Source organism: Nonomuraea sp. NPDC049758 (assembly GCF_040674635.1).
Lineage (GTDB): Bacteria > Actinomycetota > Actinomycetes > Streptosporangiales > Streptosporangiaceae > Nonomuraea.
This window is the reverse complement of the sequence record NZ_JBFAMZ010000022.1, coordinates 114740-170801: the sequence shown is the minus strand read 5'-3', so window position 1 is coordinate 170801 and position 56062 is coordinate 114740. Positions and strand designations below refer to the sequence as shown.

Genomic DNA, 56062 nt, shown 5'->3' with positions numbered 1-56062 from the left:
TCATACAGCCATATACACACTGTCACAGATTGAACTCCTCCTCGCGGTACTCACCTCGGGGTTCGCGCACCCGCAACTCCACCCGCCGGATCTTGCCCGAGATCGTCTTGGGCAGCTCGGCGAACTCCAGCCGGCGCACCCGCTTGTACGGCGCCAGCTCCCGGCGGCAGTGCTCGAAGATCGACCGCGCGGTGTCGGCGCCGGCCTCGAACCCGGGGGCCAGCATCACGTACGCCTTCGGCACCGCCAGGCGCACCGGGTCGGGCGCGGGCACGACGGCGGCCTCGGCCACCGCGGGATGCTCCAGCAGCACGCTCTCCAGCTCGAACGGCGAGATGCGGTAGTCGGAGGCCTTGAAGACGTCGTCGGTCCGGCCGACGTAGGTGATGTAGCCGTCCTGGTCGCGGGTGGCGACGTCGCCGGTGTGGTAGAAACCGTCGCGCATGGCTTCGGCGGAGCCGCCGACGTACCCGGCCATCAGGCCCAGGGGGCGGGGGTCGAGCGGCAGGCAGATCTCGCCGTCGTCGCCGGGCTCGCCGGTGACGGGGTCGATGAGCACGATGTCGTAGCCGGGCAGCGGGCGTCCCATCGATCCGGGCTTGACCGGCTCGTCCGGCACGTTGCCGATCTGGGCGGTGGTCTCGGTCTGGCCGTAGCCGTCGCGGATGGTGATGCCCCAGGCCTTGGCGACCTGGTCGATGATCTCGGGGTTGAGTGGCTCGCCCGCGGCCACGGCCGTGCGCAACGGCAGCGTCCAGGCCGCCAGGTCCTCCTGGATGAGCATCCGCCACACGGTCGGGGGCGCGCAGAACGTGGTGACCCGCTCGTCGCGCAGCACCTCCAGCAGCGCGCGGGCGGCGAAGCGCTCGTAGTTGTGGATGAGCACGGTCGCCCCGGCGTTCCAGGGGGCGAACACGTTGCTCCAGGCGTGCTTGGCCCAGCCGGGGGAGGAGACGTTGAGGTGCACGTCGCCGGGGCGCAGGCCGATCCAGAACATCGTGGACAGGTGGCCGGCCGGGTAGGAGGCGTGGGTGTGCTCGACCAGCTTGGGGCGGGAGGTCGTGCCGGAGGTGAAGTAGAGCAGCAGGGGGTCGCCGGCCAGGGTGGGGGCGTCGGGGGTGAAACGTTCGTGGGCGTCGTACGCCTCGTGGTACGGCAGCCACCCGTACGCGTCGCCGACCGCGATCCTGGTGAACTCGCCGGCGCCGAACTTGCCCGCGTCGGCGGCGTTGGCGATCACGTGGGCGACCTGGCCGCGGTCGAGGCGTTCGCCGATGTCCTTGGCCGTCAGCAGGGTCGTGGCCGGGATGACCACCGCCCCGAGCTTCATGGCCGCCAGCAGGGACTCCCACAGCTCGGTCTGGTTGCCCAGCATGAGCAGGACGCGGTCGCCCCGGCGCACGCCCTGCTCGTGCAGCCAGTTGGCGACCTGGTTGGAGCGGGCCGACAACTCGGCGAAGGTGTGGGAGACCCGGCTGCCGGGGTTCACGATGGTCAGGGCCGCGGCCTGCGGGGTCTCGGCGGCCAGCACCCCGTCGAACCAGTCGAGCGCCCAGTTGAACCGCTCGGCCCGTGGCCAGCGGAAGTCGCGTCGGGCCGTGGGATAGTCGGCGCTCAGGAGAAGATCGCGGGCGGCGCGGAAATCGCTCATGCCCCGGATCCTGCTACGTCGCCAGCCGCCGCTCAAGGCCGTCGAGCACCGACACGAGCCCGAAGTCGAACGCCGTGGCCCGGAGCACCCGCGGATCCTGGTACGCCCCCATGGCCAGGCTCTCCAGCATGTCGGGAAAGTCGGCCGCGGCCTTGGCGACCATGCCGCGCATCTCCTCGGCGTCGTAGTCGGAGTCCTTCGCGGTGGCGTCCCAGGCGATCTCGGGCAGGGTCATGCCGTAGACGAAGGCGGTGACGGCGGCCACGGCGTAGTCGACGTCGAGGCCGTGGAAGCCGGCCGCCCTGAAGATCCTGCGCATCCGGTCGGAGGCCGACAGGGCGTGCGGGCCGAGCGCGGGCACCCGGCCGAGGAGGTCGGCCGACCACGGGTGCCGCAGCATGACCGCGCGCATGCCGTACGCCATGGCCGAGGCGGCGTCGCGCCAGCCCACCTCCTCGGCGTCGAGGACGGTCATCTCGGCCCAGACCTGGTCGTAGGCCAGTTCGAGCAGTTCGTCCTTGTTGGCGACGTACCAGTAGAGGCTGGTGGCGCCGGCGCCCAGCTTCGCGCCGAGCTTGCGCATGCTCAGCCCGGCCATCCCCTCCTGGTCGAGCAGCTCCAGCGCGGCCCGGACGATCTCCTCGCGGCTGCGGCCCGGGGCGGCGGCCTTGCGGGGCTCGCGGAACCAGACAGAGGTGAACTGCTTGCCGGTCATGCCTCAAGGATAAATGCTCTCGCACAGTGTGCGAGAGTTGTCGTACGCTGTGCGAGTGACCTCGAACGCTGTACGAGACCCCCGTCGCTGGTGGGTCCTTGTCGTGCTCTGCCTCTCGCTGCTGGTCCTCACGGTGGACGGAACCGTGCTGAACCTGGCGATCCCGTCCCTGATCGAGGAGCTGGGCGCGACGCCGTCCGACATCCAGTGGATCCTCGACGCCTACGTGCTGGTCTTCGCCGGCCTGCTGCTGACCGCGGGAAGCCTGTCCGACCGGTACGGCCGCCGCCGCTTCCTCGTCATCGGCCTGGCCTTCTTCGGCGGCGCGTCGCTGCTGGCCGTGCTGGCCGCCGAGCCCTGGCAGGTGATCGGCGCGCGGGCCCTGATGGGGGTCGGCGGCTCGATCCTGATGCCCTCGACGCTGTCCATCCTCATGACCGTCTTCGAGGAGGACGAGCGGCGCAAGGCCATGGCCATCTGGGGAAGCGTGGCGATGCTCGGTGTGATCGCCGGCCCGACGCTGGGCGGCTTCCTGCTGGAGCACTACTGGTGGGGCTCGGTCTTCCTGCTCAACATCCCGATCGCGGCGCTGGCCATCGTGGCCGCGTTCGTGCTGATGCCCGAGACCCGCAGCACCGGGCGGCGGATCGACCCGGTGGGCGTGGTTCTCTCGATCGTCGGCCTGACCTCGGCCGTCTACGTGATCATCGAACGCGAGTGGAACATCGCCCTCATCGCGGTGGCGGTGGTCGCGCTGGCCGCGTTCGTCGTCTGGGAGCGGCGGGCCGAGCACCCGATGCTGCCGTTGCAGCTGTTCCGCAACCGCAACTTCAGCGGCGCGTCCTTCTCGATCCTGCTGATGTCGTTCGGCGCGGGCGCCGTGATGCTCATGCTGACCCAGTACCTGCAGTTCGTGCTGGGCTACGGCGAGCTCCAGGCGGGCCTGGCCATGCTGCCCCAGGCGGTGGCGGCCGTCGTGTTCAACGGCATCGGCGCGGCGCTGGGCAAGAAGGTGTCCAACCGGGTGCTGATCTCGGCCGGGTTGCTGATCATGGCCGTCGGGTTCGTCGTGATGGCGCTCACCACCGGCTACCTGCCGCTGATGGGCGGGCTGGTGCTGATGGGCGCGGGAGCCGGCCTGGCCGGTCCCTCCGCCTACGCCTCGCTGATGGGGGCCATCCCGCTGGAGCACGCGGGCGTCGGCTCCGCGCTCAACGACACCGTGCAGCAGGTGGGCCTGGCCATGAGCATCGCCGTGCTCGGCAGCGTGCTGGCCGGCGTCTACACCGCGGAGATGCCGCTCGACGCGCCCGCGGCGGCCCGCGAGTCGATCGGGGTCGCCGAACAGGTCGGGCTCGGCGAGGTCGCCGACCGGGCCTTCACCGTGGCCGTGCACTTCGGCTCGTGGGTCGGGGCCGGGTTCAGCGTCGCCGCCGCGCTGCTCGCGCTGGCCGTGCTGCGCCCGGCCGCGCCCGTCGCGGCTCCCGAACCGGCCAAGGTCTAGCGGACGCGGGGCTCACGCATGCTCTCCAGGCTGTCGAGCTTGTGCGTGCGCTCGTCGTGGCCGATCTGCCGGAGCAGGTCGGCCACCGAGCGGTAGCGGCCGTACTCGTCGGCGTACGTGCCGGGGTCGGGCACGAAGTCCAGGTCGGGGTTCTCGGCCACGAACGTCATGTACTCGTGCTCGGCGTGGTCCTCGAACTCGGCGTTGAGCCGGTAGCTCCAGTCAGGACGGACCACGAACAGCACCCAGGACACGTGGTAGTAGAAGAACGCGATCAGCCACGGCGCCGCCTTGTGCAGCAGCCAGTTCTGCCGCTGCCCGGCGCGCTGCACCAGGTCCTGCATGATCAGCAGGTGCCACTGCTCGTTGTCCTGGTCGGCGCGGGCCTCGACGATGCGCTCGAACACCCTCCTGGCCAGGGCCGACCGTCCGGCGTGCCGGTGGACGGCCCAGTAGCCCATCCGCTCCCACGCCTGGTACGGCACCCGCGCGATGATCTCCAGCATGGCGAACTTCGTGTAGGAGCCCTTCCTGCCGTACATGAGGTCGACGGGCTTGAACATCATCCGGGCCAGCAGGCTGTAGTCCATCCGCGGGGTGTCCAGGGTGTCCTGCTGGGCGCGGCGGAGCTGGTCGCGGTCGAGCTTGGGCGGCCCGGCGGGCGCCTCGGGGCGCCCGGGGCGCAGGTCGATGGTGACGGTCATCTCGGTCTCCTCGGTTCGTCGATGGTCCGATGGTGGCCGAGCGGGGCCCGCCGGGTCGTCGCCCGCGAGTGGTCAATCGCGATGCCTCTGGCGGCGTACCGGGAGGCCGGCGCGTACGCCCGTAGGCGCACGGGGGATCCCCTAGGGGGAGGACTTACAGTTTGTAAGGGGATTTGACCCCCCGCCGACAGCCTGCCGCTGCCGGGAAGTCCGGGGGAACGGGATACTCGGTAGCATGTCGGAGCTTCTCGCGCGCCACCGGGCAGTGATGCCGAACTGGCTGGCCCTCAACTACAACGAGCCCATCGAGATCGTCAGCGGCAAGGGCAATCGTGTCATCGACGCCGACGGCAAGAGCTACCTGGACTTCTTCGCCGGGATCCTGACCAACATGATCGGGTACGACGTGCCCGAGGTGCGGGACGCCGTCGAGCGCCAGCTCGCCACCGGCGTGGTGCACACCAGCACCGTCTACCTGCTGCGCGGCCAGGTCGAGCTCGCCGAGAAGATCGCCCGGCTCTCCGGCATCCCCGACGCCAAGGTGTTCTTCACCAACTCCGGGACGGAGGCCAACGAGACCGCCCTCCTCCTCGCGACCTACGCCCGCAGGACCGACCAGGTGCTCGCCATGCGGCAGAGCTACCACGGGCGCAGCTTCGGCGCGGTCAGCGTCACCTCCAACCGGGCGTGGAAGAACAACTCGCTCTCCCCGCTCAACGTGCACTTCCTGCACGGCGCCGACCGGCACCTCACCCAGTTCAGGGGCCTGTCCGACGCCGACTACATCAAGGCGTGCGTGGACGACCTGCGTCACGTGCTGGCCACCTCGGTCTCCAACGACGTGGCGGCGCTGATCGCCGAGCCGATCCAGGGTGTGGGCGGCTTCACCATGGCCCCCGACGGGCTGTTCGCCGCTTACAAGGAGGTCCTGGACGAGCAGGGCATCCTGCTCATCTCCGATGAGGTGCAGACCGGCTGGGGCCGTACGGGCAGCGCGTTCTTCGGCATCCAGAACCACGGCGTGACCCCCGACATGATCACGTTCGCCAAGGGCCTGGGCAACGGGTTCGCGGTCGGCGGCATCGTCGCCCGCGGCGACCTGATGGACGCCCCGCACGCCGTGGGCCTGTCCACCTTCGGCGGCAACCCCATCTCCATGGCCGCCGCGAACGCCACCCTCGACTACGTCCTCGACCACGACCTCCAGGCCAACGCGGCGCGCACCGGCGACATCATCATCGGCGGCCTCAAGGAGGCGGCCCAGCGCCTGCCGATCGTCAAGGACGTGCGCGGCAAGGGCCTGATGTTCGCCGTCGAGCTGGAGAGCCCTGCCCAGGCCGTCCGCTTCATGGAGGAGACCAAGAAGGCGGGCCTGCTCGCCGGCAAGGGCGGCCTGTACGGCACCGCCATCCGCATGGCCCCGCCCCTCACCCTCACGGTGGAGGAGGCCGCCGAGGGCCTGGGGATCATCGTCAACGCACTCGAAGTCATCAACGCAGAGGCAGCAGCTCAGTGAAGTCGGTCAAGCACTGGATCAACGGATCTCCGGTCGACGGCGACAGCCGCACGGCGGAGATCTTCAACCCGGCGACCGGGGAGGTCAGCGGCCATGTGCGGCTGGCCTCGGCCGCCGACGTCGACGCCGCGGTCGCCGCGGCGGTCGCGGCCTTCCCCGCCTGGCGCGACGCCTCGCTCGTCAAGCGGGCGCAGGTGCTGTTCCGGTTCCGTGAGCTGATGTACGCCCATCGTGACGAGCTGGCCGGGTTGATCTCGGCCGAGCACGGCAAGGTGCATGCGGACGCGTTGGGGGAGGTGGCGCGCGGGCTGGAGGTGGTGGAGTTCGCGTGCGGGATTCCGCATCTGCTCAAGGGTGGTTTCTCCGAGGGTGTCTCGACCCGGGTGGATTCGTATTCGATGCGGCAGCCGTTGGGGGTGGTGGCGGGGATCACGCCGTTCAACTTCCCGGCGATGGTGCCGATGTGGATGTTCCCGGTGGCGATCGCGTGTGGGAACGCGTTCGTGTTGAAGCCGTCGGAGCGGGATCCGTCTGCGTCGTTGCTGATGGCGCGGTTGTGGCAGGAGGCGGGGCTGCCTGAGGGCGTGTTCTCGGTGGTGCAGGGCGACAAGGTGGCGGTGGACCGGCTGCTGGAGCATCCGGACGTGGCGGCGGTGTCGTTCGTGGGTTCGACGCCGATCGCCCGGTACGTGTACGAGAGGGGCAGTGCGCACGGCAAGCGGGTGCAGGCGCTGGGCGGGGCCAAGAACCACATGCTGGTGCTGCCGGACGCGGATCTGGATCTGGTGGCTGATGCGGCGGTGTCGGCGGGGTTCGGGTCGGCGGGTGAGCGGTGCATGGCGATCTCGGTCGTGCTGGCGGTGGATCCGGTGGGGGATGAGCTGGTCGGCAAGATCGTGGAGCGGGTGGGCCGGTTGGTGGTGGGGCCGGGTGATGATCCGCGGTCGGAGATGGGGCCGCTGGTGACGGCGGCGCATCGGGACAAGGTGGCCTCCTACCTGGATCTGGGTGTTGCCGAGGGGGCCAAGCTCGTGGTGGACGGTCGGGAGACCGAGGTGCTGGGTGGCCGGGGCGAAGGCTTTTGGCTGGGGCCGACGGTGCTGGATCAGGTGCCGGTGGGGTCGCGGACGCACACCGAGGAGATCTTCGGTCCGGTGTTGTCGGTGGTGCGGGTGTCTTCGTATGAGGAGGGCCTGCGGGTGATCAACGAGGGTGTGTACGGCAACGGTACGGCGATCTTCACCAACGACGGGGGCGCGGCGCGTCGGTTCCAGAACGAGGTCGAGGTGGGGATGGTCGGGATCAACGTGCCGATCCCGGTGCCGATGGCGTTCTACAGTTTCGGCGGGTGGAAGTCGTCGTTGTTCGGTGACACGCATGTGCACGGCGCCGAGGGGGTGCATTTCTACACGCGGGGCAAGGTGGTGACCTCGCGCTGGCTGGACCCGTCCCATGGTGGCGTGAACCTCGGCTTCCCCACGAACGGGTAACTCACGCCTCACAGCCGGGAGGGACCGGCGTCCCTCCCGGTCCCGTCCCCGGTAAGCTCCAGCGCAACGGACAAGGGGGGACATCGTGAGACGCCGTCGCATATCCGCCGTGGCGCTGGCCGCGGCGGCGCTGGTCGCCGGCACGGGAGCGGTGTCCTCGGCTGCCGGGCAGGCGGCACAGCAGGCCGCCAAGCCCAGCCCGAAGCCGACCCCGTCGGCCACGCCGTCGCCCACGGCCACCCAGAGCGACGGCACGCTGCAGATCCTCACCTACCGGGGCTACGCCGAGTACGGCGGCCTCAGCTCCAAGGCCAACTGGGTCGGCTCCTTCGAGAAGGAGACCGGCTGCCGCCTGGCCCGCGTCGACACCGTCCGCACCGCCGAGGAGATGGAGCGGGCCGTCGCGGCCGCCGAGCGTCCGTACGACCTGATCTCGGCGGGCCCGGCGCTGGCCGGCGACCTGATCACGCGCAAGCTTGTGCAGCCGATCGACCCGGCCAAGGTGAGCGGCTACGACGACCTGAACGAGCGTTTCCGCGACATGACGAAGGTGTCCGGCAAGGTCTACGGCGTGCCGTTCCTGTGGGGCTACCACGAGTTCATCTACGACTCGGCCAGGGTCAAGGACGCGAGCATGAGCCAGGTGTTCGCCTCCGACCGGGCCGCGCTCCGCGACACCCCGCTGACCATCGCCGACGCCGCGCTGACCGACGCCACCGTCAAGGACCCGTACGAGCTGAGCCAGGAGCAGCTAGACCGGGCCATGGCGCTGCTCGGGCAGCAGAAGGAGCGCGCCTACTGGCGCAAGCCGATCGACCTGATCAAGGGCTTCGCCACCGGGTCGCTGGATTACGCGCAGGCCACACCGTACTATCGCCTGCTGCTGCAGAAGGCCGGCAAGCCGGTCCGCACGGTCGGCGCCAAGACGGCCACCGGCTGGCTCGACTCCTGGATGCTCGGCGCCAACCTGCCCGACACCACCTGCGCCTACCGCTGGCTGACCTGGATGACCGCGGCCGACGCCCAGCGCGACGCGGCCGCCTGGGTGGGGCTCGCGCCGGCCAACGACAAGGCGTGCAAGGGCCGGGCCAAGTCGATCTGCGAGCTGTACGGCGCCGAGGACCCCAAGCGGCTCGACCGGATCGCCTTCGCCGTCCGGCCGCCGGGCGGTTGCCGCGGCGAGGACGGGGAATGCACTGATTACGCCGTCTGGGGGAAACGGTGGGCCGAACTCGCCGAGTAGGTGAGATCTCCGCCTCCGCTCGACCCCATCGCGGGCGCGCCTTCCCCCGGGTGCGCCTGCTGAGACGCCCCGGGCCTTCCCCCCTGTCCCGGGGCGTCTCGCCGTCTCCGGGCTGAAGAGCGTCCAGATTCCGGGACTCGTCGGTGCAAAAATTCGACTGAATGACCAGTCAGTGAGTATGTTCTCTCCATGAGAATCCTTCTCGTCGGCGCCGGAGGCGTCGGCTCCGCCGTGGTGCCCATCGCCGCCCGCCGCCATTTCTACGAACACATCGTGGTGGCCGACTCCCAACAGAGCCGGGCGGCCCGCGCCGTCGCCGCCGTGGACGACCCCCGCTTCACCGCCATCCAGCTGGACGCCTCCGACCGGGCCCAGGTCGCCGCGGCGCTCCGGGAGCACCGATGTGACGTGCTGTTCAACGCGGTCGATCCGCGCTTCACGATGCCGCTGTTCGAGGCCGCCCTGGAGGTCGGGGCCCACTACCTGGACATGGCGATGTCGTTGTCGAAGCCGCATCCGCGCGAGCCGTACCGCAAGCCCGGGGTGAAGCTGGGGGACCGGCAGTTCGAGCGCGACGGCGAGTGGCGCGGCGCGGGCCGGCTCGCGCTGGTCGGCATGGGCGTCGAGCCGGGGCTCGCGGACGTGTTCGCCCGCTACGCCGCCGACCACCTGTTCGACGAGATCGACGAGATCGGCATCAGGGACGGCGCCAACCTCGTCGTGGACGGCTACGACTTCGCGCCCACGTTCTCCATCTGGACCACGATCGAGGAGTGCCTGAACCCGCCCGTCGTCTGGGAGGACGGGCAGTGGCGCACCACCGAGCCGTTCAGCGAGCCCGAGGTGTTCGACTTCCCCGACGGCATCGGGCCCGTGGAGTGCGTGAACGTCGAGCACGAGGAGGTGCTGCTCGTCCCGAGGTGGATCCCGGCGCGGCGGGTGACGTTCAAGTACGGGCTCGGCGAGGAGTTCATCGGCGTGCTCAAGACGCTGCGCAAGCTGGGCCTGGACAGCGCCGACAAGATCAGGGTGGGCGGGGCGGAGGTGGCGCCGCGCGACATGGTCGCCGCGAGCCTGCCGGACCCCGCGACGCTGGGCGCCCGCATGCGCGGCAAGACCTGCGCGGGCACGTGGGTCAAGGGCACCGGCAAGGACGGCTCGCCGCGCGAGGTGTACCTGTACCACGTGGTGGACAACGAGTGGTCGATGCGGGAGTACGGCTCCCAGGCCGTCGTGTGGCAGACGGCGATCCATCCGGTCGTCGCGCTGGAGCTGGTGGCGACAGGGGTGTGGAAGGGCGAGGGCGTGCTCGGCCCTGAGGCGTTCGACGCGGTGCCGTTCCTCGACCTGCTGCGCGAGTACGGCTCGCCGTGGGGCCTGCGCGAGACGGCCGCCGCTTGACGGCTGCGGTGTGACGGCCGTGGCTTGACGGCCGGGGCTTCCCCGGCCGCGGCCTGCTAGCGGCCGGGGAAGGCCACCACGGTCGCCATGGGAGCGGGCAGGAGCGCCTCGGCGCATTCGGTGCAGGCGAGCACGGAGGAGTTGTCGGGCAGTTTGCCGACCCGGACCCGCGGCCGCGGCCACCTCTTGTGGCACACCACGCAGGCGTCGCCGTCGCGCTGGGCCGGCGTCAGGCCCTCAGGGTCGAACGTCAACATACTCCGTGCCGTTCTGGTGGGACCCCAGTTCATCACGCTCCCAGCTGCCATCGCCCCTCCGCATGTCCGGATCCGTTATAACCCTGACCGAGGCCGTGATCGTCTAGCTGAGCGTCAAGCCAGGGTGAATTCTCTACCCGAGTGACCTGCGTTACACACACAAAATCGGGCATCCAGCCGCAAGCTGGATGCCCGATTTTTCGGCCTTTGCTATAGAGCGGAGATGGCCTTCTCCAGGATCCCCAGGCCCTCCTCAAGCAGGTGCTCGGGCATGACCAGCGGGGGCAGGAAGCGCAGCACGTTGCCGTACGTGCCGGCGGTCAGGACCACCAGGCCCTCGGCGTGGCAGCGCTTGACGATCTCCTGGACGGCCGCCGGGTCCGGGTTCTTCGTGCCCGGCTCGACCAGCTCGATCGCGATCATCGCGCCGCGTCCGCGCACGTCGCCGATCGCCGGGAACCGCTCCTGGAGCGAGCGGAGGCGGGGGAGCATGATCTCGCCGATGCGGCGGGCCTTGGCGACCAGGTCCTCCGACTCGATGGTCTCCAGGACGCCGAGCGCGGCCTCGCAGGCCAGCGGGTTGCCGCCGTACGTGCCGCCCAGGCCGCCGACGTGCACGTGGTCCATCAGGTCGGCGCGGCCGGTCACGGCGGCCAGCGGCAGGCCGCCCGCGATGCCCTTGGCGGTGCAGATGATGTCGGGGACGACGCCCTCGTCCTCGCAGGCGAACAGGTCACCGGTACGCGCGAAGCCGGTCTGGACCTCGTCGGCCACGAACACGATGCCGTTCGCCCGGCAGAACTCGGCGATCCGCGGCAGGAAGCCCCTGGCCGGGACGATGAAACCGCCCTCGCCGGCGATCGGCTCGATCACCACGGCGGCCACGTTCTCCGCCCCGACCTGCTTGTTGATCTGGTCGATGGCCTGCGCGGCGGCCTCCTCCGCGCAGTTGTCCGCGCCCGTCGGCCAGCGGAACGGATAGGCCAGCGGCACCCGGTACACCTCGGGCGCGTACGGGCCGAAGCCCTGCTTGTACGGCATGTTCTTGGCGGTCATGGTCATCGAGAGCAGCGTGCGGCCGTGGTAGCCGTGGTCGAACACCACGACGGCCTGCCTGCCGGTGGCGTGCCGGGCCACCTTGACGGCGTTCTCGACGGCTTCGGCGCCGGAGTTCACCAGGAAGGTGCGCTTCTCGTGGTCGCCGGGGGTCAGCTCGTTGAGCTTCTCGCAGACCTGCACGTACGACTCGTACGGGGTGACCATGAAACAGGTGTGGGTGAAGTCGGCCGCCTGCTTCTGGACGCGCTCGACGACCTTCGGCGCGGAGTTGCCCACGTTCGTCACGGCGATGCCGGAGCCGAAGTCGATGAGAGAGTTCCCGTCGGCGTCCTGGAGGATGCCGCCGCCGGCGCGGGTGACGAAGACCGGCAGCGTGGTGCCGATGCCGGAGGGGACGGCGGCCTGCTTGCGGGCCAGCAGCTCCTGCGACTTGGGGCCTGGGATCGCGGTCACGACGCGCCGCTCCTGGGGAATGCTCATGGGCTCGACGCTACGTCGGGCTCCGACCTGGGCCGATACGTCGATATGGCACACTGGGGGTGCTCGCCTTTGCCGGAATGGACAAACTCGTATGGCACCTTCGCTACGCACCGTGGTGCGACGGATGAAGTTGCGTCAGCTGGCGGGCGCGGCGGCCGCCGGAGCGCTCGACGCGGAGGTGCGCTGGGTGGCGGTCAGCGAGCTGGCGGACCCGACGCCGTTCCTTGAGGGCTCGGAGCTGCTGCTGACGACCGGGATCCGCCTGGAGGGTGACTTCTCCGGATATGTCGCCCGGCTGGTGGGCCGTGAGGTGGCCGGGCTCGGCTTCGGCGTCGGGCTCTCCCACGAGCACGTCCCGGCCGCCCTGGTCGCGGCTGCTGACGAGGCGGGGCTGCCGCTGTTCGAGGTGCCGCGCGAGACGCCGTTCATCGCCATCGGCAAGGTGGTCAGCGAGCTGCTCGCGGCCGAGCAGTACGACGAGATCACCCGCGCCTTCGCCGCGCAGGGACGGCTGACCCGGGCGGCGCTGCGTCCGGAGGGCATGCACGCGGTCATCGACCGGGTGGCCAAGGAGATCGACGGGTGGGCGGTGCTGCTCGACGAGGCGGGCGAGGTCCGGCACGCCACGCCGGGGGCCGACGTGCCGGTCGTGGTGGCCGAGCTGCGCCGGCTGCGCGCCGGCGGCCCGGCAAGCCCCCGGCCCGACCAGACCACCGGGGCAGAGCGCCCGCTCACCGGCGAACCCGCCGCCACCGCAGGGCAGGGCGGTGAGCGGGTGAGCGGTGGCGTGCCGGGTGGGGAACGCGTGCGTGGCGGGGGTCCGGTTGGGCAGCGGGTGGGCGTCGGCGTGCCGGTCGGGGCGCGGGGGCGCGGTGCGGTCCAGGCCGGTGAGCGGGTGCCGGCGAGTCTTGCGTTGTCCGGGCCCGACGAGCACGTCGTGATCCAGCCGCTCGGCGGCGGTCCACGGCCGCGCGGCTTCTTCGCGGTCGGCGCCCGCAGGCCGTTCTCGCCGGTGACCCACACGGTGATCAACGCCGCCGGCTCGCTGCTCACGCTCGCCATGGAGCAGGGCAGGGCCCAGCGGGAGGCCGGCCGGCGGCTCCGCTCGGCCGTGCTGGAACTGCTGCTCGGCGGGGCGGTCGAGCAGGCGCGGGCGGTGGCCGGCACGCTCGGCGCGCGGTTGCCCGGCGAGCCGCTGCTGGTCCTGGCGGCGGGCGCGGCCGCCCTGGAGACTTTGGAACCGCACGGCTTCACAGCGCTCCTCGACGACGGCACCGGCGGTCACGGCGGTGGTCTCGGCGGCGCTCAGGGTGGCGCTGACGGCGGTGGTCTCGGCGGTGGTCAGGGTGGCGCTCACGGCGGTGGTTCCGGCGGTGGTCACGGCGGTGGTCACGGCGGTGGTCAGGGTGGTGGCGGCAGGGGGAGGGGTGGCGGGGTTCAAGGCGGGGAGCCGGTGAGTGTCTGTCTGGTGTCCGAGGGGGTTGCGGAGAAGGCGGCGCGGGAGGTGGAGGGGCCGGTCGGGCTGAGCTCGCCCTGCCGCTACGACGGCCTGCGCGACGCGCTCGACCAGGCACGCCGCGCGCTGGCCCACAGCGACGGCGGCGTGACGCGCTTCGCCGACCTGGCCGGGCAGGGCCTGCTCGCGCTGCTGGACGCCGACACTCTGCGCGCGTTCTCCGGCGCGCTGCTGGCCCCGCTCACCGCGTACGGATCCCGCGCCGACCTGGTCGAGTCGCTGCGCGCCTACCTCGACAGCAACGGCCACTGGGACGCCGCCGCCCAGCGGCTCGGCGTCCACCGGCACACCCTGCGCTACCGCATGCGCCGCGTCGCCGAACTCCTCGGCCGCGACCTCGACGACCCGGGCGTACGCGCCGAGCTGTGGCTCGCCCTGGAGGCGGCCCGCCGCTGACCCCACCGCTGGCCCGTAGCGGGCCTGCGGGTGCTTCAGCGGCCGGGGGCCGACGGCAGGCTGTCCTTGTCCACCAGGTAGCAGCAGATCGTGGCCAGGGTGACCGCCTCGTACGTGCGGTCGTCCCGCAGGTGGCCGGCCCGTTCCAGGCTGATCGCGCCCTGCGCGGCGGCCCAGAGCGCGTCGGCGATCTTGCGCGGCTGGGTCGGCGTCAGGTAGCCGGCGGAGATGCAGTCGGCGATCACCCGGTCGAGGATGTTCAGCGCCGCGCGGGCGAGGGTCCTGGCCCGCTCGCTGGGCTCGAAACCGGGGATGGCCCGTTCGAACATCAGGTTGTAGTAGCCGGGCTCGGACAGGCACGCCTGCCGGTAGGCGGGGCCGAGCGCGGTCAGGTACTCCAGCGGGTTGCGCCGCTGCGGGACCGCTTCGAGAAAGCGGCGGAAACGCTCGAAACCCTCCAGATACAGCGCCTCGGCCAGGCCCTCCCGGTTGCCGAACATCGTGTAGATGACGGTCGTCGTGCAGCCGGCCTCGGCCGCGATCCTGCGCATGGTCAGACTGTCGGGACCCTCGCTCTGAAGCAGGTTCACCGCCACGTCGAGCAGGCGGGAACGGAGTTCGTCGTGGGTGGCGCGCTCGCCCAGCAGGTAGGCGCCCTGCAGGCCCAGCGGCGCGGAGGTCATGCGACCTCCCCAGCGACCAAGGAGCTCAGTGTCCTTGTGACCTCACGTTGCTCGGTCACGGGGCCCACGCCTTTCTGATCGGGGGCCCACCGCGCTGGAGACCCGCACCCGATGACTTAGCCATGGCGGAGATCGCTCAAACCACTCCGCATGGTAAACATCCCGAATTGGGTCTACTTCTGTTACATCATGGGTATACACCAGAGCTTGTACTTAACGGTGAGCGCTCATGGGAGTCTTGTGCACGGTGGTGTAAATCCCCGGACTCCCGCTTGGCATAACGTCGTGGGTATGGACGTGCGTACCTTCTGGCTTGCCGGCCGGCCCGCCACCGGCGAAACCGATCTCACCGTGACCAACCCCCATGACGGTCGTGAGGTCGGCCGGTACTCCGTACCGACCGATGCTCAGGTCGAGGAGGCCGTCGCGGCCGCCCACGCGGTCTCGCGCGAGGCCGCCGCGCTGCCCGTGCACGTACGTGCCGAGGCCCTGGCCCACGTCTCGCGCCGGCTGGCCGAGCGGGCCGACGAGATCGCCCACCTGATCACCGCCGAGAACGGCAAGCCGATCTTCTGGGCGCGCGGCGAGGTCAACCGCGCCATCTCCACCTTCCGCTTCGCCGCCGAGGAGGCCCGCCGCTGGTCCGGCCAGGTGCAGCGGCTCGACACCGAGCCGGCCGCCGCGGGCCGTCTCGCCTACGTCTCCCGCGTGCCCAAGGGCCCGGTGCTGGCGATCACCCCGTTCAACTTCCCGCTGAACCTGGTCGCCCACAAGGTCGCGCCCGCCATCGCCGTCGGCGCCCCGATCATCGTCAAGCCCGCGCCGGCCACGCCGCTGTCCTCGCTGATCCTCGGCGAGATCCTGGCCGAGACCGACCTGCCCGCGGGCATGTTCTCCGTGCTGCCCGTGCAGAACGAGCGGGCCGCCGCCCTCGTCGACGACCCCCGCCTGCCCGTGGTCTCCTTCACCGGCTCCGCGCCCGTCGGCTACGCCATCGCCGACCAGGTGCCGCGCAAGCACGTGACCCTGGAGCTGGGCGGCAACGCCGCGGCCGTCGTGCTGGCCGACGCCGACCTCGACTGGGCCGCGCAGCGCATCGCCCTGTTCTCCAACTACCAGGCCGGTCAGAGCTGCATCGCCGTCCAGCGGGTGATCGTCGAGCAGCCGGTCTACGACGCGTTCGTCGAGCGACTGCTGCCGGCCGTCGGCGGGCTCGTCACGGGTGACCCGGCCGACGAGAAGACCCAGGTCGGGCCGCTGGTGTCGGAGGCCGCCGCCGAGCGTGTGGAGCAGTGGGTGCGCGAGGCGGTCGCCGCCGGCGCCCGCGTCCTGGCCGGCGGCACCCGCGAGGGCGCCACGGTCGCGCCGACCGTGCTGGCCGACGTCCCGCAGGACGCCAAGGTGGCCTGCGAGGAGGTCTTCGGGCCGGTCATGATCCTGCAGCCGGCCGCGTCGATCGACGAGGCGTACGCCATGGTGAACGACTCCAAGTACGGCCTCCAGGCCGGCGTCTTCACCCGCTCGCTGGACGCCGCCTTCAAGGCCAACCGCGAGCTGGAGGTCGGCGGCGTGATCATCGGCGACGTGCCGTCGTACCGGGCCGACCAGATGCCGTACGGCGGCGTGAAGGACTCCGGCATCGGCCGCGAGGGCGTGCACTCGGCCATGGAGGACCTGACCTACGAGAAGGTCATGGTGCTCACCGGCCTGTCGCTGTAGCTCCCGGCCCGCCCCGCGCCTCCCCGGCGCGGGGCGGTCGTGCGTCCGGGACCGTTGTTCAGGCGCGTCCGGCGGTGGCTTTCAGGCGCGTTCGGCCGTGGCGTAGACCGTCTTGGCGGCCTGGCCGAAGTACGGGCCGTACATGGTGTGCTGGTCGTCGCTGTACTTGAAGCTGCTCAGCGACGTGACCGTGCCGCGGCCGGTCATCGGGTCGAAGCCGGACAGCCAGGGGCCGCCGCTCGACCCGGCGGTCATGGCGCAGCCGAGCCCCTGGTCGTGGGTCTGCTTGTACGGGTCGTCGCGCAGCCGCCCGGCGCAGTAGACGAGCTGGTCGCCGTCGTAGGGCGGGTCGGCCGGGTAGCCGAAGCCGTAGGTCTGGCCGCCGCGCCGGGTGTTGAAGGCGATGTCCTGGGTGCCCACCACGTCGGCGACGTGCCGCCCGCCCGAGGTGGCCAGGGCGACCATGCCGACGTCGTGGTTGTCGTCGCCGGAGCGCGACCAGGGGGCTGAGACGAACATGCGGCGGGCCGCGTACTGGCCGTAGGGCTGCTCGCCGCCCCTGCCGTAGCCGGGGACGAACGTCCAGTTCTGGGCCCATTCGCCGGCGCCGTCCTTGACGCAGTGGCCGGCGGTGACGACGAGGTCCTTGCTGGCGCTGGTGACCGTGCTGGCCGAGCAGACGAAGTCGGCGCCCGCCAGGGTCAGGAACACCCGCCCGGTGGTCCTGGTCACGGCTCCGCCGGTGCTCCAGCGCGCGCCGATCGTGCTGGCCTGGGGCCGGGACGACGCCTGGTGCCGGCGGCCGACGTTGATCTCGGTACGGCCGCCGGACCCGCCGGACCCGCCGGGCTTCGCCTGCACCCCGCCGCGCCCGGTGAGGCCGCCGAGCAGGCCGTCGCCGTCGGTCACGGAGTCGAGCAGACCGATGGGCAGGGCCGCCGCCATGCGCTGCGGGGTCCAGTAGCCGAGCACGCGCCGCTGCTCGGCGTCGCTCCGCGCGGCCTCGTGCTCGACCACCATGCTCCGCTGGGCCGCGGCCTGCTCGACGGCGTGCTCGACGGCGGGACGATCGACCTGGTGCTGGCCGGGGACCGCGCCGAGGATCGCCGGTCCCGTCAGCCCCGCGATCAGCGGGGCGGCCGCAAGCAGGGAGGTGCTCAGGGTCATGGCCCCCGAGTGTGCACCACGACGTGTGTTCTTGCGGCTACTTTCCGTAAATTGATCAGAGTGCGCCGGTGGTTTGCGCTGCCTGGTAAACAGCCTGCGCTTCGTTTCCGAAATACGGGCCGAACATCCAGTTGGGGGCGAAGTTGTATTTGAAGCTGTTGACCGAGTTCTGCGTGCCGAGACCGGTCGACTCGTCGAAATTCAGCATCCACGGGCCGCCGCTCGCGCCGCCGGTCATGTCGCAGGTCAGGCCGAGGTCGTCGGAGAGCAGGAAGTCGTCGAACGTGCGTCCGCTGCAGTAGATGAGCTTCGAGCCGTCGTAGGGGGCCGCGGCCGGGTAGCCGAAGGAGTACATCTGCCGGCCGCGCGGCTGGTTGAAGGCCACGCCCTGGCCGCCGACGACGTCCACCAGGCTCTTGCCGTCCACCTGGGCCACCACGGCGGCGGCCACGTCGAAGTTGACGTCCTCACTGGCGTTCCACTGGGGGGTGGTCAGCAGCTTGGCGGCCGGCCAGGTGCCGAAGGGGCGCTGGCCGGCGGCGTAGCCGGGCACGAACACCCAGTTGGTGTGGAAGGCGCCGCCGAGCTTGACGCAGTGGCCGGCGGTCAGCACCACGCTCTTGTTCGCGCTGGTCACCGCCGAGCCCGAGCACGAGGCGCTGCGTCCCTGGTAGGTGAAGAAGACCCGGCCGGTGGTCTTCACGACGGCGCCGCCGCCGCTCCAGGGGGTGCCGGAGCTGTTGGCCGACCGGAGCTGCCGCCCGTCGTCCCGGCCGCCGGTGGGCGGCGCCTGCCAGGGGGTGCCGCCGCCGGGCTCGCCGGGCTCGGCCGCGGCGCTGTGGGCCGCCTTCCCGCCGTTCTTGGGCGCGGGTACGTCGAGCGGCTGCGCGCTCTCCATGCGGGCCTCGGTCCAGTACCGCGTGACCTGCCGTTGCTCGGACGTCGAGTCCGCGGCGGCGTGCTGGGCGGGACGGGGTGCCGCGCCGGCCTGGGCCGCGGTGCCGGGGAGCAGGGCGATGCTCCCGGTGGCGAGGGTGAGGATGGAGAGCAGGGCAAATCTGCGGGGCATTACGTAACCTCCCGAAACCGGAGCTGGGGCTTGGAAGGTAGCCGCACAATAATCAGGATTTCTCAAGATATGCGCATCCCGATATAGCGATATTTGGACTTAAATGGCCTGGGTTATCGCGCGTCACTCAGGAGCCGGGATCGCGGCGGTCGGCCCCTCACGTGCCCGTCCGCGTCCGGCAGCGGGGACAATGGACACGTGCATGCAGAGACCCTCCGCTCCGTCGTCGTGCTCGGCTCCACCGGCTCGGTCGGCACCCAGGCCCTCGACGTCATCGCCGCCGACCCCACCGGGTTCGAGGTCACCGGGCTCGCGGCCGGGGGCGGCAGGGTCGATGAGCTGGCCGCGCAGGCGGCCCGGTTCGGCGTGGAGGTCGTGGCGGTGGCCGACGCCGCCGCCGTCCCGGCCCTGAAGGAGGCGCTGGCCGCGCGCGGGGCGTCCCCCGTCGTGCTGGGCGGCCACGAGGGCGTCGCCGAGGTCGCGGGCTGGCGGTGCGACACCGTGCTCAACGGCATCACCGGCGCGCTGGGCCTGACGTCCACGCTGGTCGCGCTGGAGGCAGGCCGCACGCTCGCGCTGGCCAACAAGGAGTCCCTGATCATCGGCGGGCCGCTGGTCAAACGGCTGGCCGCGCCGGGGCAGATCCTCCCGGTCGACTCCGAGCACTCGGCGGTGCAGCAGTGCCTGTGGGCGTCCGGCCCCGGCGGCCACGACCCCGCCGCCGTCAGGCAGCTCGTCATCACCGCCAGCGGCGGCCCGTTCAGGGGCATGAAGCGCGAGGAGATGGCCGACGTCACCCCCGAGATGGCGCTGGCCCACCCCACCTGGTCCATGGGCCCGGTCATCACCATCAACTCCGCCACCCTGGTCAACAAGGGGCTGGAGGTCATCGAGGCCCACCTGCTGTTCGACATCGGCTTCGACCGCATCGAGGTCGTCGTCCACCCGCAGTCGGTGATCCACTCCATGGTCGAGTACGTCGACGGCTCCACCATCGCCCAGGCCAGCCCGCCCGACATGCGCCTGCCGATCGCGCTCGCGCTGGCCCATCCGGCCCGCGTGCCCGGCGCCGCCCGGCCCGTCGACTGGACCAAGGCCCACACCTGGACCTTCGAGCCGCTCGACGACGCGGCCTTCCCGGCCGTCGCGCTGGCCCGGCACGTCGGCGCCGAGGGCGGCACCGCGCCCGCCGTCTACAACGCCGCCAACGAGGTCTGCGTCGAGGCGTTCACCAGGGGCGGGCTGCGTTTCCCCGCGATCGTCGACACGGTCGCCAAGGTCGTCGAGGAACACCGCGTCACCCCGGCCTCCAGCGTGGAGGAGGTGCTGGCCGCCGACGCCTGGGCCCGGGCGCGTGCGGCCGAACTCACAGCCGGGCAGTCCTTCTAGCTACCTAGACTGGGTAGCGTCGTCACACCTAAGGGTAGAAATGTCTTCTGTAGCACTTGGCATCCCGACGGTCCGCCCCAAGCCGCTCGCCGAACGCCGGCACTCCCGCCAGATCATGGTCGGCAGCGTTCCCGTGGGCGGCGACGCGCCCGTCTCCGTCCAGTCGATGACGACGACGGTCACCGCCGACGTCAACGCCACGTTGCAGCAGATCGCCGAGCTGACGGCGTCCGGCTGCCAGATCGTGCGCGTGGCCGTCCCGTCGCAGGACGACGCGGACGCGCTGCCGATCATCGCGAAGAAGTCCCAGATCCCGGTCATCGCCGACATCCACTTCCAGCCGAAGTACGTGTTCGCGGCCATCGAGGCGGGCTGCGCGGCGGTCCGCGTCAACCCGGGGAACATCAAGAAGTTCGACGACAAGGTCGGCGAGATCGCCAGGGCGGCCGCCGACCACGGCGTGCCGATCAGGATCGGCGTCAACGCCGGGTCGCTCGACCCCCGCCTGCTCCAGAAGTACGGCAAGGCCACGCCCGAGGCGCTGGTCGAGTCCGCGCTGTGGGAGTGCTCGCTGTTCGAGGAGCACGGCTTCAGGGACATCAAGATCTCGGTCAAGCACAACGACCCGGTCGTCATGATCAACGCCTACCGGCTGCTCGCCGCCAAGTGCGACTACCCGCTCCACCTCGGCGTCACCGAGGCCGGCCCAGCCTTCCAGGGCACGGTCAAGTCCGCCGTGGCGTTCGGCGCGCTGCTGGCCGAGGGCATCGGCGACACCATCCGCGTCTCGCTGTCCGCGCCGCCCGTCGAGGAGGTCAAGGTCGGCGCCCAGATCCTGGAGTCGCTGGGGCTGCGCGAGCGGGGGCTGGAGATCGTCTCCTGCCCGTCGTGCGGCCGGGCCCAGGTCGACGTCTACACGCTGGCCGAGCAGGTCCAGGCGGGCCTGGAGGGGCTCAAGGTCCCGCTGCGGGTGGCCGTCATGGGCTGCGTCGTCAACGGCCCCGGCGAGGCGCGCGAGGCCGACCTCGGTGTCGCCTCCGGCAACGGCAAGGGCCAGATCTTCGTCAAGGGCGAGGTCATCAAGACCGTGCCCGAGTCGCAGATCGTCGAGACCCTGATCGAGGAGGCCCTGCGGCTGGCCGAGGAGATGGGCGTCGAGGTCGACCTCGACGACGACGTCTCCGGGCCCCAGGTGACCGTGGGCTGAGTGCCCCGAGGGCCCGGTCACCCGGTGCAATGGCCCCATTACAATCTGGCAAGCCTTTCCCCATACCCGGCGTCATGACCCGCTCGCCCGCGGGAGCATCACAGGGCCATGACGAGGGGGAGGGGCTGGGTGAAGCGCGTATTCAGTGTTGCCGTCGGCATCGCGGTGCTGGTCGCCGGGGTTGTCAGCGCGGACGGTGTGGCGTCGGCCGGCAGGAGCGCGGCCTGGGGGGCGCAACAGGTGGTCTGGGGGCCGTGCCCGGCGAAGGAGGGCAAGACGGTCCGGGCCGACCTGGAGTGCGCCACCGTACGCGTGCCGCTCGACTACCGCGACCCCTGGGGCCAGTCGATCAAGCTGGCGATCAACCGCATCAAGGCCAAGGTGTCCAGGGACGGCAACCATCTCGGCACCCTGCTGATCAACCCGGGCGGCCCGGGAGCCTCGGGCCGTGACCTGACCGAGTTCGTCTCGAACGGGCTGCCGAACAGGCTGGGCGAGCGCTACGACGTCGTCGGGTTCGACCCGCGCGGGGTCGGCGGCAGCGAGCCGTCGCTCCACTGCGTGGACCCCGACACCTACTACCGGGCGCCGCGGCCCGACGCGGTGCCGCACACGGCCGGCGACGAGAGCAAGCTGCTGGCCAGGGCCGACGAGTACGCCACCCGCTGCGGCGATCTCTGGGCCTGGATGCTGCCGCACCTGACGACCGAGAACTCGGCCAGGGACATGGACACGATCAGGGCGGCGCTCGGCGAGGAGAAGATCAGCTACCTGGGCTACTCGTACGGCACCTACCTCGGGGCCGTCTACGCCACCCTGTTCCCGCAGCGGGTCAGGCGGCTGGTCATGGACAGCACGGTCAACCCCGAGGGCGTCTGGTACCGGTCGAACCTGGGCCAGGACGTCGCCTTCGAACGCCGCCACCGCGCCTTCCTGGCCTGGACGGCCCGGCACAACGACGTCTACCGGCTGGGCGGCACGCTGAAGCAGACCTCGTTCGCCTACTACGCGATGCGCGACCGGCTGCGCACCCGCCCGGCCGGCGGCGTGGTCGGGCCGAGCGAGCTGGACGACACCTTCACCCTCGGCGGGTACACCGACCGGGTGTGGCCGGAGTTCGCCCGCGCCTGGTCCGCCTACGTGCGCAAGGGCGACGTGCAGCCGCTGGTGGAGGCGTACAACCGGCGCGGCAAGAACGACGCCGACGACGAGAACGGCTACGCCGTCTACCTCGGCGTCCAGTGCCGCGACGCCGCGTGGCCGCGCGACTGGGCCAAGTGGCGCACCGACATGACCCGGCTGCACCACAGGGCGCCGTTCCTGACCTGGCCGAACGCCTGGTTCAACGCGCCGTGCGCGTTCTGGCCGGTCAAGGGCGGCACGCCGGTCGCGGTGCACGGCTCGCCGAAGCTGCCGCCGGTGTTGTTCCTGCAGTCGCGCGACGACGCCGCGACGCCGTACCGGGGGGCGCTGGCCATGCACCGGCGATTCCCGCGCAGCGGCATGGTGATCGACGAGGGCGGCAACCACGGCGTGTCGCTGGCCGGCAACCGGTGCGTGGACGGCCACCTCGCGGCGTACCTGGCCGACGGCACGCTGCCGGCCCGGACGGCGTCCTGCGCGGCCCTGCCGGACCCGGCTCCGGCCGCCCACATGGCCGCGCGCGGCGCGCAGGGTCACGATCGGCTCACCGACGTGCTGTCCCGGTGAGCTATTCGGGGGACGTTCGCGTAGTCTGACCATGTGATGCTGCGTACATCGGCGTCGCGCGTGCTCGACGACAGCGACCGGGACGAGGTTCTCGCCCTGCTTGACTGCGATCCGGTCGCCAACGTCTTCGTCTCCTCCCGGGTGCGGGCCGTCGGACTCAATCCGGCACGCCTCGGGGGGCAGATGTGGGGATTCGGGCCGCGCGGCGGGCTCGTGTCGCTCTGTTACGCCGGCGCGAACATGGTGCCGGTCAACGCCGGCCCCGAGGCCGTGCACGCGTTCGCCGACCGTGCCCGCAAGCAGGGGCGCAGGTGCTCGTCCATCGTGGGCCCCGTCGAGGCGGTGTCCCTGCTGTGGGAGCGGCTGGAGCCGCACTGGGGCAGGGCGCGGGCCATCCGGTGGGCGCAGCCGGTGATGGCCACCTCCAGCAAGGCTCCCGTGCCCGCCGATCCGCTGGTGCGCCGGGTGCGGCCCGAGGAGTTCGACATCGTGCTGCCGGCCTGCGTGGCGATGTTCACCGAGGAGGTGGGCGTCTCGCCCAACCTCGGCGACGGCGGCGCGCTCTACCGCACCCGGGTCGCCGAGCTGATCCGCATCGGCCGCTCCTACGCGCGCATCGACGACGGCCGGGTGGTGTTCAAGGCCGAGGTGGGCGCGGTCACGCCGCACGCCTGCCAGATCCAGGGCGTGTGGGTGGCCCCCGACCAGCGCGGCAAGGGCCACGCGGTGGCGGGCATGGCGGCGGTCGTGGAGGCGGCGATGAGCTGCTTCGCCCCCGTCGTGTCGCTCTACGTCAACGACTTCAACCACTCGGCGCGGGCCGTCTACCGCAAGGTGGGGTTCCGCGAGGTGGACACCTTCATGTCGGTGTTGTTCTGAGGGTGTGCGGCTTAGAGGCTGACCAGCTTGTCGAAGAGGCGGGCCAGCTCGATGGCGGGGTCGGCGGTGAGGCCGGCGTGCACCGGCCCGGTCTGGACGATCGTGCTGCGCGGCGCGGTCAGCCAGCGGAACCGGCCGCCCAGCGGCTCGCCCGCGAGGGGGCCCGGCCGGTCGCCGCAGGCCCGCTCGTAGGCGCTGAGCGCGTGGCGCACGCCGTCGAGGTCGGCGCCGGGGTCGAGGGCGCGCAGGCGGGCCGGGTCGAGGTGCACGCGCGCGCACAGGTAGTCGCGCGGCTGGCAGTAGAGCAGCACGCCGGCGTTGATCAGCTCGCCGCGCTCGATCTTCGGCATGACGCGGATCACCGCGTACTCGTAGACGTCCCTGGTCACCGGCTGCCTCCCCGCCAGAACTCGCCGACCGAGCCGGGCCCAACTGCCCTGCGTTCCTTGTCGGGGCCGCGCAGCAGCCATTCGCGCGGGCCGTGCGCCCGGCTCAGCAGATGGTCGATGTAGGCCTCCCGCACGGCCCGGGCCGAGTCGAAGCCCGGCTCGCCGTCGAGCCATTCGTCGGGCACCAAAGCCGTCACCTCGTCGAGCAGCTCGCGGGTGATCCGGCCGGCCAGGTCGTCGCCGGCGGCGAGCACGTCGGGCGCGAACGGCGCGAGCACGTGGTCGCCGGTGTCGAAGGGGCGCTGCGGGTCGGCCGTGCGCCAGTTGTGGTGGAACCACAGGGCCGCGCCGTGGTCGATGAGCCAGGTGTCGCGGTGCCAGACCAGCAGGTTGGGGTTGCGCCAGCTCCGGTCGATGTTGTGGATCAGACCGTCGAACCAGACGACCCTGGAGGCGAACACCGGGTCGGGGATCCAGCCCAGCGGGTCGAACCCGAGCGCGCCGGGCAGGAAGTCGACCGCCAGGTTGAGGCCGGTGCTGGCCTTGAGGAGGTCCTGGACCTCCTCGTCGGGCTCGCGGACGCCGAGCTGCGGGTCGAGGTCGATGAGCTTGAGCTCGGGGGTGCGCAGCCCCAGCCGGCGGCCCAGCTCGGCGGCGATGATCTCCGCGACGAGCACCCGCCGGCCCTGCCCCGCCTCGCGGAACTTCACCACGTACGTGCCGAGGTCGTCGGCCTCGACGACGCCCGGCAGCGACCCGCCCTCCCGCAGCGGGGTCACATATCGGGTGGCTGCGATCTTTTCCAGCACGGAACGAGGCTATCGTCCCGCCGGCCCCCATCCGTAACTCCGGGCCGGTTCAACGCGCCGGTGGCCGGACAGGGCGGGCGAAAGGGGCGAACGGCTGCTGCAACGAGGCTTCGACGGCGGTGAACGCATAGTCGAGCATGGCGTGCTCGTAGGCCGTCTTCGCCTCGGCGAGCGGGCGGCCTCCGGCGGCGGCCGCGGCCAGGCCCGCGCTCAGGGTGTGGGCGTCGCGCAGCGCGACGTTCGCGCCCTCGCCGCGCCCCGGGCTCATGCTGTGCACGGCGTCGCCGAGCAGGGTCACCGCGGGCTCGTCCCAGGGGCGCACGCGCCGGGCCGAGTGGGTGTGCACCAGGAACGTCGCCTCGGGGTCGGCCCGTTCGACGATCCGGCGCACGCCCTCGTGCCAGCCGGCGACCGCGGCGAGCGCGAGCCGGTGCAGGGCGGCGGGAGAGGTGTCGTCCGGCCGGGGGCCGGGGGCGGTCAGCGTCCAGGAGAAGTAGCCGGGGACGTCGGTCAGCTCCAGGCCGGGGGCGTGCCGGGCGGCGGCCTCGGCCACCGGCGCGCAGGGGCGGCAGGTGGCGACCGAGATCGCGGTGTGGTCGGGCGCGGTGACCCGGTTGAAGGTGTCGACCAGGTCGGGAGGCGTGGCGGCCAGCAGGTCGGGGGTCAGGGCGGTCCTGCCGTACAGGGCCCAGTCGAGCCGGTCCACGACGGCGTCGGGGAGGAGCTGGGCGCGGACGCGGGAACCGACGCCGTCCGCGCCGGCGAGCAGGTCGCCGTCCAGGGCGGAGCCGTCGGCGAGGTGGGCGCGGACGCGGCCGCCGGGCAGCGGCTCGTACCGGGTGAACTCGGTGCCGAAGCGCACGTCGAGGCCGGACAGCAGGATCTCGCGCAGGGTGAGCCGGTTGACGCCGAAGCCGTCCACGCCGGGGAGCTGGGGCGGGACGTCCTTGGAGAACTTGGGGACCAGCCGGGTGTCCATGAACGTCATGCGGGTGGCCGGGCGGATGGAGGTGGCCACGGCCAGGTCGTACAGGCCGGGGGGCAGGCACGCGCGCAGCGCCGCGGCGCCGGTCTCCTTGAGGCTGATGCGGTAACCCTGGGGGCGGTGGCCGGCCGAGGGGTCGCGCTCCAGGACGGTGGCCGGGAAACCCGCCTTGCGCAGGCCCTGGGCCAGGGATAAGCCGCCGATGCCGCCTCCTGCGACGATGACGTGGGCAGAAGTGTCCATGGATCCGACGATAGACGATAGCTGTCGCGACAGTAAATGCTTGCGCCAGCTATTCTGGCCGCGTGACCGACGATCGTATGCCGCCGCCGTTCGAACTGGTGCTGGGCGGCGGGTCGCTGCTCGTGCAGGTGGGGCGGGAGCTCAACACCGAGACCGAGCGCCGCCTGGCGCCGCTCGGGCTCACCGCGCAGCAGGCGGCGCTGCTGCTGCACGCGGCGGGCGGGGGCAGCACGCCCGGCGTGCTGAAGGGCCGCCTCGGCACGGACACGGCCGGGATGACCCGACTGCTGGACCGGCTGGAGGCCAAGGGGCTGCTGCGGCGGGTCCGGCGGCCCGAGGACCGGCGCTCGGTCGTCATCGAGCTGACGGACGAGGGGCACGCGCTGGTGCCGCGTCTGCCGCCGATCTTCGGCGGGGTCAGCCGCCAGGTCTTCTCGGGCTTCTCCGGGGAGGAGATCGAGCAGGTCACGGGCATGCTGCGGCGGATCATGGCCAACCTGGCCGAAGGGAGATCGTGACCGGGACGCGCGCGTGCCGCGCTCCCGGCCAGGATCGTCGGAGGTTCTGAGGCTTGAAGGTTCCAGGGCTCTGCTTTCTGGAGGGCCGGGCCTTCGGGGTCAGAGTTTGGCGATGACCTCCTCGGCGAAGCGCTCCATCGTGGCGATCTTGAGGTCGAGGCTGTCCTCGCCGTACCGGGCCTTCTCCTCGGGGGTGGCCAGCCACCAGGGGGCGGCCATGGTGGCGGTCACGCCCTTGGCGGCGAAGCGGCGGTAGGTCTCGGCGTCCGGCAGCACGGCCAGCGGGGCGACGATGTCGAACGGGCCCGTCCTGCCGTTCTCGTCGAGGTGCCGGCGGAGGGTGTCGAGCACCGGGTCGAGCTGCTCCTCGGTGTAGATGCGGTTGCCCAGCCAGCCGTCGCCGAAGCGGGCGGCCCGGCGCAGCGCCGCCTCGCTGTCGCCGCCCACGTAGACGGGCACGGGCCCGGCCGGCGTGGGGGAGATCGACAGCGGCGGCAGGCCGTCCAGCTCGACGGTCTCGCCGGACCACAGGGCGCGCAGCGTGGGCAGCATCCGGTCGAGGCGACGGCCCCGGGTGTGGAAGTCCTGGCCGGTGCCGGCGAACTCCTCCTCGCACCACCCCACCCCGACCCCGAACGTCACCCGTTCCCGCGACAGCACCGCCGCCGTGGAGACCAGCTTGGCCACGGTGAACAGGTCGCGGGCCGGCGCGATGTAGACGTTCGGCGAGAAGCGCAGCGTCGTGGTCGCCGTGGCCATCGCGCCGATCGTCACCCACACGTCGGGCCAGTGCGTCTCGGCGTCCCACCGGGGCGCGCCCGACCGCGAGTACGGGTACCGCGAGGCGAAGTCGGCGTAGAACAGGTGGTCCGACAGCGTGAAGGTGTCGAAGCCGCAGCGCTCGGCCGCCCGCGCCAGCTCCACGAACTGGTCGGTCGGGACGAACGAGGCCCCCAGCCACATCTTCATCGGAACTCCGGCGCGACCTTGGTGGCGAACATCTCCAGGTTCCGCTTGACCGTGTCCAGCGGGAGCACGCCCTGCTGCCCCTGCATGTACAGGCCGAACCACTCCAGGTCCGGCATGCGGTCGAGCATGCGCTGGATGCCGCGCTTGACGTCGTCCGGCGTGCCGAACAGGGCCATCTCCACGTCGTTCATGCGCTTGGCGTCGCCCTTCTCGGGGGAGATCGGCTTGTGCTTCTCGTCCTCCTTCTTGCGCAGCACCTCCAGGTAGCCGAAGGGGCCGAAGAAGGCGGCGAAGTCCTTGGGGATGCTGCGGCCGAAGGTGTTGATCGCCTCCTCGGTGGTGTCCGCGATGCCGACGATCTTCAGGATGCCGGTGTGCTCGCCCAGCTTGTAGTGGCGGCCCTGCCGGGCCGACTCCTCCTGGTAGAGCTTGGCCTTGGCGGCGTGGTCGTCGGGGTTGGGGGTGAACATCCACGGCAGGATGTCCTCCTGCGCGGCCCTGATCACCGACCGGTCGGAGATCGTGAACGGCTGCCACAACTCCGGATGCGGGTTCTGGTACGGCCGGGGGCAGACCGAGATGGCCTGGATCTTCCCGTCGTCGGAGACCTCGCCGGGCGCCCCGAACGTCTTGGTCCATTCCATCGCGGGCCAGCCCTCGATACCGTCGAAGGGGTATGGCACCTCGTAGTCCAGCACGTCGGACTTGTAGCGGAGGGTCTCCTGCGTCCAGGCCATCTTCATGATCTTCAGCACCTCGCCGAAGACGTCGAAGTTCCGCGTGTCCGAGGCCGAGCCGTCGGAGCGGGCGGCGGCGGCCTGCCAGCGCTGGCCGAGGACGTTCATCCAGCGGTTCTGGTAACCGCGGGCCACGCCGAGCCGCAGGCGGCCCTTGCTGAACTGGTCGAGCAGCGCCACGTCCTCGGCGGCCCTGATCGGGTCCCAGGCGGGCAGCACCATGCCGAGCGGGGCGAGCAGGATGCGCTCGGTCCGCGCGGCGAGGTCGGTGAGGAACATCAGCGGATTGACCGAGAACTCCATCCCCTCGGAGTGGAAGTGGTGCTCGGTCATCATCAGCGCGTCGAACCCGATCTGGTCGGCGTGGACGGCTATCTCCCGCACCTCGTGCAGCAGCCGCTGATACGACTCTGTGTCGCGTCCGATGGGACGCCGTGCCTTGGCGTTCTCCTCGGCCGCGTATCCAGAGCCTGGAATCTGCGGATTCAGGAAGATAGAGAACTTCACCGGGAACCTCTTTCCGCGGACGTCGCCTTGCAAGCTACCCTGGAAATCTTAGCCGAGCAATCGCTTGGTTGACATGAGGAGGCCGTATGAGGCTGGGTGTCACGATGTTCGCCACGGATCTGGCCATGCCGGTCCAGGACCTCGCGGCCGCGGCCGAGGAGCGCGGGTTCGACTCGCTCTACCTGCCCGAGCACACCCACATCCCGGTCAGCCGCCGCACGCCGCCCGCCGGCGGCCAGGCCGAGCTGCCCGAGGAGTACAAGCGCACCCTGGACCCGCTGGTCGCGCTCTCCTTCGCCGCCGCCGCGACCCGGCGGCTGCGCGTCGGCACCGGCATCCTGCTCGCCGCCCAGCGCGACCCGATCGTGACCGCCAAGGCCCTGGCCACGCTCGACCACCTGTCGGGCGGGCGCGTGGTGGTCGGCGTCGGGTTCGGCTGGAACGTCGAGGAGATCGAGAACCACGGCGTGCCGTACGGGCGGCGGCGCGAGGTCGCCCGGCGCAACGTGCTGGCCATGCGGGCCTTCTGGCGGGACGAGGTGGCCGCCGTCGAAGGGCTCGAACCGTCCTGGTCGTGGCCCAAGCCCGCGCACGACCTGCCCGTCTACCTCGGCGGGGCCGCCGGGCCGAAGCTGTTCGCGCACGTCGCCGAGTACGGCGACGGCTGGATGCCCATCGGCGGCAAGGGCGTCAAGGACGCGCTGCCCGCGCTGCGCGAGGCGTGCGAGAAGGCCGGGCGGCCGATGGCCAGGGTGATCCCGTTCGGGACGCTGCCCACCAGGGAGAAGCTGGACTACCTCGCCGGGCTCGGCATCGAGGAGGCCGTGGCCACCCTGCCGAGCGGCCCGGCGGACGTCGTGCTGCGCGCCCTCGACGGCTACGCCGCGCTGCTGCAGGCGGTGTCATAATGACGCCCTATGTCCGAGCTCCATGCTGATGATCCCCGACAGCTGGGGGAGTACCGGATTTCGCGCAGGCTCGGGCAGGGCGGCCAGGGCGTCGTCTTTCTCGGTCACTCGGCGGCCGGGGGGCAGGTCGCGATCAAACTGCTGCACGCGAGCGTGTCCAAGGACGCCGACGTGCGGCGCAGGTTCCTCGGCGAGGTGGAGGCGGTGCGCCGGGTCGCGGCCTTCTGCACCGCCCAGCTCCTCGACGCCGACCTGGACGGCGACCGGCCCTACCTGGTCAGCGAGTACGTCGAAGGGCCCTCGCTGGGCGAGCACGTGATGGCCGGTGGGCCGCGGCGCGGCGGCTCGCTCGACCGGCTGGCCATCGGCACCGCCACCGCACTGGGGGCGATCCACCGGGCGGGGGTCGTCCATCGGGACCTGAAGCCGGGCAACGTGCTGCTCAGCCTCGACGGGCCGCGGGTGATCGACTTCGGGGTGTCCCGGCTGATGGACGCCGCCGCCACCACGACCAGGTCGCCCATCGGCACGCCGGCCTATCTGTCGCCCGAGCGCATCAGCGGGGAGGCTGCGGGGCCGCCCGCGGACATGTGGGCGTGGGGGCTGACCGTGGCGTACACGGCCGGGGGGCGGCACGCGTACATGGCGGACACCTACCAGGAGGTCCTGGCCCGGATCCTGTACGGCAAGCCGGATCTGCGCGGGTTGTCGGGGCGGCTGCGGGAGATCGTGGAGGCGTGCCTGGCCCACGACCCGCGCGACCGTCCGGACGCCGAGGAGACGTTGCGCGCGCTGCTCGGCCAGGACGGCGGAACGGGCGACGTCCTCCCCTCCGGCGCCCAAGCCGCCGCCCCGGCCCCGCCGCCCCCCTTCCCGCTTACCACCTCAACCCCCGACAGAACCCCCACCACAGCGCCCCGCCCCTCTCCGGAAGACGCGCCCGCCACAGTCCCCTGGCCCCCCACCGAGGGACCCCGCACCCCCGCGCCCCGCCCCTCCCTGGAACCGACGCCCCCCACAACCCCCTGGCCCTCCCTCGAAAGGCCCTACGCCTCCGCGCCCGGGGGAGCGTCCACCGCATCTCTCGAAGGGACGCCCGCCGCCGCGGCCTCACCCCCCGGAGGGACGCCCGCCGTCGCGGCCGGGGGACCCTCCTTCACTTCCCCCGGAGGGACGCCCGCCGTCGCGGGGCGGAGGGCGTGGCGGAGGTGGCAGGTGGTCGTGGCGGTGGCCGGGGTCGCGGTGGGGGTCGCCGGTTTCGTGTTCTGGTTGCGCGCGTCCCAAGGACCCGGCCTGGACGGCACCGTGAAGGGGACGGCTGAGCACACCCCCACCACCGGGAAGCCGGACGCGACGCGCGCCCCCCTGGACGGCACCTGGACGGGATCGGCCGAGCACCCCACGGCCGGCCGGGTCTTCCCGGTCGAGCTGCGCCTGCGCGCCGACGGCGCATCCACCATGCGCTGGGGCGCCGACCTGCACTGTTCCGGCCGGCTCACCCCCACCAGGAGCGCCGTCGTGTTCGCCCTCGGCCAGGTCAAGGGCCAGGCGTGCCACGCCGGGACGGTCCGCATCGTCCCCTCGGACGACCCCAACCGGTTCCAGGTCAAGGTGACCCGGTCCGACACCGGCGCCGTCATGTACTCGGGCCGGCTCTCCCGCGCCTCCTGACCGGCTGTGTCACGGTGCTGTGTCACGGTCAGGCGGCGATTGCCGTGCACACTGTTGACTGAACGCCGCCCGTTGCCTTCAGTGGAGAGCAAGAAGGGGTGGCGGCGAGGGGAGGCGCCCCGTGCCGACGGCGCAGCCGCTGAGAACGGGGGACCCGCACAGACTCGGCGAGTACGAGCTCGCCGGGCGGCTGGGTGAAGGCGGACAGGGCGCGGTGTTCCTCGGTTCGCGAAGCGGCGAGAGGTACGCGGTCAAGCTGTTGCACGGGCCCGTGGGGGACGAGCAAGGGGCGTTCCTGCGGGAGGTGGAGCTGGCCAAGCATGTGGCGAGGTTCTGCACGGCCCAGGTGATCGACGCCGGGTTCGACGAGGGCCGGCCCTACATCGTGAGCGAGTACGTCGACGGGCCCTCGCTGCACCGGGAGGTCTCGCTGACCGGGCCGCGGCACGGCGGCGCGCTGGAGCGGCTGGCGGTCGGCACCGCGACCGCGCTGGCCGCGATCCACCGGGCGGGCATCGTGCACCGGGACTTCAAGCCGCAGAACGTGCTGCTCGGGCCCGACGGGCCGCGGGTGATCGACTTCGGCCTGGCCAGGGCGCTGGACGCGGCGGCCACGGTGACGAACAGGGGCGTGGGCACGCCGGCGTACATGGCTCCCGAGCAGATCACCGCCTCGGCCGTGACCGGGGCGGCCGACGTCTTCTCCTGGGGCGCGACGATGTGCTTCGCGGCCAACGCGAGCGCGCCGTTCGGGCAGGACTCGGTGGCGCCGGTGCTGCACCGCATCCTGACCGCGCCGCCCGAGCTGGGCCGGCTGGACGGGCGGCTGCGGCTGCTGGTCGCCGCCTGCCTGGACAAGGACGTCAGGAACCGGCCGTCCAGCAGGGAACTGCTGCTCGCGCTGCTCGGCGAGCCGGATCGGGGGCACGGCGACGTGCCGCTGGTCCCCGGGCAACGTCCGCCCGTGCCGCTGGCCGAGCCCGAGGTCACCGGCGTGGCCGGCGCCTACCACCTGCGCTCGCGGACAGGCGCCGGCCCGGAACCTCCCACGTCCACCGGCCCGACGACCCCGCCGGGCCCGACGACGCCGGTCGAGGCCGGCCCGCCGGACGGCCTGCGGACGCGGGCCGGGACGGGCGGGCCGGACCGGCGGGGCCGGGGACGCGGGGCCGGGTGGGTGCAGGCGGTCGTGGCGGTGTGCGCGGCGCTGCTGGTGACCGCAATCGTCCTCACCGTGATCGTGCCCGCGCTCAACGGCCACCGCTCCGGCCAGGCGTCCGTGCTGCCGCCGAACCCGCCCAGCCCGGCGGGTTCGGCGCACGCCTCCTCGCGGCCGGGCGGGAAGCCGGCGGAGCGCCAGCGCCTGCCTACCGTCGCGCCCGCCGTCGAGCCCACCGGCGAACCGACCGGTGAGCCGACAGCCGGGCGGCCGGTGACGGTCGTGGTCCCGCCGCTGACCGGCCTGGACCGGGCCGACGCGGTCAAGGCGCTCAAGCAGGCCGGGCTGACCGTCGGCGCGGTCACCAGAACCGACTCGCCGCGGGAGATCGGCCGGGTGCTGGGCAGCCGTCCGGCGGCCGGCACGGTGGTGGGCCGGGGCGGCGCGGTCGCGCTGGAGGTGTCGGCGGGGGTGCCGGTGCCGTCCGTGATCGGGCGGCAGCGCAAGGCGGCCGAGGCGGCGCTCACCGCCGCCGGGCTCGCGGCGGGGACGGTCACCCGGGCCTGCTCCGACCAGCCGGACGGCCAGGTCCTCGCGACGCGGCCGGAGGCCGGCGCGCGCCTGCCGGGCGGCGCGGCGGTGGCGCTCACGGTGGCCCGCCAGGGCGTGGAGGTGCCGTCCGTGGTGGGGCGGCCCCGCGCCGACGGCCGGGCCGACCTGGTCGCGGCCGGCTTCACGGTACGGTCCCGCGCCCAGGTCGTGGACGACGACGCCAAGGCGGGCACCGTCCTGAGCCAGAGCCTGACCCCGGGCAGCTGTGCCGCGCCCGGCGACGTGGTGGTGATCACGGTCGGCGTCGTCGGCCAGTCCGGCGGCCCCGGCCCCGAGGAGCCCACGCAGACCCCGACCGGCCCCGCCACCGACCCCTCGACCGGCCTGTAGCCGCCGACGGCGCGCCCGCAAGCGGCGGGAAGCGGCCCGAAAGCGGTGGGAAGGGGCATGGAAGCGGCGGGGATGCCGTCAGAAGGCCAGTGCGGACTCCAGCATGACCGCCGTGACCTGGTCCTCGGGCAGGTCCATGGTCTTGACCACGCCCCACTGCAGGGCCCCGAGCAGCGCCCAGCACCGGACCCTGGCCTCGGGGCCCGGGTTCTCGCCGGCGAGCTTGGCGAAGATCTCGTCCCTGAACGTGCCGACGACCGCGCGCTCTGAGCCGGGCGGCTGGCTGTCGTCGGCCGCCAGGTCCTCCATGAACAGGCGGATCACCGCGCGGTGCCGCACCGCGAAGACGGCCAGGGCCTCGACGAACGCCTTGCGGTCGGGGTGCTCGGTGTCGAGCAGCGTGATCATCTCGGCCGCGGCGGGGGAGAGGAGTTCGGAGGCCAGCCGGTCCTTGGGGTGGAAGTGGTAGGCGACGGCGGTCTTGGTCAGACCGACCGCGGCGGCGATGTCGGCCAGCGAGGTGCCCGCGTAGCCGCGCTCGGCGAACAGCTCGCGCGCGGCCGCCAGGATCCGGGAGCGGGTGTCGTCGGGTGTGGTCATCGTCTCATTTCCCACGGGATCCGGAATTTCCGATGTCCTCCGTTTTATCGTAGTCCTGTACGACCGTACAGGACGGCCGTCGGGCAGGGGCGAGACGATGACGCGGTTTCTTGGTCGGCTGGGTGGCTGGTGCGCGCGGCACGGGCGGATCGTGCTGGCTTTATGGGTGGCCCTGGCCGCGGGCCTGATGGGCGCGAGCCTCGCGCTCGGCAGCCCGGTCAGCAACGACGCCTCCATTCCGGGCACCGACGCGCAGCGCGCGCACGACCTGATGAAGGAGGGCTTCGGCCCCGGCTACGCCACCGGCGGAACCGTGCAACTCCTCCTCTACTCCGCGGACGGGAAGCTCACCGACGAACCGCACAAGCAGGCCGTCGAGCGCTCGGTGGCCGCGATGCGCACGATGCCGCACGTCGTCCAGGTGGACACGCCCTACCGGATGGGCGGCATCGCCTCGAACCTGCAGATCGGCGTGATCACCGTCAAGATGCGGGGCAACGACCCCGACAAGGTGGGCGAGGACACCCAGGCCCTGTCCGACGCCGCGGCCCCGGCCAGGGACGCCGGGCTGGAAGTGGTGCCCGCCGCCGACTCCAACCCGGCGAGCAAGGAGATCAAGACCGGGCCGAGCGAGATCATCGGCGTGGTCTGCGCGCTGCTCGTGCTGGTCTTCGCGTTCGGGACGCTGGTCGCCGCGATGGTGCCGATCTTCGCCGCGCTGGTCAGCGTCGCGACCGGGCTCGGCGTGATCGGCCTGCTCGGCTATGTCGTGGACATGCCCAAGCAGGCCGGGATCATGTCCACGATGATCGGGCTCGGCGTCGGCATCGACTACGCGCTGTTCCTGCTGTCGCGCCACCGCAAGCTGCTGGCCGACGGCGTGCCGGTCGTGGAGTCCGTACGCCGGACGGTTTCCAGCTCGGGCGGGGCCGTCGTGTTCGCCGGCGGCACGGTGATCATCGCGTTGAGCGCGCTGATGCTGGCCGGGTTCCCGCTGCTGAGCACGCTCGGCTGGGTGACCGGCATCTCCGTCGTCTTCGCCGTGCTGACCTCGGTCACCCTCGTGCCCGCCCTGCTCGGGCTGCTCGGCCACCGCGTCAACGCGCTCAAGGTGCCGCTGGTGCGCGGGCGGTCGTCCACCCGCGGCGGGGGGACGGGCTGGGCCGGGCTCGGCGCGTGGGTGGCGCGCCGGCCGTGGCGGGTGCTGATCGGCAGCGTCCTCGTGCTCGGCGCGCTGGCCGCGCCCGCGCTCGCGCTGCAGCTGGGGCCCCTGGACGAGGGGTACGCGGCCAAGGACTCGGCCGGGCGGCGCGCGTACGAGCTGATGGCCACGGCCTTCGGGCCCGGCAGCAACGGCCCGCTGATCGTGGTCGCCGAGCTGCCGGAGAAGGTCTCCGGCGCCGGGGACGCCACCGTGCAGCGGCTGGCCGACGAGGTCGCCCGCGTCGACGGGGTCGCCCACGTGTCGGACCCGAAGGTGAACGACTCCGGCCGCTCGGTCCTGCTCCAGACGATCAGCGACTACGCGCCGAGCGACCCGAAGGCCGCCGAGGTGGTCAGGGAGGTCAGGGCCATCTCGATCCCGGGCGTCCAGGTGCACGTCGGCGGCAAGGTGGCCGGGCTGACCGACGCCGGGGACCGCATGAACGAGCGCACCCCGCTGGTCATCGGCGTGGTCGTGCTGCTCAGCGCGCTGCTCCTGCTGCTCGCCTTCCGCGCGCCCGTCGTCGCGGTCAAGGCCGCCGTGATGAACCTGGTGTCGCTGGGCGCCGCGTTCGGCGCGCTCGCGCTGGTGTTCTCGATCGGCCTCGGCAGCGGCCTGGTCGGCATGGACGCCCCGATGGACTCCTCCTACCTCCAGACGCTGTTCTTCTCCGTGCCGATCGAGAGCTACGTGCCGCTGATGCTGTTCGCGGTGCTGTTCGGCCTGTCGATGGACTACGAGGTGTTCCTGCTGACGGCGGTGCGCCAGGCCCACGCCCGGCACGGCGACAACAGCCGGGCGGTGGCCGAGGGCCTCGGCTCGACCGGCCGGGTCATCACCTCGGCGGCCCTGATCATGGTGGCAGTGTTCGTGGCGTTCATCGCCTACCCGGACGCGATGGTCAAGACGTTCGGCGTCGGGCTGGCCGTGGCCATCGCGGTGGACGCGACCGTCATCCGCGGCTTCCTCGTGCCGGCCACGATGGTGCTGCTTGGCCGGGCGAACTGGTGGTGCCCGCGCTGGCTGGACCGGCTGCTGCCGAACCTGTCGGTCGAGGGGCACGAGGAGGACGAGCCGGAGCCGCGCCGCGAGCGCGCGCAGGAGCCGGTGGGCGCCGGGCGTTGACTCCGCCGGTGACCGGTCAGTCGGGGTCGTCGAGGTGGCAGGCCGGCACCCACCCGACGACGCCGGTGGTCGCGTCGGTGCCGTGGTGCCACAGGGTGCTGTCGAAGGCGTCGTCGCAGCGGAACAGCTCGTGCTCCTCAGACCGGTCGGAGTCGAAGCCGTCGCCGGGACGGCCCACGCCGAGCTGGGCCGCGCCGCCCTTCGGCTCGCTCCAGACGACCACCTCGCGGCTACGGAAGTCGTAGCGGTAGCGGGCCTGCGCGGGGCCGGCGCCGCCCACGGTCACGACCGCGAGCAGGCCGGCCGCGACGGCTCCTCTGGCGAGCATGCGGACCTCCCTCGCTGTGGGCGATTACCCGCTCACAGTACGCTCCCGCACGACCTCGTGCCCGGCACGCCGCCAGCCGATCAGGCCGCCGTCCAGCGGGCGGGCGTCGAGACCGCGCTCGCGCAGCAGGCGTGCGGCCTGCGGGGAGAGCACGCAGTACGGTCCGCCGCAGTAGGCCACGACCCGGGCGTCCGGCGGCAGCTCCGCCAGGCGGCCGGCCAGGTCGTCCAGGGGCACCGAGATCGCGCCCGGCACGTGCCCCTTGGCATAGGCGGCGGCCGGCCGGACGTCGACGACCACCGTGCCGGGGTCGGCCAGCCTGGCGGCCAGCTCGTCGGCCGTGACGCCGGACAGGTCGCCCAGGTGCTCCCGCACCGCCTCGCGCAGGCCGGACAGCCGGTCGTGGGCGAAACGCTGGAGGTCGCCCAGGAAGCGCGAGACCTGCTCGTCGGCCAGCCGGTAGCGGATCCGCGTGCCGTCCCGGCGGCTGGTCACCAGGTGGGCCGCGTGCAGGTGCTGGAGCTGGGCCGAGGTGTTCTTGAGCGGCACGCCCGCCGCCCGCGCCAGCTCCTCGACCGTGCGCTCGCCCTGGTCCAGCACGTCGAGCAGGCGCAGCCGCACCGGGCTGGCCAGCGCCTTGCCGACGCGGGCCAGCTGCCGGTAGACGGGCTCTTCGGGGAAATCCGCCATCAGACCGCGTACTGGTCGTGGCGGAGCCAGAGTTCGGTCCACTCCTCGGAGGTGAGCTCGCGGCCGCTGTGGGTGATCTCGGCCAGCTCCTCGAAGTACGCCTCGCGCGGCGCGCCCGGCGTGAAGAGCACCAGCATCGAGGCCGGCTCGCCCGAGGCGTTGCGGAAGGCGTGCACGCCGCCCTCGGGCACGTGCAGGAAGTCGCCGGGGCGGCCGTCGGCCCACTTGTCACCGTTGTAGAGCTGGACGGTGCCGGTCAGCACGTAGAACGACTCGGTGATGGTGCGGTGGAAGTGCGGGGACGCGCCGCCGGGACGCGGGCCCATCTCCCAGCGGTACAGGCCGTAGGCGCCGTTCGTCGAGCCGCCCGTGCCCAGGTAGTGGACGCGGGTGCCGGTCGCCATCGACAGGTCGGGGCCGTTCTCCGCCGGGCGCAGGGTGGCGCTGATCTCGCCGGTCTCGCCGAGGTAGCGCTGCTGGGGGTACGACATGGGACAACCTCCACTATTCCAAGGGAAATTAGAATAGCGCCTCAGAACGTGATGACCGTGCGGGCGACCGTCCCCTGGCGGACGTGGGCGACGGCCTCGTTGATCCGGTCGAGGGGGAGGCGTTCGGTGATCAGGCCGTCGAGGTCGAGGCGGCCGCGGAGGTACTGGGCGGCCAGCATGGGCAGGTCGCGGTGCGGCGCGGCGTCGCCGCCCTGGGTGCCCATGAGGCGGCGGGAGGAGAACAGCAGGCCGGTGTCCAGTGCCATGGGGTGGCCCTGGGGCGGGCTGCCGACCATGACCGTGGTCCCGCCCGGCTGGGTGGCGGCGAAGGCGTCCGCCAGCACGCCGGGGACGCCGGTCGCGTCGAAGGCGTAGTCGACGCCGCCGCGGACCAGCGCGCTCACCTGGCGGGGCAGGTCGCCGGCGGTGAGCAGGTGGGTGGCCCCGAAGCGCTCGGCCAGCTTGAGCTTCCCCTCGGCCACGTCCGCGGCGATGATCGTGGTGGCGCCGGCGAGCACCGCGCCCTGGATGACGTTGAGCCCCACGCCACCGCAGCCCACCACCAGGACCGAGGCGCCCGGCGGCACCTCGGCCACGTTCAGGACGGCGCCCACGCCGGTGACCACGCCGCAGGCCAGCAGGCACATGGCGGCGAAGGGCGCGTCCTTGGCGATCTTGACGCACATGGCCTCGGCGACCACCGCGTACTCGGCGAACGAGCCGATGCCGATGAAGCGGCGGGTCTCCCGGCCGTCGAGGGTGACCCTGGGCGGGCCGCCCATGATGGTCGGCAGCCGCTGCGGGCCCGAGCACAGGTGGAAGCGGCCGGAGCCGCAGTGGCGGCAGCGACCGCAGGGGCCGCTCATGGCGATGATGACGTGGTCGTCCGGCCTGACGGAGGTGACGCCCGCGCCGACGCTCTCCACCACGCCCGCGCTCTCGTGTCCCAGGATGAACGGCGGCGCGCTCACCACCGGGCTCTTGCCGTCGATGGCCTTGAGGTCGGAGCCGCACACGCCGGAGGCCCGGATCCGGACGCGCACCTCGCCGGGGCCGGGGTCGTCGATCTCGACGTCGCGGATCTCCATCGGGGCGTGGAACCCGGTCAGCACGGCCGCGCGCATCAGCATGCGCCCACGCTAGCCCGGCGCGCCTCCTGCGAGCAAGCGGTTGCTCGGTAGGCCGTTGACACCCCTTCCCGGCAAATCTACGCTCAGCGAAACCAAGCGAGCGCTAGGCCGAGTCGCGAGGAGAACAACATGGTACGGCGGGGCGCGGCGGCGCTCACCCTGACGCTGCTCGTCGCCGGCTGCGCGGCTCAGCAGACCGGCGCGGCCCAGTCGGGCGCGGGAGTGACGGACACCACGATCAAGATCGGCGGCGTGCTGACCAAGACCAGCGCGAGCGGCTACTCGACCAGGGACGCCGAGATCGGGGCGAAGGCCAGGTTCGCCCGCGCCAACGCCGAGGGCGGCGTGCACGGCCGGAAGATCGACTTCATCGGAGCCGAGGACGACGCCCAGGACGCCGCCAAGGGCGACGCGGCGGCCAAGAAACTCGTCCAGAAGGACCAGGTGTTCGCCCTGGTCCCGGTGCACGCCCCGAACTTCGGCGGCGCGGCCTTCCTCGAACAGCAGGGCGTCCCCTGGTTCGGCTGGGCCACCGGGCCGCAGTGGTGCGGCACCAGGACCGGGTTCGGCTACAACGGCTGCCTGGCACCCAAGCAGGGCGCCGGCTCCCAGACGTGGTGGGGCAGGCAGATGGCCGACCTGCTCGGCGGCGCCGCCGGCAAGAGCGTCTACGTGCAGACCAGCGACTCCAGCGGCAGCAAGTACGGCGGCACGACCATCTCCCAGTCGTTCACCGCGGCCGGGTTCGAGCTGGCCGGCGTGAACTCCGGCCTGCCGGCCGCCGCCCCGCCCCCCGACTGGCTCCCGTACGTCAACAAGATCATGACCTCGGACGGCGGCAAGGCTCCCGACGTCGTCGTCTCGGTGATCGCCGGCACCAAGTTCAACGTCGGGCTCTACGCGGCGCTCAAACGGGCCGGGTACAAGGGCGTGCTCACCGACGCCACCAGCTACGACCTGGCCATCCTCAGGGACCCGGCCGGCGCGCAGGCGCTCGACGGCGTGATCGCCGCGCCCATGTTCGAGCCGTTCGAGTCGCCGGCGCCCGAGATCGCCCAGCTCAAGAAGGACGTCGAGCAGGTCGCCCCCGGCACCGCGCTCACCCAGCACCTGGCGATCGGCTACTGGGCCGCCGACATCTTCCTCGACGTGCTCAAGCGCACCGGCAAAGACCTGACCAGGGAGAAGTTCCTGGCCACCGCCAACGGCGACTACCTCTACGAGAACCCCGGGTTCGGCCGCATCCGCTACCCGCGCGACCACAGCGAGCCGAACGGCTGCGGCGCCCTGGTCAAGCTGGAGGGCGGGGCCTTCCAGGTGGCCAGGAGGATGGCCTGCTTCGACAACGTGCCGCTGAAATGATCCTCCAGTACGTGCTCAGCGGCCTGGTCACCGGGGCCGTCTTCGCGATCATGGGCTCCGGCCTGACCCTGTCCTACGCGGCGACCGGGGTGTTCAACTTCGCCCACGGCGCCGTCGGCTTCCTGGCCGCCCTGGTGTTCTACGAGCTCACCGCCGCCGCCGGGCTGCCCGCCTGGCTGTCGGCGGTGGTGGCGGCCGGGCTGTTCGCGCCCGCGCTCGGCTACCTGCTGCACCGGGCCATGTTCCGCGGGCTCGCCCAGGCGGGGGAGACCGCGCAGATCGTCGCCACCATCGGGCTCACGATCGCGCTGCCCGCGCTCGGCCTGCTGGCCGTGGAGCTGGCCGGGCTGCCCGCCACGGACGCCACCTCGCTGCCGCGCGGCGTCGGCCCCCATCCGGCCGTGTCGTTCGACCCGCTCGGCGTGCGGCTGGACACCGACCAGCTCATCACCTTCGCCTTCTCGGCCGTCGCGGCGGCGGGGTTGTGGGCGTTCCTGCGGCACACGCCGTACGGGCTGCGCATGCGCGCCTCCGTGGACCGCCGCCGCCTGGCCACGCTCCGGGGCATCGACGCCGACGCCACCTCGGCGCTGGCCTGGATGCTCGGATCGGGGCTCGCCGGGCTGGCCGGGGTGCTGGCGGCGCCGGTGCTCGGGCTGGACGCGACGGCGTACACGGTGCTGCTGTTCGCCTCGGCGACGGCGGCGGTGTTCGGGCGGCTGCGCTCGATCCCCTGGACGTTCGCCGCCGGGCTCGCGCTCGGCGTCGTGCAGAACCTGGTCGCCGGGTACACCGACTTCCTGGAGGAGGTCACCGGGCTGCGCACGGCCGTGCCGGTGATCCTGCTGTTCGCCGGGCTGCTGCTGCTGAACCGGTCGCGGGAGCGGGTGGCGGGCAGCGCCGCCGAGGACGTCCCGCCGCCCGACCACCTGGCCGGGGTGCCGGCCTGGCGCAGGCGGCTGCCGTGGGCGGCGGGCCTGGCCGCGCTGGCGGTCTTCGCCCTGCTCGGGCCGGAGTACTACGTGGGCGTCGCGGCCCAGGGGCTGGTGCTGGCGCTGATCTTCTGCTCGTTCGTGGTGGTGACCGGGATCGGCGGCATGGTGAACCTGGCGCAGGCCGCCTTCGCCGCCATGGCGGCGCTGACCTGCGGGTGGGCGTTCGCCTCCGGGCTGCCGTTCGTCGTGGCGATCCTGCTCGGGGTGGCCGCCGCGGGGGCCGTCGGGCTGGTCGTGGCGCTGCCCGCGCTGCGGCTGGGCGGCCGGGTGCTGACGCTGGCCACACTGGCCCTGGCATTGCTGGCCGACCAGGTGCTGTTCCAGGTGGACGCCTTCAGCAACGGGACCATCGGATGGGCGCTGCCGGCGCTCGGGCTCGGCTTCGCCGACACCTCCGACCCACGGGTGCGGGTGGCCGTGCTGCTGGCGCTGATCGGGCTGGTGGCGCTGCTGGTGCGCAACCTGGAGCGGTCGGCGTCGGGGCGGGCCGTCCTCGCCGTGCGGTCGGCGCCCGCGGCGGCCGTCACCTCCGGGCTGTCCGCGCCGCGGGCCAAGATCGTGCTGTTCGTGCTGGCGTCGGCGATCGCAGGGCTCGGCGGGGTGCTGTTCGCGATCTCCAAGGGGTCGGTCACGGCCACCGACCTGCCGGCGTTCGCCGGGTTCGTCTGGCTGGCCGTGGTGGTGCTGCAGGGCGTGCGCAGGATCGGCGGGGCGGTGCTCGGCGGGCTGGTCGCGGTGGCCGTGCCCGAACTGCTGGCGACCTGGGACGTGTCCGCGCACGTCGGGTCGATCCTGTTCGGCGCGGGCGGCATGATCCTGGCCCGGCATCCGGACGGCATGCTCACCCAGCTCGCCGAGGCCCGCCATCGCCGCCGCGCCCGCCGCCTTCCCACAGCTTCTTCCGCTCCTTCCGCCGCTTCTTCCGGCGCGCCTCCCGCGCCTCCGGCCGAGGTGGTCGCCGGGGCCGTGCCCCGGCGGGTCGCGGCCGGGGGCGGCGGGCCGGGCGGGCCGCTGTTCGTGCTGGAGGACGTCGTGGCGGGCTATGCCGACTGCACCGTGCTGCGCGGGGTGCGGCTGGAGGTGCGGCCCGGCGAGGTGGTGGCGCTGCTCGGCGCGAACGGCGCGGGCAAGTCCACCGCGTGCGCCGTCGCCGCCGGGGACCTGCCGGTGACCGGCGGCCGGATCCTGCTCGACGGCGTGGACGTCACCGCCTGGCCGGCGCACCGGCGGGCGCGCGCCGGCGTCCTGCTGGCCCCCGAGGGGCGGGGCGTCTTCCCCGGGCTCACTGTGGAGGAGAACCTGCGCACCTGGCTGGACGATCCAGGGCCGGTCTACCGGCGCCTGCCGCAGCTCGCGGCCCGCCGTACGGTGGCCGCGGGCGCGCTGTCGGGCGGCGAGCAGCAGCTCCTCACGCTGGCCCCGGCCCTGGTACGCCCGCCGCGGGTGCTGATCGCCGACGAGCCCTCGCTCGGCCTGGCCCCGCTCGTGGTGCGGCAGGTGTTCGACGTCTTCGCCGAGCTGCGCGACCGGGGCGTGGCGCTGCTGCTGGTCGAGGAGAAGGCGACCGAGGCGCTGGCCGTCGCCGACCGGGTCGCGTTCATGCGGCTGGGCGCCGTCACCTGGACGGGCCTCCGCTCGGAGGTGGACGGCGACCGGCTGACCGCCGCCTACCTGGGGGTGAGGTGAATGCTGGCGGTGCAGGGCGTGTCCGTGGCCTTCGGCGGCGTCAGGGCGCTGGACGGCGTGTCGTTCGAGGCCGGGCCCGGCCAGGTCTGCGGCGTGATCGGGCCGAACGGCGCGGGCAAGACCACGCTGTTCGACGTGGTGTCCGGGCTGCGCAGGCCGGTCGCGGGCCGGGTCACGCTGGACGGGCGCGACCTGACCGGCGTGTCCGCGCTCCGGCGGGCCAGGGCCGGCGTGCGCAGGACGTTCCAGCGCACGCAGGTGTTCGGCCGGCTCACCGTGGCCCAGAACGTGCTGGCCGCGCTCGACTGGCACGGCGGTGGCGGCGGACTGGCCGCCGACCTGGCCGGGTGGCCGGGCCGGCGGCGGATCGAGCGCGAGCGCGGCGCGCGCGTGGCCGAGGTGCTCGACCTGTGCGGGCTCACCCCGCTGCGCGACGCGTACGCCGCCGCGCTGCCGGTCGGGCAGCGCCGGATGGTCGAGCTGGCCCGCGCCCTCGCGGACCGTCCGCGGCTCCTGCTGCTGGACGAGCCCACCTCCGGCCTGGACGCCGCCCAGACCGCCCGGCTAGGCGAGGTCGTCAGGGCCCTGGACACGACCGTGCTGCTGGTCGAGCACGACATGGGCTTCGTCATGGAGATCTGCGACCGGATCGTCGTCCTGGACCTGGGCAGGGTCATCGCGTCCGGGACGCCGGCGCGGGTCAGGGACGATCCGGTGGTGCGGGCCGCGTACCTAGGCTGAGTGCCGTTCGGTGAAGGACAGGATGCGGCGCCAGGCGTCCTGGCAGATGCCCTCCCACTCCTTGAACGAGCGGTCGAAGAAGGAGTGGGGCGCGCCCTCGTAGACGTGGGTCTCGTGCTCGGTGCCCACCCGGTCCAGCGCCGCGGTGTAGGCGTCGAACTCCGCCGGGCTCGACACCTTGTCGGCGCCGCCCCTGAGCAGCAGCAGCGGCGCGCCGGGGCCGGTCGTCGGCTCGTCGATGAAGCGCAGCGCGCCGTAGAAGCCGATGCTCCCGGCCAGGCCGTTGCCCTCCGCGCCCTGACGCCACGACAGGGCGCCGCCCATGCAGAAGCCGACCGTGAACACCGGGCCGCCGGCGGCCAGCTCGGCGGTCGCCGCCGCCGCGTCGGCCTGCACCTGGTCGAGCTTGAGCTGGTCGACGTGGGGCATGTAGTCGAAGTCGTCGCCCCGGTCGTCGGTCCCGGCGGTGCGGCCGAAGTAGTCGATCGCGATCGTGCGGAACCCGGCCTCGGCGAAGCGCACCGCGAGGTCGCGGTAGAACGGGTGCAGGCCGCGCACGTCCGGCATGATCACCACGCCGCGGCCGTTCGGCTCGGCCGGGTCGGCCCGGTAGGCCATGAAGCGGGTGCCGTCGGCGGAGGTCAGGGTGATCTGCTCGTGCGCCGCCACCTCGCCCCGGATCGGCGGGGCGGGCGGCCGGCTGTCGGTGGAATGACACATGTGCCCAGCATGCCCAAGGTGATCGCCCGTCATCCACCTTCGCCCTCAGTACGGCGGCGCCGCCCGGAACGCCGCCAGCAGGTGGGCCCGCACCCGCCCCACGGCCGGCCTGGCCGGCGCCCCCGACCGTACGGCCAGGTAGCCGGTGTTGATCGGCGGTTCCGCCGGCTCGGCCAGCACGACCAGCGTGCCCTCGGCCAGGTCGCGCCGGCACAGGTACGCGGGCAGGACGGAGACGCCCATGCCGGCCCGCACCGCGCTCAGCACGCCGCGCAGGTCCGGGATGACGACCTGCGCGGCCATCGACGGCCGCCGCCCGAAGACGGCCCGCCAGTAGCGGCGCACGATGGGCAGGTCCTCGGCGTAGGCCACCACGGGCACCGCGGCCAGCTCCTTGGGCCCGACCCGGCCGGGCGGCAGCAGGCGGGCCACGGAAGGCGCCGCCACCAGGACGAACTCCTCGTCGTAGACCGGGTCCGCCTGGATGCCGCGCACCCGGGGCCGGATCGTGGACAGCACCAGGTCGAGCCGTCCGGCCGCGAGGTCGGCCAGCAGGTCGTCGGCCAGGCCGAGGGTGGTGCGCAGGCGCAGCCCGTCGCGGACGAGCGGGGCGAGCATCGGCATGACCTCCTCGCACAGGAACTCGGCCGGGCCGCCCAGGTGCACGGCCTCGTCCGAGGGCAGCTCCGAGCCGGCCACCTCCTCCAGCGCGTCGAGGGCGGGGGCCACCCGGCGGGCCAGCTCGTCGGCGGCGGGGGTGGGCGCGACGCCGCGCGGCAGCCGGTCGAACAGCGGCCGGTCGAGCGTCGCCTCCAGCGTCTTGACCTGGGCGGTCACCGCGGGTTGCGAGAGGCCGAGCGTCTGCGCGGCGGCGGTGATGGAGCCGGTCCTGTGGACGGCGAGGAAGGTCCGCAGCAGGTCCAGCGAGAGAGACGACACATCACTATTCTGATGCCACGACCGATATTTCGCTATTTGTGGCTGATGGGCTTTCCCGGCCATGCTCGAAGGCATGAGCAAGCGCATCCTGATCGTGTTGACCAGCCACGACGACCTCGGCGGCGTGGAGCGTACCGGATACTACGTCCCCGAGGCGGCCCATCCCTGGCAGATCTTCACCAAGGCCGGCTTCGAGGTGGACGTCGCCAGCATCGCCGGCGGCCGCCCGCCCCGCGACGGCCACGACCCGGACGACCCGGCGCAGGCCGCCTTCCTCGCCACCGGCCTGGACGAGGACACCGCCCCCCTCTCCGGCGTGGACGCCTCGGCCTACGACGCCGTCCTGTACGCCGGCGGCCACGGCACGATGTGGGACTTCCCCGCCGACCCCGACGTGGCCCGGGTCGGCCGCGAGATCTACGAGCGCGGCGGCGTGGTCGCGGCGGTCTGCCACGGCCCGACCGCGCTGGTCGGCCTCACCTTGTCCGACGGCTCCCACCTGGTGGACGGGCGGCGGGTGGCCGCCTTCACCAACAGCGAGGAGACCGCGCGGGGCGTGGCGGGGGTGGTGCCGTTCCTGCTGGCCGACGCGCTGACCGAGCGCGGCGCCCGGCACGAGCCCGCCCCCGACTGGCAGCCGCAGGTCGTCGTGGACGGCCGGCTGGTCACCGGCCAGAACCCGGCCAGCGCCGCGCCCCTGGCCGAACAGGTCGTCGCCCTGCTGAGCTGACCCCGGCTGCCCCTCGGCCGACCCCGGCCGAGGTCGCCGGACGGCGGGTGTCGCGCGCGCAACGGCAGCCGGATGGCGGTTGCCGCGCCGTCGCGCGAAATCCGACCATCGAGGGGTACGGCAAGCCCCCTCCGTGGAAGGAAGTCCTCATGGCGTTCCACCCCAACCTCGATCCGGACCTGCGTGCCGCCCTGGAGAACGCGCCCTTCCCGGCGTTCGACGTGACGGCGCTCGACGCGGAGGAGCTGGCCGGGCACCGGGCCCAGATCCACGCGATGCTGGCCGCGATGCCGCCCGCCGAGACCGAGGTGCGGATCGAGGACCGCCGCGTCCCCGGCCCCGACGGCGAACCGGACATCCGGGTCCGCGTCTACCGCCCCGCCCAGGACGGCGCCGGCCGGCCCGGCCTCTACTGGATCCACGGCGGCGGCATGATCGTCGGCATGCCCGAGGTGGACGAGGCCTCGATGATCGAGTACGTCGAGCGGCTCGGCGTCGTCGTGGTCTCCGTGGACTACCGTCTCGCGCCCGAGCACCCGCACCCCGCGCCGGTCGAGGACTGCTACGCGGGGCTGGTGTGGACCGCCAAGAACGCCGAGGAGCTGGGCATCGACCCCGCCCGGCTGGCCGTCGGCGGGGCCAGCGCGGGTGGGGGGCTGGCCGCCGGGACCGTGCTGCTCGCCCGCGACCGGGGCGGGCCCGAGGTCGTCCTCCAGCTGCTGATCTGCCCGATGCTCGACGACCGCAACACCACCCCCTCGAGCCTGGAGTTCACCGAGGCCGTGGTCTGGGACCGGGCCGCGAACCTGTACGGCTGGTCCGCCCTGCTCGGCGACCGGGCGGGCGGCCCGGACGTCCCGCCGTACGCGGCGCCGGCGCGGGCCGAGGACCTGTCGGGGCTGCCGCCAGCGTTCGTCGACGTGGGCGAGCTGGAGGTGTTCAGGGACGAGGACATCGACTACGCCCAGCGGCTCGCGCGGGCCGGGGTGTCCACCGAGTTCCACCTCTACCCGGGGGCGTTCCACGGGTTCGACGTCATGGTGCCCGACACGCCGCTGAGCAGGCGGGCGCGGGAGACCCGGCTGGCCGCGCTCAGGCGGGCGTACCGCCTGTAGCGGTGGTGGCGTTCGCGGTGGCGGCGTCGGCCGTGGTGGCGTTCGCGAGGAGGCGCAGCAGGGCCAGGGCGAGGTGGGCGCGCAGGCGTCCGGCCGGGTCGGCGAGGGAGAAGCCCAGCACCGACTCCGCCCGCGCGATGCGGGCCGCCATCGAGCTGTGGTGCAGGTGCACCCCGGTGGCGGCGGCGCGGACCGATCCGGCCGAGCACAGCGCGCGCACCGCGAGCAGGTGGTCCTCGCTCAGCCGTGCCATCGCCCGCACGTCGGCCAGCTCCGCGACGGCCGGGCCGGGCAGGTCGGCGAACAGCGCGAGCGCGCCGAGATCGGTCCAGCGCACCACCCGGTCGTGCGGGCCGGTGAAGCGCAGCGCCGTGCGGGCCTTGGCCCACGACTCGGCGGCGTGCGACCCGGGCAGCTCGGGGCCTATGCCCACGCGGGCGCCCTCGGGCAGCTCGCCCTCGACGGTGGTGGCCACCAGCGCGGCCTGGGTGTCGCCGATCCTGGCCGTACGCACGCGGTGCCCCATCGCCCGCAACCCGGCCGCAAGCGGGTCGCCGGGGAGGGCGAACGCCAGGGCCTGGAGCGGGGTGGAGGGTGCGAAACCGAGCAGGCGGAGTGCCCGCGCGCGTTCCGCCTCGCCGGTCTCGGCCGACAGCACCAGCTCGACCAGCGCCGGGTCGCGGCCCTCGCGGGCCTGCGCGGCGGCGCGTTCCAGGGTCAGCTCGGCGGCGGCGGCGAACCGTTCGAGCACGATGTCGTCGAGACCGTGCGGGGCGCCCTCGCGTTCCATCCACACGCTGCCCAGACCGCCGCTCAGCTCCCTCGCCCGCGTTCCCTCCTCGGACCCCTCCGCGGCCACCTTCCCGGTGTTCGGTGTCCGCGTCTCGGCAGCCCGGCCGTCCGGGCCCGTACGGAGGCGCCGGTCGGTGGTGGTGTCGTGCAGGCCGACCGGACATCGCGCCAGCCGCGCGGTCGCCGCGAGCAGCACGGGCACGGTGACGTGGTCGCGCACCAGCGAGTCGAAGTAGGCGATGACCCGCACCGCGCTCTCGGCGTCGGTGTCGAGCGTGGAAAGCCGGAGCAGAAGACCCTGCACGACGTCCAGACTAGGCCGACGGACGGCGGCCTGGCCAGTAGACCAAGCGTGCGCTAGTTTGGTTTCGTGGATCTCGACTTCTCCCCGGCCGAGCTGGACTTCCGCGCCGAGGTTCGCGACTGGCTGGCCGCCCACGTGCCCGAGCAGCTTCCGCCGATGGACACCGGCGAAGGCTTCCGGGCCCACCGTGCCTGGGAGGCGCTGCTGGCCGGCGAGCGGCTGTCGGTCGTGTCCTGGCCGCGCGAGTACGGCGGCCGGGCCGCGTCCCTGATCGAGTGGCTGATCTTCGAGGAGGAGTACTGGGCCGCCGGCGCCCCCGCGCGGGTCAGCCAGAACGGCATCTTCCTCCTGGCCCCCAGCCTCATGCGCTTCGGCACCCCCGAGCAGCGGCGACGCTGGCTGCCCCGGATGGCGACGGCCGAGGACGTGTGGGCGCAGGCCTGGTCCGAGCCCGAGGCCGGCAGCGACCTCGCCGCGCTCACCGCCCGCGCCGAACGCGCCGACGGCGGCTGGCTCCTGTACGGGCACAAGACCTGGAGCTCCCGGGCCGCCCACGCCTCCCACGGCTTCGGCCTCTTCCGCACCTCCGGCGCGCGGCACAAGGGCCTGACGTACTTCCTGTTCCCCCTGGACGACGTCGCCGTCCGGCCGATCGCGCAGCTCGACGGCCTGCCCGGGTTCGCCGAGCTGCACTTCGACGGGGTCTTCGCGCCCGACTCCATGGTGCTCGGCGAGCCCGGCGACGGCTGGCGGATCGCGATGTCCACCACCTCCTCCGAACGCGGCCTGACCCTGCGCAGCCCCGGCCGCTTCCTCGCCACCGCCGACCGCCTCCTCGACCTGGCCCTGGACGCTGATCCCGCCCTCGCCGACCGGGCCGCGCGCTGCTGGACGGCGGCCGAGGCGTACCGGCTGCACACCTTCGCCACGGCCCGCCGGATCATGGCCGGGGCCGAGATCGGGGCGGCGGCCAGCATGGGCAAGGTCTTCTGGTCGGAGCTGGACCTGCGCATGCACGAGCTGGCCATGGAACTGCTCGGCGACCGCGCCGGCGGGACGGCCTGGCTGGACGGCTTCCTGTTCTCGCTGGCCGGGCCGATCTACGCGGGCACCAACGAGATCCAGCGCAACATCATCGCCGAGCGTGTCCTGGGCCTGCCCCGATGACCCCTCTGGAGTCGCCCTCATGCACTTCGCCTTCACCGACGAGCAACTCGCCCTGGGGGCGACCGTCCGCGACGTGCTGCGGGCGCACTGCCCGCCCGGCGCGCTGCGGACCGAACGCCGTCCCGCCTGGGACCGGCTGGCCGAGCTGGGGTTCTTCGGGCTGCTGCTGCCGCCGGAGCTCGACGGGCTCGGGCTCGGGCTGACCGACGTGCTGCCCGCCGTCGAGGAGACCGGGCGGGCCTGCCTGCCGGGGCCGGTGGTCGAGACGGCGGTGGCGGCGGCGTTCCTGACGCCCACGCTGTCCAAGCTGGCCACGGGCGGGGTGTGCGTGGGGGTGCTGCTGCCGGGGGAGGCGTACATGGCCGACGCCGATCTCGCCGACGTGCTGGTCGTGGCGCGTACGGGGGAGGGGGTGCGGGTGCTGCCGGGGCACGAGGCGCGGCTCACCGCCGTGCCGGGCGTGGATCCGTGCCGGCCGTTGTTCGACGTCGCCTTCGAAGCGTCCGGACATGCTGATCCCGGCGCGGACCGGGTGGCGCTCGCGGCGCGGGCCGTCGCGGTGGCGACCGCCGCCCAGCTGGTCGGGGTCGCGCGGGAGCTGCTCGCGGTCTCGGTGTCGTACGCGGGGGTCAGGCGGCAGTTCGGCGCGGCGATCGGGTCCTTCCAGGCCGTCCGGCACCGGCTCGCCGACGTCGCGGTCGCCGTCGAGTTCGCCGCGCCGCTGGTGCACCGCGCGGCGCTGTCCGTCGACCGGGACGCGCCCACGGCCGGGCGGGACGCGAGCGCCGCCAAGGCCGCGGCGGGCGAGGCGGCGACGCTGGCCGCCCGGGTCGCCCTGCAGACCCACGGCGCGATCGGCTACACCGAGGAGCTGGACCTGCGGTTCTGGCTCGCGCGGGCCTGGTCCCTGTCGGCCGCGCACGGCACCGCCGCCGCCCACCGCGAACACGTCCGCGCCTGCCTGGGCGCCCGCGACCTGCGGAGGTATCCGTGAAGTACGGCGTGCCGCTGGGCCTGCTGCACCCGGACGCCTGGAAGGACGTGGCCGTGGCCGCCGACGAGCTGGGGTTCGAGTCGGTGTGGCTGCCCGAGCACCTGGTGTTCGCCACCGACCTGTCGCTGGCCGTCTACCCGGGCACCGAGGACCCCGGCATCAAGCCGACGACCCCGCTGTTCGACGCCCCGGCCTACCTGTGCTGGCTGGCCGGGCTCACCACCCGCGTCCGGCTCGGCACCGCCGTGCACCTGCTGGCGCTGCGCCACCCGTTCGTCTCCGCCCGCGCCTTCGCCACCCTGGACGTGGTGTCGGGCGGACGGGCGATCTGCGGCGTGGGCGCGGGCTGGTACCGCGGGGAGTGGGCGGCGGCCGGGCTGCCCTTCGAGACCCGCGGCGCCCGCCTGGACGAGGTCATCGAGATCGTCCGGCGGCTCTGGACCGAACCCGTCGTCGCCCATTCCGGACGGTTCTACCGGTTCCCGGAGGTCGCCTTCGAGCCCAAGCCCGTGCAGGGGCGGCTGCCGGTGCTGGCCGGCGGGGAGTCGGCGGCGGCGCTGCGCCGGGCGTCCCGGCTGTGCGACGGGTGGATCAGCATGCCGCACACGATCGAGTCCATCAGGCCGCAGCTGGCGCGGCTGGGGGCTGGGGTGCCGGTCACGGCGCACGCGTACGCGCTGGGCTCCCCCGGGGAGGTGGCGGCCTGGGCGGAGCTGGGGGTGGAACGGCTGATCGTCCGGCCGTGGACGCGCAGCCGGGACGCGGTCACCCGCCTGGCCGCCTTCGCCGCCGAGTACGACGTGACCTGACCCCGCCGGGCCGCCGTTCGCCTCGCCCTCCCCGGCATCCCGGCGGGCCGTCCTCAGGCGGGCTGACGTCCCCAGTCGGGGGTGCTCTCGCGGGTGGGGGCGCGGTGACGGCGGCCGCGCAGAGGGGCGTCCTGGACGAAGGCGTCGATGGTGCTCGTGCCGCCGGACTCCTGGCGCGGGCCTCGCGGGTGCTGCGAGACCGCGGTCCCGGCGGCCCCGGCGGTTCCGGCGCGACGGTGGCGGCGGCCGCGCGGGACGGAATCGGCGGTGAACTCGTCCATGAAGAAGGGGTGCTCGGAGGCGTACGCGTCCAGGAGCGGCTCGCTGCGGCGGCGACGGCCCTGGTACGTCGCGCCGATCCCGGACGCCTGGGCGGCCCGCGGCGTCGTCCTCGTCCGGGCGGCCACCTCGGCGCCCGGTCGGGAGCTGGGGGAGAAGGCGCTGAACGTGCTCGTCGCCGGGGGGAGCGAGATCGGCACCATCGGGCCGGTGTCGAACATGGGCTCGAAGGGCGCCGTGTCTGGGGCGGGCCGGAACGAGGCGCTGTCCAGCCGCCGTGGCGGGGCCGTTCGGGCAGTGAACGGCTCGAACGCGTCCACACCGCCCGCGACCTCGGCGCCGCCCGCGGGGCCCGGCTCGGGGACGGGGGCGGCGAACTCGAAGGTACGGCTCCGACCCGCCTCGAAAGAGCCCGCGCCACGCTCGATCCGGCCCCCCTGACCGGCCTCGGGAGAGACGGCCGCCGGCTCGAAGCCGCCTTCCCGGCCGGTCTCGGAGCCGCCTTCCCGGCCGGTCTCGGGAGAGCCTGCGGCGAGCTCGAAGCGGTGCCTCCGGCCGGTCCCGGGCGAGGCGGCCGCGCGTTCGAAGCCCGTGCCGGAAGAGGTGGTGGTGAGTTCGAAGGGGTCGGCGGGCTCGGCGGTGGCCCGCAGCGAGGAGGGGCGGGTGTGCTCGTGGCGCGTCTCCGCGGGACGGCGGCGACGCCGGTGACGTGAGGGGGCGGCATGGGTGCCACGCCTGGAACGCGTCCCGGGCAGGGGCACGGCGACGGGCACGGGAACAGGCAGAGCAACGGGCACGGCGATACCGGCAGTGACGCCCGCGCTGACCCCCGCGGTGACCCCCGCGGTGACGCCCGTGGAGGTGCTCTCTGCCGAGGTGACGCTCAGAGCGGCGGTGCTCAGAGTGACGCCTTCCCGCGCGGAGAGGGTCGCGGCGGCGCGTACGCGGGCGGCCTTCGCCGAGGCGGTCGCCGGGCGGAGGCGGCTCTGGCGGGTCTTCGCCAGGGCGACGAGCGCCAGCGCGGCGATCAGCGCGGACCCGACCAGCGACGGGGAGCCGATCGCGGGCATCGAGCCGGTCGAGGAGGCGTCCACGAGCGTGGGAAGGGGCTCGGCGGTGGCGGACGTGGTGTCGGCGGTCGTCGCCTTGGCATGCTTGGACTTCTGTCCCGACTTCCCGGCCGCCGTCGTCGGCACGGGCGCCGCCCCCGTCGCGGGCGAGGCGGACGCGGAGGGCCCGGCGGGGGACGCCGGAGGCGAGGACGCCGTGGTCCTGGCGGGCTTGTCGGATTTGGCCTTCGGCCGCGCGGCGAGCGGGGCCTCGGCGGCGCGCTCCTGCTCGACGTGCGGGATCAGGGAGCTGAGCGAGTCGGCGGGGAGCTGGAGCGTTCCCACGTCGCCGGGCCTGGCGGGCGTGGCCGCCTGCTCGTCGGCCCGCTTCTGGGCCGCCTCCTCGTCGAGGCGGGCCTTGATGCGCTCGGGGTAGCCGTAGCCGACGACCTTGCTGGTGTCGCGCTCCTTGCGCTTGGCGACGCCGCCGTCGATGTTGCCCTCGATGGTGAAGATCGTGTCGCCCTCGACCCGCGTGACGATGCCGACGTGGTCGATGTTGTCGATCTCGCCGGTGCCGCTCCAGTCGTAGAAGACGATCGCGCCGGGCTTGGGCGTCTTCCCCCAGGCTCCCTGCGCCTTGAACCATTCGGCGTGCCGTACGGTCCAGGCGAACTGCCCGATCCACTCCTGGTAGCCGAGCTTGTGCGCGGCCCAGGAGAGGTACATGTCACACCAGGGTGCGGCGGAGTAGTCGGCGTCGAACTCGACGGTCTTGCCGTACCAGTCGCCGAACTTGGTGTACGCACCGGCCTTCTCGGCATAGCCGAGCTGACTCTCCAGCAGGTCGATGTACTTCTGCATCTCGGGCGTCATGGAAGTATGGGGGAACCTTCCGGTCAAGATCCGGATTTATCCACACATACTCAGGTACACGGGGGTAACCCGGGACATGTGTGGCAAAACCGGAAACCTGTAGTCTTCCGTGCGGTGCGAGGTTACCGCTTCGTGACCAAGGTCAAGCACGCCCCAAGAGAGGGTAAAGACATCGCCGGGCACATAACCGCAGCTCAACCATGCTGCCGGAGATGTCAAGGGTGGGTGATTTAACACGAAAAGGCTCGCGTGTCGCGCCCAGCGGGCCTAGTAACCGGCCCCGGTGAGCAGCCCTCCGTCCACCGTGAACTCGCTCCCCGTGCAGTAGCTGGCCCGGTCCGAGGCCAGGAACGCCACCACGTGCGAGACCTCCACCGGCTTCGCGAACCGCTTGATGACCATGGACTTAACGAACGCCTCCGCGTCCACCTCGGCCATCAGGTCCGGGTTCACCGCCATCGCCGTGTTGATCGCCCCCGGATGCACCGAGTTCACCCGGATCCTGAACCGGGCCAGCTCCCGCGCGGCCGACTTGGTCAGCCCGCGCACCGCGAACTTCGAGGCCGCGTACGCCGACAACCCCTCCGCCCCGACGAACCCCTCGATCGAGGAGATGTTCACGATGGCGCCGCGCCCGGCCGCCTTCATGGGCTCGATCACCGACTTGACCCCCAGCCAGGTGCCCTTGAGGTTCACGTCGATCACCCGGTCGAAGTCCTCGGGCGCCATGTCCTGGATGCGGCCGTAGGTCAGGATGCCGGCGTTGTTCACCAGGACGTCGAGCCGGCCGTGCAGCTCCGTGGCCGTGCCGACGGCCCGCCGCCACTCGTCCGGGCTGCGCACGTCGTGCCGCACGTACGCGGCCCCGGTCTCGGCGGCCAGCGCCTTGCCCTCCTCCTCCAGCACGTCGCCGAAGACCACCCGCGCGCCCTCTTCGAGGAACAGGCGCACGTGCGACTCGCCCATGCCCCTGGCCCCGCCCGTGATCAGCGCGACCTTGCCGTCAAGCAGTCCCACGACTACCTCCTGCCGCGACGGCCGCCGCGGCCGCCTCCATGGAGCGGTAGACGGGGACGCCCGCCGCCGCCGCGATCCGCCGTACCTCGTCCTCCACGCCCGCGGGCGCGCACTCGCCGTTCCTGGTGACGAGCGTGATCCTGACCCGCGGCAGCGCCTCCTGCGCACCGGCCAGGGCCCGCGCGTAGGCGTACAGGGGCTCGGCCGCGTCGCCGTAGGTGAAGAAGCTCTGCACGTTCACGTGGGCGACCACGTCCGCGTACGGCTCCCGCCGGACGATCGCCCCGATCACCTCCGGCACCAGCCCGGGACGCCCGCGCGGCCCCACCGGCACCTCCAGCGGGTTGCCCGCGGCGGCCAGGCCGAGCCCGTCGAGCACGCCGTCCGGCAGCGGGGCGAGCCGCACCCCGGCCCGGTCGAACGCGTCGGCCGCCAGCACGCCCGCGCCGCCGCTCGGCCCGATCACCAGCACCCGGTCGCCGTCCGTCACGCGGGAGCCGTGGGCCTGGAAGAAGGCCAGCACGCCGATCAGGTCGTCCTGGGAGGAGACCAGCGCCGTGCCGGTCTGGGCCGCGACCGCCGCCCACACCCGCAGGTCGCTCACCATGCCGCCGGTGTGCGAGAGCGCCGCCCGCTGTCCCTGCGAGCTGCGCCCGCCGACCAGCAGCGCCACCGGCAGCCCCGTCGCGCGCAGCGCCTCGTGCAGCTCCCGGCCGCCGCGCGGGTCCTCCAGGTAGAGCCCGACGGCCCGCGTCTCGGGGTCGCGGGCCAGCCAGGACAGCAGCTCGGCGGGGGTCACGTCGGCCGCGTTCCCCACGGTGACGACCCGGCTGAACGCCAGCCCGCGCCGCTCCCCGACCTTGATCACCTCGCCCGCGAGGCCGCCGCTCTGCGAGATCAGCGCGACCCTCCCCGCCGGTCCGACGCCGCCGCCGACGAACGTCTGCCGGCCGCGCGGGCAGTACACGCCCATGCAGTTGGGGCCGAGCAGCCGGGTGCCCGCCGCGCGGGCGGCCGCGGCCAGGTCGCGTTCCAGGTCCGCGCGTCCGGCCTCGCCGAACCCGCCGCTCATCACCTGCACGTACGGAATGCCCGACGCCTGCCGCACGACCTCGGCGCACCGCTCGGCGGGCACCGCCACCAGCGCGTAGTCCACGTCGGCGGCGGCCAGCGACGACACCGCGGGCACCCCCGCCACCTCGGCGGCCGACGGGTGCACGGCCACCAGCGGCACCCCGGCCGCCCGGTAGAAGTCGAGGAACATGTTCCCGAAGTTCGGCCTGCTCGCCGAGGCGCCGACGACGGCCACCGCGCGGGGCTCGAAGAG

The 56062-nt window shown here is 72.9% G+C and carries 48 protein-coding genes (1 of these 48 only partly in view); 24 read left to right on the top strand and 24 right to left on the bottom strand.

Going from position 1 to position 56062, the window contains the following annotated elements; translation table 11 throughout:
• Window positions 1-22: 22 nt before the first annotated feature.
• A complete protein-coding gene (locus AB0J46_RS41855; RefSeq protein ID WP_364340490.1) occupies window positions 23-1651 on the bottom strand; it encodes an AMP-binding protein in 1629 nt (542 codons plus the stop codon).
• Window positions 1652-1664: 13 nt separating this feature from the next.
• The gene (locus AB0J46_RS41850) at window positions 1665-2366 is read right to left on the bottom strand and encodes a TetR/AcrR family transcriptional regulator C-terminal domain-containing protein (protein WP_364340487.1); all 702 of its coding nucleotides are present in this window, start codon (window positions 2364-2366) and stop codon (window positions 1665-1667) included.
• A gap of 55 nt (window positions 2367-2421) precedes the next feature.
• Here AB0J46_RS41850 and AB0J46_RS41845 point away from each other — a divergent pair, with 55 nt between their 5' ends.
• Window positions 2422-3870 carry an MFS transporter gene (locus AB0J46_RS41845; RefSeq protein ID WP_364340485.1) on the top strand — a complete coding sequence of 483 codons (1449 nt, stop codon included), beginning with the start codon at window positions 2422-2424 and terminating at the stop codon, window positions 3868-3870.
• Here AB0J46_RS41845 and AB0J46_RS41840 read toward each other — a convergent pair.
• Complete coding sequence (locus AB0J46_RS41840) at window positions 3867-4574, bottom strand: alternative oxidase (protein ID WP_364340483.1); 708 nt, start codon at window positions 4572-4574, stop codon at window positions 3867-3869. The two genes, AB0J46_RS41845 and AB0J46_RS41840, sit on opposite strands and share 4 nt — an antisense overlap.
• A 235-nt stretch (window positions 4575-4809) precedes the next feature.
• Between AB0J46_RS41840 and AB0J46_RS41835 the strand changes: the two genes are divergently transcribed.
• From AB0J46_RS41835 to AB0J46_RS41820, 4 genes are all read left to right on the top strand, one after another.
• Window positions 4810-6090 carry an aspartate aminotransferase family protein gene (locus AB0J46_RS41835; RefSeq protein ID WP_364340481.1) on the top strand — a complete coding sequence of 427 codons (1281 nt, stop codon included), beginning with the start codon at window positions 4810-4812 and terminating at the stop codon, window positions 6088-6090.
• A complete protein-coding gene (locus AB0J46_RS41830) occupies window positions 6087-7580 on the top strand; it encodes a CoA-acylating methylmalonate-semialdehyde dehydrogenase (RefSeq protein WP_364340479.1) in 1494 nt (497 codons plus the stop codon). The genes AB0J46_RS41835 and AB0J46_RS41830 overlap by 4 nt, the downstream gene beginning before the upstream one ends.
• Before the next feature lie 85 nt (window positions 7581-7665).
• Window positions 7666-8823, top strand: a complete 1158-nt coding sequence (locus AB0J46_RS41825; RefSeq protein ID WP_364340478.1) for an extracellular solute-binding protein — start codon at window positions 7666-7668, stop codon at window positions 8821-8823.
• A 189-nt stretch (window positions 8824-9012) separates the two neighbouring features.
• On the top strand, window positions 9013-10224 hold the full coding sequence (locus tag AB0J46_RS41820) for a saccharopine dehydrogenase C-terminal domain-containing protein (RefSeq protein ID WP_364340476.1): 1212 nt from the start codon (window positions 9013-9015) through the stop codon (window positions 10222-10224).
• 56 nt (window positions 10225-10280) lie between these two features.
• Here AB0J46_RS41820 and AB0J46_RS41815 read toward each other — a convergent pair whose 3' ends face one another.
• Together AB0J46_RS41815 and gabT are read right to left on the bottom strand one after the other, a co-directional pair.
• Window positions 10281-10481 (bottom strand): hypothetical protein, encoded by a 201-nt coding sequence (locus AB0J46_RS41815; RefSeq protein WP_352362958.1) that lies wholly within the window; start codon window positions 10479-10481, stop codon window positions 10281-10283.
• A 210-nt stretch (window positions 10482-10691) separates the two neighbouring features.
• Window positions 10692-12020, bottom strand: coding sequence for a 4-aminobutyrate--2-oxoglutarate transaminase (gabT, locus tag AB0J46_RS41810; RefSeq protein ID WP_364340474.1), 1329 nt, complete (start codon window positions 12018-12020; stop codon window positions 10692-10694).
• A 124-nt stretch (window positions 12021-12144) separates the two neighbouring features.
• Here gabT and AB0J46_RS41805 point away from each other — a divergent pair, with 124 nt between their 5' ends.
• On the top strand, window positions 12145-13932 hold the full coding sequence (locus AB0J46_RS41805; protein WP_364340472.1) for a PucR family transcriptional regulator: 1788 nt from the start codon (window positions 12145-12147) through the stop codon (window positions 13930-13932).
• Between the two features lie 35 nt (window positions 13933-13967).
• Here the strand turns inward: AB0J46_RS41805 and AB0J46_RS41800 are convergent, their stop codons facing one another.
• Window positions 13968-14615 (bottom strand): TetR/AcrR family transcriptional regulator, encoded by a 648-nt coding sequence (locus AB0J46_RS41800; RefSeq protein WP_364340470.1) that lies wholly within the window; start codon window positions 14613-14615, stop codon window positions 13968-13970.
• A 291-nt stretch (window positions 14616-14906) separates the two neighbouring features.
• On the opposite strand from AB0J46_RS41800, the gene AB0J46_RS41795 reads away from it, so the two are divergent.
• Window positions 14907-16334: an aldehyde dehydrogenase family protein gene (locus AB0J46_RS41795; protein ID WP_364340468.1), complete on the top strand. Its 1428-nt coding sequence runs from the start codon at window positions 14907-14909 to the stop codon at window positions 16332-16334.
• A gap of 81 nt (window positions 16335-16415) precedes the next feature.
• Here the strand turns inward: AB0J46_RS41795 and AB0J46_RS41790 are convergent, their stop codons facing one another.
• Both AB0J46_RS41790 and AB0J46_RS41785 read right to left on the bottom strand, forming a co-directional pair.
• Complete coding sequence (locus tag AB0J46_RS41790) at window positions 16416-17501, bottom strand: trypsin-like serine protease (protein WP_364340466.1); 1086 nt, start codon at window positions 17499-17501, stop codon at window positions 16416-16418.
• Window positions 17502-17556: 55 nt separating this feature from the next.
• Window positions 17557-18570, bottom strand: coding sequence for a peptidase (locus AB0J46_RS41785; RefSeq protein WP_364340464.1), 1014 nt, complete (start codon window positions 18568-18570; stop codon window positions 17557-17559).
• A 198-nt stretch (window positions 18571-18768) separates the two neighbouring features.
• Here AB0J46_RS41785 and dxr point away from each other — a divergent pair, with 198 nt between their 5' ends.
• The 4 genes from dxr (at window position 18769) to AB0J46_RS41765 (ending at window position 23755) form a co-directional block, all read left to right on the top strand.
• Window positions 18769-19959 (top strand): 1-deoxy-D-xylulose-5-phosphate reductoisomerase, encoded by a 1191-nt coding sequence (gene dxr, locus AB0J46_RS41780; protein ID WP_364340462.1) that lies wholly within the window; start codon window positions 18769-18771, stop codon window positions 19957-19959.
• A gap of 40 nt (window positions 19960-19999) precedes the next feature.
• Window positions 20000-21166 (top strand): flavodoxin-dependent (E)-4-hydroxy-3-methylbut-2-enyl-diphosphate synthase, encoded by a 1167-nt coding sequence (gene ispG, locus AB0J46_RS41775; protein ID WP_364340460.1) that lies wholly within the window; start codon window positions 20000-20002, stop codon window positions 21164-21166.
• A gap of 129 nt (window positions 21167-21295) precedes the next feature.
• Window positions 21296-22876: an alpha/beta hydrolase gene (locus AB0J46_RS41770; protein ID WP_364340458.1), complete on the top strand. Its 1581-nt coding sequence runs from the start codon at window positions 21296-21298 to the stop codon at window positions 22874-22876.
• Window positions 22877-22912: 36 nt separating this feature from the next.
• Complete coding sequence (locus AB0J46_RS41765; RefSeq protein ID WP_352319456.1) at window positions 22913-23755, top strand: GNAT family N-acetyltransferase; 843 nt, start codon at window positions 22913-22915, stop codon at window positions 23753-23755.
• Window positions 23756-23766: 11 nt separating this feature from the next.
• Here AB0J46_RS41765 and AB0J46_RS41760 read toward each other — a convergent pair whose 3' ends face one another.
• From AB0J46_RS41760 to AB0J46_RS41750, 3 genes are read right to left on the bottom strand one after another with little or no spacing between them, the layout of a single operon-like run.
• On the bottom strand, window positions 23767-24144 hold the full coding sequence (locus AB0J46_RS41760; RefSeq protein WP_364340456.1) for a DUF3037 domain-containing protein: 378 nt from the start codon (window positions 24142-24144) through the stop codon (window positions 23767-23769).
• On the bottom strand, window positions 24141-24953 hold the full coding sequence (locus AB0J46_RS41755) for a HipA family kinase (protein ID WP_364340454.1): 813 nt from the start codon (window positions 24951-24953) through the stop codon (window positions 24141-24143). The genes AB0J46_RS41760 and AB0J46_RS41755 overlap by 4 nt, the downstream gene beginning before the upstream one ends.
• A 49-nt stretch (window positions 24954-25002) precedes the next feature.
• Window positions 25003-26181, bottom strand: coding sequence for an FAD-dependent monooxygenase (locus AB0J46_RS41750; RefSeq protein WP_364340452.1), 1179 nt, complete (start codon window positions 26179-26181; stop codon window positions 25003-25005).
• 62 nt (window positions 26182-26243) lie between these two features.
• Here AB0J46_RS41750 and AB0J46_RS41745 point away from each other — a divergent pair, with 62 nt between their 5' ends.
• Window positions 26244-26699 (top strand): MarR family winged helix-turn-helix transcriptional regulator, encoded by a 456-nt coding sequence (locus AB0J46_RS41745; protein ID WP_364340450.1) that lies wholly within the window; start codon window positions 26244-26246, stop codon window positions 26697-26699.
• A gap of 99 nt (window positions 26700-26798) precedes the next feature.
• Here AB0J46_RS41745 and AB0J46_RS41740 read toward each other — a convergent pair whose 3' ends face one another.
• Both AB0J46_RS41740 and AB0J46_RS41735 read right to left on the bottom strand, forming a co-directional pair.
• On the bottom strand, window positions 26799-27668 hold the full coding sequence (locus AB0J46_RS41740; RefSeq protein ID WP_364340448.1) for a TIGR03619 family F420-dependent LLM class oxidoreductase: 870 nt from the start codon (window positions 27666-27668) through the stop codon (window positions 26799-26801).
• Complete coding sequence (locus AB0J46_RS41735; RefSeq protein WP_352362988.1) at window positions 27665-28912, bottom strand: LLM class flavin-dependent oxidoreductase; 1248 nt, start codon at window positions 28910-28912, stop codon at window positions 27665-27667. The genes AB0J46_RS41740 and AB0J46_RS41735 overlap by 4 nt, the downstream gene beginning before the upstream one ends.
• A gap of 86 nt (window positions 28913-28998) precedes the next feature.
• Between AB0J46_RS41735 and AB0J46_RS41730 the strand changes: the two genes are divergently transcribed.
• The 3 genes from AB0J46_RS41730 (at window position 28999) to AB0J46_RS41720 (ending at window position 33592) form a co-directional block, all read left to right on the top strand.
• Window positions 28999-29820: a TIGR03619 family F420-dependent LLM class oxidoreductase gene (locus tag AB0J46_RS41730; protein WP_364340446.1), complete on the top strand. Its 822-nt coding sequence runs from the start codon at window positions 28999-29001 to the stop codon at window positions 29818-29820.
• Between the two features lie 9 nt (window positions 29821-29829).
• Window positions 29830-31491: a protein kinase gene (locus AB0J46_RS41725; protein ID WP_364340444.1), complete on the top strand. Its 1662-nt coding sequence runs from the start codon at window positions 29830-29832 to the stop codon at window positions 31489-31491.
• Between the two features lie 121 nt (window positions 31492-31612).
• A complete protein-coding gene (locus AB0J46_RS41720) occupies window positions 31613-33592 on the top strand; it encodes a PASTA domain-containing protein (RefSeq protein WP_364340442.1) in 1980 nt (659 codons plus the stop codon).
• A gap of 78 nt (window positions 33593-33670) precedes the next feature.
• On the opposite strand, the gene AB0J46_RS41715 is transcribed toward AB0J46_RS41720, so the two are convergent.
• Window positions 33671-34192: a TetR family transcriptional regulator gene (locus tag AB0J46_RS41715; protein ID WP_352362996.1), complete on the bottom strand. Its 522-nt coding sequence runs from the start codon at window positions 34190-34192 to the stop codon at window positions 33671-33673.
• A 97-nt stretch (window positions 34193-34289) separates the two neighbouring features.
• Here AB0J46_RS41715 and AB0J46_RS41710 point away from each other — a divergent pair, with 97 nt between their 5' ends.
• Window positions 34290-36521 (top strand): MMPL family transporter, encoded by a 2232-nt coding sequence (locus AB0J46_RS41710; RefSeq protein ID WP_364340440.1) that lies wholly within the window; start codon window positions 34290-34292, stop codon window positions 36519-36521.
• Between the two features lie 16 nt (window positions 36522-36537).
• Here AB0J46_RS41710 and AB0J46_RS41705 read toward each other — a convergent pair whose 3' ends face one another.
• Genes AB0J46_RS41705 through AB0J46_RS41690 form a run of 4 tightly spaced genes read right to left on the bottom strand, consistent with a single transcriptional unit; the run spans window position 36538 to window position 39160 of the window.
• Entirely contained in the window at window positions 36538-36849 is a 312-nt protein-coding gene (locus tag AB0J46_RS41705; RefSeq protein WP_364340438.1) for a hypothetical protein, read from the bottom strand.
• 24 nt (window positions 36850-36873) lie between these two features.
• Entirely contained in the window at window positions 36874-37539 is a 666-nt protein-coding gene (locus AB0J46_RS41700) for a metalloregulator ArsR/SmtB family transcription factor (protein WP_364340437.1), read from the bottom strand.
• Window positions 37539-38030 carry a cupin domain-containing protein gene (locus tag AB0J46_RS41695; RefSeq protein WP_364340435.1) on the bottom strand — a complete coding sequence of 164 codons (492 nt, stop codon included), beginning with the start codon at window positions 38028-38030 and terminating at the stop codon, window positions 37539-37541. Before AB0J46_RS41695 ends, AB0J46_RS41700 begins: the two co-directional genes overlap by 1 nt.
• Before the next feature lie 41 nt (window positions 38031-38071).
• Window positions 38072-39160 (bottom strand): alcohol dehydrogenase catalytic domain-containing protein, encoded by a 1089-nt coding sequence (locus AB0J46_RS41690; RefSeq protein ID WP_364340432.1) that lies wholly within the window; start codon window positions 39158-39160, stop codon window positions 38072-38074.
• 129 nt (window positions 39161-39289) lie between these two features.
• Here AB0J46_RS41690 and AB0J46_RS41685 point away from each other — a divergent pair, with 129 nt between their 5' ends.
• The 3 genes from AB0J46_RS41685 to AB0J46_RS41675 are packed head-to-tail and all read left to right on the top strand — an operon-like array spanning window position 39290 to window position 43944.
• A complete protein-coding gene (locus AB0J46_RS41685; protein ID WP_364340430.1) occupies window positions 39290-40522 on the top strand; it encodes an ABC transporter substrate-binding protein in 1233 nt (410 codons plus the stop codon).
• Entirely contained in the window at window positions 40519-43203 is a 2685-nt protein-coding gene (locus tag AB0J46_RS41680; RefSeq protein ID WP_364340428.1) for an ATP-binding cassette domain-containing protein, read from the top strand. Before AB0J46_RS41685 ends, AB0J46_RS41680 begins: the two co-directional genes overlap by 4 nt.
• Complete coding sequence (locus tag AB0J46_RS41675) at window positions 43204-43944, top strand: ABC transporter ATP-binding protein (RefSeq protein ID WP_352319418.1); 741 nt, start codon at window positions 43204-43206, stop codon at window positions 43942-43944.
• Here AB0J46_RS41675 and AB0J46_RS41670 read toward each other — a convergent pair.
• Complete coding sequence (locus tag AB0J46_RS41670; protein WP_364340426.1) at window positions 43936-44664, bottom strand: dienelactone hydrolase family protein; 729 nt, start codon at window positions 44662-44664, stop codon at window positions 43936-43938. The two genes, AB0J46_RS41675 and AB0J46_RS41670, sit on opposite strands and share 9 nt — an antisense overlap.
• Window positions 44665-44709: 45 nt before the next feature.
• Entirely contained in the window at window positions 44710-45603 is an 894-nt protein-coding gene (locus AB0J46_RS41665) for a LysR family transcriptional regulator (RefSeq protein WP_364340424.1), read from the bottom strand.
• A gap of 73 nt (window positions 45604-45676) precedes the next feature.
• On the opposite strand from AB0J46_RS41665, the gene AB0J46_RS41660 reads away from it, so the two are divergent.
• Window positions 45677-46333, top strand: a complete 657-nt coding sequence (locus AB0J46_RS41660; RefSeq protein ID WP_364340422.1) for a type 1 glutamine amidotransferase domain-containing protein — start codon at window positions 45677-45679, stop codon at window positions 46331-46333.
• 149 nt (window positions 46334-46482) lie between these two features.
• Window positions 46483-47448, top strand: a complete 966-nt coding sequence (locus tag AB0J46_RS41655) for an alpha/beta hydrolase (protein WP_358298575.1) — start codon at window positions 46483-46485, stop codon at window positions 47446-47448.
• On the opposite strand, the gene AB0J46_RS41650 is transcribed toward AB0J46_RS41655, so the two are convergent.
• The gene (locus tag AB0J46_RS41650; RefSeq protein ID WP_364340420.1) at window positions 47426-48544 is read right to left on the bottom strand and encodes a helix-turn-helix domain-containing protein; all 1119 of its coding nucleotides are present in this window, start codon (window positions 48542-48544) and stop codon (window positions 47426-47428) included. The genes AB0J46_RS41655 and AB0J46_RS41650 overlap by 23 nt on opposite strands.
• A gap of 66 nt (window positions 48545-48610) precedes the next feature.
• On the opposite strand from AB0J46_RS41650, the gene AB0J46_RS41645 reads away from it, so the two are divergent.
• Genes AB0J46_RS41645 through AB0J46_RS41635 form a run of 3 tightly spaced genes read left to right on the top strand, consistent with a single transcriptional unit; the run spans window position 48611 to window position 51514 of the window.
• Complete coding sequence (locus AB0J46_RS41645; RefSeq protein ID WP_364340418.1) at window positions 48611-49711, top strand: acyl-CoA dehydrogenase family protein; 1101 nt, start codon at window positions 48611-48613, stop codon at window positions 49709-49711.
• Between the two features lie 19 nt (window positions 49712-49730).
• Window positions 49731-50705 carry an acyl-CoA dehydrogenase family protein gene (locus AB0J46_RS41640; RefSeq protein WP_364340416.1) on the top strand — a complete coding sequence of 325 codons (975 nt, stop codon included), beginning with the start codon at window positions 49731-49733 and terminating at the stop codon, window positions 50703-50705.
• Window positions 50702-51514 (top strand): TIGR03619 family F420-dependent LLM class oxidoreductase, encoded by an 813-nt coding sequence (locus tag AB0J46_RS41635; protein ID WP_364340414.1) that lies wholly within the window; start codon window positions 50702-50704, stop codon window positions 51512-51514. The genes AB0J46_RS41640 and AB0J46_RS41635 overlap by 4 nt, the downstream gene beginning before the upstream one ends.
• Window positions 51515-51567: 53 nt before the next feature.
• Here the strand turns inward: AB0J46_RS41635 and AB0J46_RS41630 are convergent, their stop codons facing one another.
• The 3 genes from AB0J46_RS41630 to AB0J46_RS41620 form a co-directional block, all read right to left on the bottom strand.
• The gene (locus AB0J46_RS41630; protein WP_364340413.1) at window positions 51568-53718 is read right to left on the bottom strand and encodes a CHAP domain-containing protein; all 2151 of its coding nucleotides are present in this window, start codon (window positions 53716-53718) and stop codon (window positions 51568-51570) included.
• A 267-nt stretch (window positions 53719-53985) separates the two neighbouring features.
• Window positions 53986-54735: a glucose 1-dehydrogenase gene (locus AB0J46_RS41625; RefSeq protein WP_364340411.1), complete on the bottom strand. Its 750-nt coding sequence runs from the start codon at window positions 54733-54735 to the stop codon at window positions 53986-53988.
• A protein-coding gene (locus tag AB0J46_RS41620) for an acetate--CoA ligase family protein (protein WP_364340521.1) crosses the window boundary here: on the bottom strand, window positions 54722-56062 show its 3' portion. Its footprint extends 708 nt past the window's final position; only the last 1341 of its 2049 coding nucleotides appear in the window; its start codon lies beyond the right edge, outside the window; it ends in the stop codon at window positions 54722-54724. The genes AB0J46_RS41625 and AB0J46_RS41620 overlap by 14 nt, the downstream gene beginning before the upstream one ends.

Coding starts and splice junctions, on each gene's coding strand:
- AB0J46_RS41680 (WP_364340428.1), top strand. CDS start 40,519: ATGATCCTCCAGTACGTGCTCAGCGGCCTGGTCACCGGGGCCGTCTTC.
- gabT (WP_364340474.1), bottom strand. CDS start 12,020: ATGAGCATTCCCCAGGAGCGGCGCGTCGTGACCGCGATCCCAGGCCCC.
- AB0J46_RS41725 (WP_364340444.1), top strand. CDS start 29,830: ATGTCCGAGCTCCATGCTGATGATCCCCGACAGCTGGGGGAGTACCGG.
- AB0J46_RS41820 (WP_364340476.1), top strand. CDS start 9,013: ATGAGAATCCTTCTCGTCGGCGCCGGAGGCGTCGGCTCCGCCGTGGTG.
- AB0J46_RS41675 (WP_352319418.1), top strand. CDS start 43,204: ATGCTGGCGGTGCAGGGCGTGTCCGTGGCCTTCGGCGGCGTCAGGGCG.
- AB0J46_RS41710 (WP_364340440.1), top strand. CDS start 34,290: ATGACGCGGTTTCTTGGTCGGCTGGGTGGCTGGTGCGCGCGGCACGGG.
- AB0J46_RS41795 (WP_364340468.1), top strand. CDS start 14,907: ATGGACGTGCGTACCTTCTGGCTTGCCGGCCGGCCCGCCACCGGCGAA.
- AB0J46_RS41785 (WP_364340464.1), bottom strand. CDS start 18,570: ATGCCCCGCAGATTTGCCCTGCTCTCCATCCTCACCCTCGCCACCGGG.
- AB0J46_RS41855 (WP_364340490.1), bottom strand. CDS start 1,651: ATGAGCGATTTCCGCGCCGCCCGCGATCTTCTCCTGAGCGCCGACTAT.
- AB0J46_RS41705 (WP_364340438.1), bottom strand. CDS start 36,849: ATGCTCGCCAGAGGAGCCGTCGCGGCCGGCCTGCTCGCGGTCGTGACC.
- AB0J46_RS41660 (WP_364340422.1), top strand. CDS start 45,677: ATGAGCAAGCGCATCCTGATCGTGTTGACCAGCCACGACGACCTCGGC.
- AB0J46_RS41695 (WP_364340435.1), bottom strand. CDS start 38,030: ATGTCGTACCCCCAGCAGCGCTACCTCGGCGAGACCGGCGAGATCAGC.
- AB0J46_RS41715 (WP_352362996.1), bottom strand. CDS start 34,192: ATGACCACACCCGACGACACCCGCTCCCGGATCCTGGCGGCCGCGCGC.
- AB0J46_RS41730 (WP_364340446.1), top strand. CDS start 28,999: ATGAGGCTGGGTGTCACGATGTTCGCCACGGATCTGGCCATGCCGGTC.
- AB0J46_RS41690 (WP_364340432.1), bottom strand. CDS start 39,160: ATGCTGATGCGCGCGGCCGTGCTGACCGGGTTCCACGCCCCGATGGAG.
- AB0J46_RS41630 (WP_364340413.1), bottom strand. CDS start 53,718: ATGACGCCCGAGATGCAGAAGTACATCGACCTGCTGGAGAGTCAGCTC.
- AB0J46_RS41700 (WP_364340437.1), bottom strand. CDS start 37,539: ATGGCGGATTTCCCCGAAGAGCCCGTCTACCGGCAGCTGGCCCGCGTC.
- AB0J46_RS41750 (WP_364340452.1), bottom strand. CDS start 26,181: ATGGACACTTCTGCCCACGTCATCGTCGCAGGAGGCGGCATCGGCGGC.
- AB0J46_RS41765 (WP_352319456.1), top strand. CDS start 22,913: ATGCTGCGTACATCGGCGTCGCGCGTGCTCGACGACAGCGACCGGGAC.
- AB0J46_RS41640 (WP_364340416.1), top strand. CDS start 49,731: ATGCACTTCGCCTTCACCGACGAGCAACTCGCCCTGGGGGCGACCGTC.
- AB0J46_RS41835 (WP_364340481.1), top strand. CDS start 4,810: ATGTCGGAGCTTCTCGCGCGCCACCGGGCAGTGATGCCGAACTGGCTG.
- ispG (WP_364340460.1), top strand. CDS start 20,000: ATGTCTTCTGTAGCACTTGGCATCCCGACGGTCCGCCCCAAGCCGCTC.
- AB0J46_RS41740 (WP_364340448.1), bottom strand. CDS start 27,668: ATGAAGATGTGGCTGGGGGCCTCGTTCGTCCCGACCGACCAGTTCGTG.
- AB0J46_RS41655 (WP_358298575.1), top strand. CDS start 46,483: ATGGCGTTCCACCCCAACCTCGATCCGGACCTGCGTGCCGCCCTGGAG.
- AB0J46_RS41815 (WP_352362958.1), bottom strand. CDS start 10,481: ATGTTGACGTTCGACCCTGAGGGCCTGACGCCGGCCCAGCGCGACGGC.
- AB0J46_RS41805 (WP_364340472.1), top strand. CDS start 12,145: ATGAAGTTGCGTCAGCTGGCGGGCGCGGCGGCCGCCGGAGCGCTCGAC.
- AB0J46_RS41670 (WP_364340426.1), bottom strand. CDS start 44,664: ATGTGTCATTCCACCGACAGCCGGCCGCCCGCCCCGCCGATCCGGGGC.
- AB0J46_RS41790 (WP_364340466.1), bottom strand. CDS start 17,501: ATGACCCTGAGCACCTCCCTGCTTGCGGCCGCCCCGCTGATCGCGGGG.
- AB0J46_RS41800 (WP_364340470.1), bottom strand. CDS start 14,615: ATGACCTCCGCGCCGCTGGGCCTGCAGGGCGCCTACCTGCTGGGCGAG.
- AB0J46_RS41840 (WP_364340483.1), bottom strand. CDS start 4,574: ATGACCGTCACCATCGACCTGCGCCCCGGGCGCCCCGAGGCGCCCGCC.
- AB0J46_RS41850 (WP_364340487.1), bottom strand. CDS start 2,366: ATGACCGGCAAGCAGTTCACCTCTGTCTGGTTCCGCGAGCCCCGCAAG.
- AB0J46_RS41685 (WP_364340430.1), top strand. CDS start 39,290: ATGGTACGGCGGGGCGCGGCGGCGCTCACCCTGACGCTGCTCGTCGCC.